The sequence below is a fragment of the Comamonas sp. wu1-DMT genome (assembly GCF_040187805.1).
GTDB lineage: Bacteria > Pseudomonadota > Gammaproteobacteria > Burkholderiales > Burkholderiaceae_C > Comamonas > Comamonas thiooxydans.
Window position 1 is genome coordinate 1 of sequence record NZ_JBANEM010000030.1, and the last position, 48,742, is coordinate 48,742.

Consider the following 48,742-nt stretch of genomic DNA (forward strand, 5'->3'; position numbering starts at 1 on the left):
CAAAGGCATCATTCTGGCTGGCGGCTCCGGCACCCGTCTGCACCCCGCCACCCTGGCCATCAGCAAACAGCTGCTGCCGATCTACGACAAGCCCATGATTTACTACCCGCTGAGCACGCTGATGCTGGCGGGCATCCGGGACATTCTGATCATCAGCACCCCGCAGGACACGCCGCGCTTCGAGCAACTGCTGGGCGACGGCAGCCAGTGGGGCCTGAATCTTCAGTATGAGGTGCAGCCCAGTCCGGATGGCCTGGCCCAGGCCTTCCTGATTGGCGAGAAATTCCTCAACGGCGCTCCCAGCGCCCTGGTACTGGGGGACAACATCTTCTACGGCCACGACTTCCAGCCGCTGCTCAAAAAAGCAGATGCGCGCCAGGACGGCGCCTCGGTGTTTGCCTACCATGTGCAAGACCCCGAGCGCTATGGCGTGGCCGAATTCGATGCCGACGGCAAGGTGCTGTCGCTCGAAGAAAAGCCCAAGCAGCCCAAGAGCCACTATGCGGTCACCGGCCTGTACTTCTACGACGAGCAGGTGGTGGAGCTGGCCAAGCAGGTCAAGCCTTCGGCGCGGGGCGAGCTGGAGATCACGGATCTCAACGGCATGTATCTGCAGCAAGGCAAGCTCAATGTCGAGCTGATGGGCCGAGGCTATGCCTGGCTGGACACCGGCACCCATGACAGCCTGCTCGAAGCCGGGCAATTCATCGCCACCTTGCAGCAGCGCCAGGGCCTGAAAGTGGCCTGCCCGGAAGAAATCGCCTATCGCCAGAAATGGATTGATGCCGCCCAACTGGAGAAGCTGGGCCAGGCGCTGGTCAAGAATGGCTACGGTCAATATCTGCTGCAGGTGCTCAAGGAAAAGGTGCACGCATGAAGTTCACGCCTTTGGCCATTCCCGATGTCTTTCTGATCGAGCCCAAGGTGTTTGGGGATGCGCGCGGCTTTTTTCTGGAAAGCTTTCGCCAGGACCTCTTCAACCAGGCTACGGGCACTAACCACGAGTTCATTCAGGACAACCACAGCCGCAGCGGCAAGGGCGTGCTGCGTGGGCTGCACTACCAGCTGCCGCCCCATGCCCAGGGCAAGCTGGTGCGTGTGATCTCGGGTGCGGTGTTTGATGTGGCCGTGGATATTCGCCGCAGCTCGCCCACTTTTGGGCAATGGGTGGGTGCGGAGCTGAGTGCCGAGAATCACCGACAGCTCTGGATTCCGCCGGGCTTTGCCCACGGCTTTGTGGTGCTCAGCGACACGGCGGACTTTGTGTACAAGACTACGGCCTATTACGCGCCCGAGTCGGATCGGGGCCTGCTCTGGAATGACCCCGACATAGCTATTGCCTGGCCACAGCTCGATATCGAGTTTTCCTTGTCCGAAAAGGATCGGCATCAGCCCGCATTCAAGCAGGCCGAGGTGTTTGAAAAGGATTGAAAAAATGAACAAGATTGCGATTGCGGGAACAGGTTACGTAGGCCTCTCCAATGCCATGTTGATGGCCCAGCACCATGAAGTGGTGGCGCTTGATATTGACGAGCGTAAAGTAGCTCTGCTCAATGACAGGAAGTCTCCCATTGTGGATGCCGAAATTCAGAGTTTCCTGGCGGAAAAGAAGCTGAACTTCCGCGCTACTCTGAATAAGCAGGATGCCTATATTGGTGCGGATTTTGTCATCATCGCCACGCCTACGGATTACGACCCGCAAACGCAGTACTTCAATACCAATTCGGTGGAGTCGGTTGCACGAGAGGTGATGGCCATCAATCCGGATGCGGTGATGGTGATCAAGTCGACGGTGCCTGTCGGCTTTACCAAGCGTCTGAAAGAGCAACTGGGTAGCGAGAACATTGTTTTCTCGCCAGAGTTTCTGCGTGAAGGCAAGGCTCTTTATGACAACTTGCATCCCAGCCGCATCGTGGTTGGGGAGCGTTCCGAGCGCGGTCAGCAGTTTGCCGATCTGCTGTGCGAGGGCGCCATCAAAAAGGATGTGCAGGTATTGCTGACGGACAGCACCGAGGCCGAGGCCATTAAGCTGTTTGCCAATACTTATCTGGCCATGCGCGTTGCGTATTTCAATGAACTGGATACCTATGCGGCCGTGCATGGGCTGGATACGCGCCAGATCATTGAAGGGGTCAGTCTCGACTCACGCATTGGCGGGCACTACAACAACCCATCATTTGGATACGGCGGTTACTGCCTTCCCAAGGATACCAAGCAGTTGCTGGCCAACTATGCCGATGTTCCGCAGAGCCTGATGCATGCGATTGTGGAATCGAACCGCACACGCAAGGATTTTGTGGCGGACGATATTCTGAAGCGCAATCCCAAGGTGGTCGGTATCTATCGCCTGGTGATGAAGGCTGGCTCGGACAATTTCCGTGCTTCTTCCGTCCAGGGGGTGATGAAGCGTCTCAAGGCCAAGGGTGTCGAAGTGGTGGTGTACGAGCCTGTGCTCGATGCTCCTGATTTCTTTCACTCCCGCGTTGTCAAGGATTTGGCGGAGTTCAAGCGGATTTCCGATGTGATCGTGGCCAATCGTGTTGTGGATGAGCTGGCAGATGTGCCGCAGAAAATCTATACGCGCGATTTGTTTGGCGGTGATTCCTGAGACTAATTTTTGACATTGAAAGACGCGTGAAGATGAAAGTAAGAAAAGCTGTATTCCCGGTGGCTGGTATGGGGACCCGTTTTTTGCCTGCCACCAAGGCCAGCCCCAAGGAGATGCTGCCGGTGGTGGATAAGCCACTGATTCAGTATGCGGTGGAAGAGGCCTTGGCAGCAGGCATCAAGGAAATGGTGTTTGTGACTGGCCGCAGCAAGCGCAGCATCGAAGACCATTTCGACAAGGCTTACGAGCTGGAAAATGAGCTGGAGCGTCGCGGCAAGACCGAGATGCTCAACTATGTGCGCAGCCTGATGCCCGCGGACATGAAGTGCGTCTTCATCCGCCAGGCTGAGGCCTTGGGTCTCGGTCATGCCGTGCTGTGTGCACAGCCTGTAGTGGGCAATGAGCCGTTTGCCGTGTTGCTGGCCGATGATTTGCTGGATGGCGAGCCGGCGGTGATGCGCCAGATGGTGGACGTGTACGACTACTACAAGTGCTCGGTGCTGGGCGTGCAGCAAGTGCCGCGCGAAGACACGCGCAGCTATGGCATTGTGGACAGCAAGCCGCTCAAGGAAGACCTGGAGGCCGTGCACGCGATTGTGGAAAAGCCCAAGCCGGAGGAAGCACCTTCCACGCTGGCGGTGGTGGGGCGCTATGTGCTGACGCCGCGTATCTTTCATCATCTGGCCCGCCAGGGTAAGGGCGCCGGTGGAGAGATCCAGCTCACTGATGGGATCGCTGCGCTGATGAAGGAAGAGCAGGTTCTGGCTTATCGCTATCAAGGCAAGCGCTATGACTGCGGCTCCAAGATCGGCTACCTGGAGGCCACCTTGGCCATGGCACGCAAGCACCCTGAGGTGGGTGAACAGTTTGAGCAACTGCTGCAGTCGTTGAAGGTCTAACTATTCAGAAAAGCTTCTTGTCCTTTATGAACAGGGACTGGAAGTCTTTTATTTATTTTTTATTTTGTGAATGTGTGCTGAAAAGCTTTTCGAAAAAAAGCAATAGTGCGCTGTGAGCCCGGGGGGGGGGCAGAAATGAGAGTCATTGATGAAGCAGCGCGGTCTGTTGTCTGGGAAAAACTGCAGGCCTTGGCCGGCATTTGCGGGGCTGAGCTGAGTCTGGCCAGCACGCTGGGGCAGGTGTCTCGATTTGAGCATCTGAGCCTGCAGGCACCTCATGTTTTGCTGGATTGCTCCAAATCTTTCTGGGATGAGGCTGTGCTGGAGGCATTGCTGCAATTGGCCAGGGAGGCTGGTTTGGCACAGCGGCGCGATGCTTTGTATGACGGGGCTGTGGTGAACGAAACCGAACAGCGCCCGGCCTTGCATGTGCGCTTGCGTGCTCCTTTGGCGCCGCAGGGTTGCGCCATGCCAGAGGAAGAATGCCATGTGGGCCTGCGCGCCATGCTGACGTTGGCGCAGCAGTTGCGCGAACAGGCTCGTTTTACGGATGTGGTGCATATCGGCATTGGTGGCTCGGGCCTGGGGCCTGAATTGCTGCTGCAGGCATTGCAACCCTGGTGTGAAGGCGGGCCGCGTGTGCACGTGGTGTCCAATATGGATGGACATGATCTGCATCAGGCGCTTCAAGGGCTGGAGCCCGAGCGGACATTGTTCATCGTGGCTTCCAAGTCCTGGTCCACGGCCGAGACGCAGCGCAATATGACATCGGCAAAGGCCTGGGTATGCGCGGCGGGCGACCTGCATTGGCCCGATCATTTTGTGGCCGTGTCTTCGCGCGAGGACCTTGCTCGACAGAGCGGCTTCACCCAGACCCTGCATATCCCGGAGGGGATTGGCGGGCGTTTTTCCATCTGGTCTGCAGTGGGATTGCCGGTGGCTGTGGCCGTAAGGCCGGCGGTTTTCGAGCGTTTGTTGGCCGGTGCAGCGGAGATGGATGCGCACTTTGCCCAGGCACCATTGGAGCGCAATGCGCCGGTATGGTTGGGTTTGCTGGATGTGTGGTACGGCAGTTTTCTGCGTATGCCGGGGCGCTGCGTTGCGCCATATCACCATGGTTTGCGCCGACTGCCGGCCTATCTGCAGCAGCTCGAGATGGAGAGCAATGGCAAACAGGTGCGTGCAGATGGCACGCCCGTAGGCTATCCAACAACCGGCATGGTGTGGGGTGAACCTGGCAGCAATGGCCAACACGCGTTCTTTCAGTGGCTGCACCAGGGAACCCAGCGTATTCCGGTGGAGTTCATTGCCGCTCGCACGGCGACCCATGGCTTGCCCGAGCATCAGGAGGCCTTGCTGGCCAATGCCCTGGCGCAGGCTCAGGCGCTGATGCAAGGAAGCAAGGCCGGGCCTGAGCAACTGGCTGGGCATCAGGATTTTCCAGGTAATCGCCCCAGTACCTTCATGTTGCTGGATGCATTGACTCCCGAGTCGCTGGGAGCCTTGCTGGCCCTGCATGAGCACCGGGTGTTTGTGGCAGGCACGGTATGGGGCATCAACAGCTTTGACCAGTGGGGGGTGGAGTTGGGCAAGACGCTGGCCAAGGATTTGCGTACGCGTATTGACTCCGGCAATCTGTCCGGGCTCGATGCTTCCACTGCTGGGTTGCTGGCGTACTGCCGGGCCTGACCCAGCTCAGTGGAGTTTTGAATGGCGCGGATTGCGTTCGTGGCATGCAATAAGCGGGCTGACCGCTATTTGCAGGATCCATCTTTTGTTTATCGTTGCATGAATCTTGCCCACGGTATCAAGGCTCTGGGGCATGAGGTTTGGAGCGGCCATTTATCGGCATTGCCATGGACGCAGCGCTGGGACGTGCTCGTATTGCACAGACCCAGGGCCACTTGGCGCTTCAGGGCAACATTGACTTGGCTACGGCACAGAGGCACCAAAGTGCTGGCCGATGTGGATGACCTGATCATGGACCCTGCCCAGGCTGTTTATAGCCCTGGCGTTGTAAACGGTTTGGTTGATCTGGCCACGACACAAAGGCAATTTGCGGCGCACCTGGAGGCCTTGAGTTGTATGGAAGGTATTTCCGTTTCAACAACTCCTTTGGCAGAGGAAGTGCGTCGGATCTTGCCTGGGACAAAGGTAGCCGTGGTGCCGAATGCCGTGCATCACAACTGGAGGGGGCTACCGCCGCTCCTACCTAGGTCTTCTGCCAAGGTTATGACGTATTTGCCAGGGACACGTAGCCACGATCGGGATTTTGCGAAGCTGGTGCCTGCGCTGGAAAGAGTGCTGCACCGGCATGCAGATGCGCAGTTGCGGGTGACAGGCCCCCTGAATTTCGCATTGAATGCTCGGAAAGAGCAGTTGGTGCATCAGGCGAAATTGCCGTTTGAGCAGTATCACCATTGCTTTGAAGGTGCGGCGATCAATCTTGCTCCATTGGAGGACTCGCCCTTTACCCGCTGCAAGTCGGCGTTGAAGGTGATGGAGGCCGCGTGGTGGAACGTACCTACGGTGTGCTCGAACTTGCCTGATGCCATTCGCTTTGACGGAGCAGGAGCCTTACGTGCTAGCTCTGACAAGGACTTTGAGGAGCATCTGGAATATTTGTTGGGGAATGATGAAGCTTTGAATGCTCAGTCAGAGGGATTGCGCGAGCGCGTGTTGCCGTTGGCCGATGTCATGAAGACCAGTAGCACCTGGCAGGCGTTCGCGCTGGAGCAGGTGCAGGCATGAGGCTATCTGCATGGAGCGCCTTTTTCAAGGCTCGCAAGCGTCGTGGCTTGGGTCTCTATGACCGGCAGACCTTAGAGCTTTATGCCCAGGCAGTGAGATATGGCGGTTCTTTGGCTTACCCATGGCTGATGCTGGGGTATGTGCAGTTCTTGCGCGACCTGGGGCGTGTGCCGCCAAGACGCTGGATGCATCAGTTACTGGACGAACTTCCACGTATGGGGGCAGTGGGCCGCCAAGGTGTTCTGCGTTTGGTGTCTGAGTTTTTGCCGGAATTGGTGCCAAGCTTGGCGTTTCGATTCAAAGGAAAACAAGCCCTTCCTCCCGCATTGGCCAGATATGCCGCAGATGCGGAAAAGGCGCATCTTGGTGAGGTGGACTCTTTACAGGCGCAATGGCGTACTGAGTTTATTCAGTGGCTGCAACTTCAACGCAAAGAAAAAGGCATTTGCGTGGTGGGCAATGCAGGAAGCCTTCGTAGTCAGCATCTGGGCTTGGCGATTGATTCTCATGCTGCGGTAATCCGTTTCAATCAGTTTCCCCGCGAAGATGCACTGGCTCAGAGAGTGGGAGTGTGCACCCATGTGTGGGTATTGTCCCCAGGGTATCAGGGACCTGTGCCTGAAGGTGTTCATTGGGTTGTGATGGCCGGGCCCGACGTGCGTTACACATTACGTCGTTGGACCCTGTTGAAGCCATTGTTGGAAGGCGGCACCAAGGTGTTGACTGTGCCTCTGCCAGTGTGGCGGAAATTGGTGTTTCGCTTGCAGGCACCTCCTAGCGCAGGTGTTTTGCTGTTGCAGTGGTTGTTTGACATGAATGAGTCATGGAGCGGCGTTGCGATCGCTGGTATTGGTGAGTGGGCAGGTTTAGGCTCCTATCACTTGGCATTAGCAGACCATAAAGCTGATGGCCGCCATCAGTGGATGAAGGAGCGTGCATTGGTGGCGCAATGGGGTGAGAGCGGGCTAAGGAAGTTGGAGTCGGGGCCTGAAGAGAGTGCGGCGGCGATTTCGTGATGAGTGGCAACTACCAAGACTCCCGACTGGGTATTTTTTCGAGAGGAATACTTCGTCTTCCTCTGCTTACGGTGTTGCTAAAGGCGACGCCAGTGCGCTTGCGCACGTGGCGCGCCGCCCCGGTTGACGTGGTAGCCGGCTGGGGCCTGCGCCCAACCACTCGGAAGGCTGTGGCCTATGCAGGCAAGCATGGTTTGCCTTATGTGGCGCTGGAGGATGGCTTTCTGCGCTCCTTCGGCACGGGAGAGCATTTCCCGCCGCTGTCATTGGTGGTTGATGATGCAGGCATTTACTACGATTGCACGCGACCCAGTGCATTGGAGCACCTGCTGAGCAGCGATGCCGATGTGCTGGCACCGGATGCCGCGCTGGTGCGGCAGGCCCGCGAGAAGCTACTTTCAGCGGGCCTCAGCAAATACAACCATGCACCGGATCTGCCTGCAGGCGTATTGCGCGCTGATGATGTTCAGCGGGTTCTGGTGGTGGACCAGACGGCTGGAGATATGAGTGTGGCCAAGGGCGGGGCGGATAGCGCTACGTTTGAAGCCATGCTGGCGGCAGCGCTGGACGAAAATCCGCAGGCCACGGTTTATGTCAAGACCCACCCTGAAGTGACTTCGGGCCGCAAGGGCGGTTATCTGACGGGCGTGCAGCCCGATGCCCGTACGGTGGTGTTGCGTGATGCGGTCAACCCGATGAGCCTGATTGCTCAGATGGACAAGGTCTATGTGGTCAGCTCTACCATGGGCTTTGAGGCTTTGCTTGCCAGCAAGCCGGTGGTCTGCTTTGGCGTGCCCTGGTACGCGGGCTGGGGTGTGACGGATGATCGCCAGCCCCAGCATGCAGCCATGGGGCGCAGGGCCGGGCGCAGGCGCTCGGTGGACGAGTTGTTTGCCGCTGGCTATATGCACTACACCCGATATCTGAATCCTGAAACAAGGCAGTTGGGTTCCATCGCAGATGTGACGGTCTGGCTGGATAGGCAGCGGGAGATGGCTCGGCGTTACTCGGGTCGGATGATTTGCGTAGGTTTTCCGCGCTGGCGTGCCTGGAATTTTCGGCAGATGCTGTCCTTGCACGCAAAGCGAGTTGTTCACGCGCGCAGTGCGGATGCCGCTGCCGCGCTGAAGCCCGAAAGAGATGACTGTCTGGTCTGCTGGGGCCGTGTTCCGCCCGAAGGAGTGCAGGAACTGGCTGATGCATCGGGCGTGCGCCTGCTTCGCATGGAGGATGGCTTTGTGCGCTCCGTGGGGCTGGGCTCCGACCTGATCCCACCGCAGTCCTTTGTGCTGGATGCCAAGGGCATTTATTTCGACCCAGGTCAGCCTTCGGAGCTGGAGGATTTGCTCAACACGCGGGCATTCACGGCGCAGGACCTGGAGCGTGCACGCAATGTGCGCGCCTTCATCGTTGAGCACGGCATCACCAAGTACAACCTGGAGCCCAATCGGCCGGTGGACTGGTTCCACAAGGACCGTCCGAAGGAAGGTCGGCAAGTGGTGCTGGTGCCGGGTCAGGTGGAGGACGACGCATCCATTCGCTTTGGCTGCGATGCAGAGGGTGTTTGCACGAATCTGGCTCTGATTCAGGCAGCACGCTCTGCATTTCCCGATGCTTTTATTGTCTTCAAGCCGCACCCCGATGTGAGCAGCGGCAATCGCAAGGGGCGTGTCGAGCCGGCTCAGGCTTTGCTGTATGCCGACCACATGGAGCAAGGCGCTTCAGTGGTGAGCTGTATCGAGGCCTGCGATGTGGTGGTGACCATGACCTCGTTGACGGGCTTTGATGCCTTGCTGCGCAACAAGCAGGTGGTGGTGCATGGGCGGCCGTTCTACGCAGGATGGGGGCTCACGCAGGACTGTCTGCGGGTGCCGCGCCGCAGCCGCGCACTGTCTCTGGATGAGCTGGTTGCCGGGGCACTGCTGCACTACCCCTTGTACTGGGATCCGGTGCTCAGAGGCTACACGAGCTGCGAAGCGGTGCTCAGGCGTTTGCTTGAGCAACGTACCGCCCTGGAGCAGTCGGGCAGTTTGCAGGGCCTGAAGTCCGGCTGGTTGAGGCGGCAATGGCGCAAATCCAAGGTATTGCTTCAGTCGATTTTGTCGGATTGGTGATATTTACCTTTTCTTGCAATTACTTTTCATCGATTTGTTGTCAACGTGCAGTGATGTGCACAGGTTTCGCTCGGTGAAACCCCTAAAATAGGGCAGTCATGCTTCATGACGCCTCCATAAAATACCAAGCGGCCTGACAGCCCGCAGTTCCTAACGCATGAAGAACAAGAGTGGATTTGCGTCTAAACGTGTTTTGTTGCTACAAGGCCCGGTAGGGCCTTTTTTCTGGAACCTGGCCAAGGACTTGCGCTCGGTGGGGGCGACTGTTTTCAAGTTCAACTTCAATGCAGGGGATTGGCTGTTCTATCCGCGTAAGGCCCATTCGTTTAAGGGGGAGTTGGCACAGTGGCCCGAGGTTCTGGAGGCCTTCATCATCAGGCACCGGATTGACGCGGTACTGCTGTTCGGCGATTGCCGGCCTGTGCATGCGTGCGTGCGCTCCATGACGGAGCGTCTGGGTTGTGCCTTTGGCGTGTTTGAAGAAGGCTATCTGCGGCCCGACCACATCACCTTTGAGCCCATGGGCGTCAACGGGCATTCTCATTTTGAAAAGAGACTGGCCATATGGCTTAAACAGAGGGCGCATCAAGAGACTGAGCCACAGCGTTCTCATCCGAATGGACCGGTGACGGAGTCATGGAAGAAGGTCGGGAATTCATTCTGGCATTCGGCCATGTGGGGCATGCTGTATTTCTTTGCTGCCTGGCTGGGGCAGTGGTTCTGGAATAACTCCCTGCATCACAGAAGCATGACCGTGAGGGATGCGCCTTGGTGGTGGCTGAGTTATCTGCGTAAATTCTGGTATCGCCGCACGGAAAAGGAAATCGAGAATCTGCTGCTTGGAGATTTGCGCAAGAAATTCTTCCTGGCTCCGTTGCAGGTATATAACGATGCCCAGATCGTGGTTCACTCGAACTATGATTTCGTGACGGATTTCATCAATCACGTTTTGCATTCATTTTCCAGGGCGCAGGCGCTGGAGCGCATGAACGGTGTGCCCGAAGGTGGAAAGTCGATTGCGGATGACGTGGTGGTGTTCAAGCACCATCCCATGGACCGGGGGCACCGGAACTACGCCAATATCATCAGCCTGTTGGCAAGGCGCCATGGTTTGCAGGGCAAGGTGTTCTACATCCATGATCAGCACCTGCCTACGTTGCTCAAAAGTGCCAAGGGAGTGGTGCTGGTCAACAGCACGACCGGTCTTTCCGCATTGGGTCATGGTGCTCCCGTCAAGGTCTGCGGCAATGCCTTGTATGACCTGGAAGGCTTGACCTATCAGGGCAAGATGCGGGATTTCTGGTTTCGGGCCCATCAGGCCATTCCTGATCAGGATATGCTCTCGCGCTTTCGCAGGGCCTTGATAGAGTGCACGCAGATCAATGGCAGCTTCTATCGCCGGCTTTCGGCTGTCTCATGGCGTTGCGGGGCCGCGCTGGATGGACAGATGGCGCAGCGCTTGTGGGGAGGCGGTTCGTCGGTGGATCCCTTGCTTTGGCCGGAAGAGGTTACGGAGCCTGTATTCGTTGCCCGACAGGAAAATCAGGAAAATGCCATGCCTTCTATGTTGCAGGGGGTCGCCTCTGTCGAATAAGCCTTGGTATGGAGAGGGGGCCGTTTCCCGGAGTGCAATGACTAGCAGCGAAAAGAATATCTCATTTGAGTCTTCCGGGAAGACAAGTGATTGCGAGCGCCTGGTGATCTTCATGGGCGGCTTTGATCCGCGCGGTGCAAGGCATTATCACCAGTTGATGCGCGCCGAGTCGCAAAAGCAGCCGTCTGTTTCCGAGGGTAGAAAATACGCGATTGGCAGCAGAGAGAAGTGGAGTGAGGGCGAGGCCGCGCAAGAAAAATCGCTGCATTCTCAATGGCGGGTCTCTCAGAGGGATTCCGAAAATACTGAATCTGCCGATTTTGTTTTCTTTGACTGGCATGATCAGGTTCGTCTTCATTGGCCCCAAAGTCGAGCGGAAGTCTTTCGCCAGGCCCTGGGCACCTATGTTTCCATCTGGAATTTGAGGCAGTGGCTCAAACCCGTGCGGGAGCAGGCGCGCTTTACCCTGTGGGCGCTGATGTATCCGCTGTTTTACATGCTGCTGGTGCTGCTGGCCGGAATCGGCATGGGATCCTTGCTCGTTAATCTATGGGACGGTTTGCCCAAAGGGGGCGCATTCGCGCTGATGCTTGCAGTGCTTGCTGCCGTTTGCTGGGGCGGCTTTGTGCTGGACCGGTATCTGCATATCAGCTGGCTTTTGAGAATTTTGAACTTTGCCCATGCCAGTTCCAGGAAAACGTTCCCCGTGCTGGATGCTCGTATCGAGGCGATGGCCGCCGAGGTGGCGCAGGCCATGCAGCAGCAGCGGTGGCGCGAGGTGGTCGTGGTCGGCTTCAGTGTCGGCAGTGTGCAGGCTCTGAAGTTGACTCAGGCGCTTCGCCGTAAGCTGGCTGAAGATCCGTTATCCTCACACGCTTCGCGCAAGCCGCTGGTGAGCTTGGTCACCCTGGGCAATTGCATTCCGTTGTTCGGGCTGTTTCCCGGCGCTGGCGCGTTGCGGCAAACCTTGCGTGAGGTCGCCATGGACGAAGCGGTGTACTGGGCCGACATTTCTTCTCCCAGTGATAGCGTGTGCTTCGGCATGTGTGATGTGGTGGGGCTGTCGTTGCGCGAGGATGGGCGCAAGGATGGGGCCCCGTCCGTCAACTCCGTTGCTGATTCCCGCAAGCGCCGGCCGCAGTGGGGATTCAATCCGCAGGCGATATGCTCCCCGCGCTTTCACAAGCTGTTTTTGCCGACAACCTACCGTTGGTTGCGCAGGAACAAGATGCGCATGCATTTTCAGTATCTGATGGCCGGCGAAGTTGCCGGTGCCTATGATTATTTCGAGTTACTCACCAGCGCCGGTCCGATGCATGACTACATAGAGAGGAAATTGGTGCGATGAGTCGTTTCTGTCCCGTTTATCCCAAGCCCCACCCCGAACAGACATCGAAGCTGCGCATGTTCTGGCATGCGCGGCGCTCCTGGATGGACGCCCTGTTCGAGCGCAGCTACAGCATGCAGATGGGTGAGGTTCATCTGCCCGGCGTGGATCTCTACATGCTCAATGACATCAAAGAGGTCAAGAGAGTCATGCAGAGCGAGGCGCAGCAGTTTCCCAAGAGCCATCTGCTGCATGAATCGCTGGAGCCTTTGCTGGGGGACAGCATCTTCACGACCAATGGCGAGCAGTGGCAGCGTCAGCGCACCATGATGAACCCCGCGTTTGCCCAGGCGCGCGTGAACGTCGCTTTCCCGCGCATGCTGGGAGCCGCGCAATCCATGCTGGAGCGCCTGGATGCCGTGGAGGAGGGACAGCCGTACGACATCGAGATCGAGATGACCCATGTCACGGCCGACATCATTTTCCGCACGATTTTCTCCAAGCCCATGCAGGGGCCGGATGCGCATCGCATCTTCGAGGCATTTGCCCGCTATCAGTCACTGGCACCCAAGCTCATGCTGCCAGCACTGTTCGGTGCTCGCTGGTTGACCATGCCCTGGTATCGCTGGCAGAGCAACCAGGCGGCCAGGGAGATTCGTGGCTTGCTGCACGCCATGATCAAGCCGCGCTATGAAGCGCATTTGAAGGGGGAGGCCGAGGAGCAGGAGGATATTCTTGCCGCCTTCATGCAGGCCAAGGATCCGAACACCGGCGAGCCTTTCAACGAGGAAGAGTTGGTCAATCAGGTCGCCATGCTGTTTCTGGCAGGGCATGAAACTTCGGCCAGCGCGCTGACCTGGGCCAGTTATCTTCTGGCCCAGTCACCCGATATACAGCAGCGTGCCTACGAGCAAGTGGTGGAGGTGGTTGGCGATCGTCTGCCGCAGCAGGCGGACATGAAGAGCTTCTCTCAGGTCTGGAATATCTTTCGGGAGACCTTGCGCCTGTTTCCCCCTGTGGGCTTCTTCGCTCGGGAGAATGTTCAGTCCTGCCCTATCAGGGGCAAGCAGCTGAAGGAGCGCAGCACGGTGGTGGTGGCGCCCTGGCTGCTGCAGCGCCACCGAAAATGGTGGAAGAACCCCGATGCCTTCGACCCGGATCGCTTTGACCGTGAGGAGGACAAGGAAGCCATCAAACACGCCTACATGCCTTTCAGCATGGGTCCGCGCGTGTGTCTGGGGGCAGCCTTTGCCTTGCAGGAGGCGGTCTTGATTCTGGCCTGCCTGCTGCAGCGCTATGAAATCCTGCCGGCGGCAGGCCATGTGCCGCAGCCCGTGGGGCGGCTGACGATTCGCTCCGAAAATGGCGTACGCATCAATTTGCGCAAGAGAGAGGCTGCATGAAGGAGCGCCTGGCAGGTTTTGCGCTGATGTGTGCAGTCGTCCCGCTGGCGGTCGTGGGCTGGCTGATTCTTTGCTGGGTCGGCCTGTTCGGCAAGACGGAGCGGGGCAGGGCCGGAGTGCGTGCGCTGGACCATTTTGTCAATGCGGCAGTGCTCAATGGCTATGCCTGGGAAAGCGTGTCATCGCATGCCTGGCGCGAACGCGAGAACAAGCGCTGGGCGCGTTGGGTCATCCGGATCACCGATCACTTCCAGAAGGATCACTGCATGCGTGCCAACAAGCGCGAGCAGCCCGTGGTGGACCTGATTCTGAAAAAAGGTCTGCAGGGCCAGACGATCAGGTGACAGGGCTGCAGGCCATTCAGCCCATGAGCCGGATGAGCTCATTACGCCTCATTACGCTTCATGCCCGGTCCGGGTCAGCGAGATTCGGCTCTGGCGCGTTAAGGACTGAAGCGTTTCCGGGACGAAGCGCGATCTCGCCGGCCCACGGTGATCTATATCGAGCATGGAGACATATGTCCAATCGCACTTCACTCATCCGCAGCCTGGCAGCCTTGGCGCTGGTTTGCGCAGCGGGTGCCGCCCAGGCACAGGCCTATATCAGCGGCTCCATCTCAGGCCAGCTGGCGCCCGGGGTTTACGGTCAGGTCAATATCGGTAATGCACCACCGCCGCTGCTGTATGCCCAGCCGATGTGGGGCGGCCCGGTAGTGCCGCAGGTGCAGCCCATCTATATGTGGGTGCCGCCCGGCCATTCGCGCAACTGGCGCCGCTACTGCGGCAGCTATCACGCCTGCGGCCGGCCGGTCTATTTCCTGCGCAATCCGCCGCCCCATTGGCGTGCAGGACCTCCGCCGCGCCACCACCACGAGCGACGCGACTGGCATGACGACCGCCGGGATCATAGGCACTGGGACAGAGACGATCGCCGCGATCGACGTGACTGGGACAGGCATGATCGCGATGACCGGGGGCGTGGTCATGGTCACGGGCGTGGGCATGGACGCCATGATGACTGAATTAGGGGTTAACCACTAAATTCACTGTTGCTTATGCGCAGCAATGAAGGCTGAGTGCTATTAAAAAAAATAGCATTCAGCCTTTTCCTTTTATTGGCTTTGCGCTTTGTTTGTAGGTATTTATACGTGTTATGAGCAAGCACTTTGCTATGCCTTTGCGGCATAGCTGCTAGCGGAGGGCTTGCCTAGTGGGAGGGCGCGGGGCTGCCGACAATAGTCTCATTCGTTTTGACTAGATGGTTGCCCTGATGCACGCCCTGTCGAGCGCCCCGTCCTGCCGGTGCAGTCTGCCCGCAGCGTGACGGGAGTGGCTTGAAAGGCCTCGATGGCCGGGACGCGGCATTCGAGATCGCGGGGCAGCCATGGCATCCACTTCAGGAGTCTTCCGGCATGAGCGCAGCACTCAATGGCATTTCTTCCATGGCAACCCGCCAGGTCCTGGCGGATCTGGTTGCAGCCTGGCAGGCCCAGGGCGGCGAGCCGGTGCAGATCGAATCCGTGGGCGGTGTGGATGCCGCGCAGCGTGTGCAGTCCGGTGAAGAGGCCTTTGATGTGGTCTTCCTGGCCTCCAACGCCATCGACAAGCTGCAGGCCGCCGGCCGTGTGGTTGCAGGCAGCAAGGTGGACTTGGTGCTCTCCAGTACTGCCGTGGCCGTGCCTGCTGCTGCGGAGCAGCCCGATATCAGTTCTGAAGAGGCCGTGCGCGCTGCCGTGCTGGCCGCGCCCAGCATTGGTTACTCCACCGGCCCCAGCGGTGTGGCACTGCAAAAGCTGTTCGAGCGCTGGGGCATTGCCGACGAGATCAAGCCCCGCATCGTGCAGGCCCGGCCCGGCGTTCCCGTGGGCTCCATGATTGCTTCGGGCGAAGTTGCGCTGGGCTTTCAGCAACTGAGCGAGCTGATCCATGTTGCGGGCATACAGATCGTGGGCGGCCTGCCTGCCGCGATTGCCATCGATACGGTATTTTCTGCCGGCGTTGTGACGGGCTCGGCACATGCGGATGCCGTGCAGCGTCTGCTGGCCTTCATGGCTTCGCCTGAAGCCGAAGCGGCCAAGCGCCGCCAGGGCATGGAGCCCGCTTGAATTGATTCGTGTCCAGGCGGGGGCCTGGCACTGACACCCCATCCAGCAAAAGGGCAGTCATAGCCCTTTCGTGACGGACGTACCAGATGCCTTTGAGGCTTTGGCGCCAGCCGCGAGACAGGAGATAGAGGCGACAAAGAGAGGCAACTGAGATTCCAAATATGACTTCGCAAACTAGCAAACAGAACACCGGCCCTGCGGTCGTCAATGTGCAGACCGTGCTCAACGAGAGCCCGTTTTCACGCTTCCAGTGGGGAATTTTCTTCCTCTGTTTTTTGATTGTTCTGCTCGACGGTTTTGATACCGCCGCCATCGGCTTCATCGCACCTTCGCTGCTTGGCGAATGGGGCATCGACAAGTCCCATCTGGGCCCGGTGCTGAGCGCGGCCCTGTTCGGCCTGGCGTTCGGCGCGCTGGGCGCGGGTCCGCTGGCGGACCGCGTGGGCCGCAAGACCGTGCTGATCATCGCTTCGGTGGTGATGGGCGGTGCATCGATTGCTTCCGGTCTGGTGCACGATCTGCAAGGTCTGACCATCTGGCGCTTCATCACCGGCCTGGGTCTTGGCGCCGCCATGCCCAACGCCATCACGCTAATGAACGAATACTGCCCTGACAGCAAGCGTTCCTTCATTACCAACTGCATGTTCTGCGGCTTCCCCATCGGCTCGGCCTTCGGCGGCTTTATCGCGGCCTGGATGATTCCGCATTTCGGCTGGCGCAGCCTGCTGATCGTGGGCGGTGTGGTGCCCCTGATCCTGGCCGTGCTGATGATCGTGATGCTGCCCGAGTCGGTGCGCTTCATGGTGCTCAAGAACTACTCGGCAGACCGCGTGCGCAAGGTGATGGTGCGCATCGCCGCCGGCACCCGCAATGCAGCGCGTTTTGTGCTGAACGACGGCGGCGAGGCTGCCGCCCAGGCACAGCAGGGTCCTCAGGGCCTGCGTCTGGTGTTCTCGCAGAAGTATCTGGTCGGCACGCTGGCCCTGTGGGTGACGTATTTCATGGGCCTGGTGATCGTCTACGGCCTGGTCAACTGGATGCCTGTGCTGTTCAAGGAAGCGGGCGTGCCCGCCAGCCAGGCGGCCGTGATTGCTGCGCTGTTCCAGCTCGGCGGCGTGGGCGCGATCTTCGTCGGTCTGCTGATGGACCGCTGGAATGCCAATCTGATCATCGCGACGGGCTACTTCCTGACGAGCCTGGGCGTGGCCTTCATCGGCCAGGTGCTCGGCGGCGGCGTGGGCATGCTGGTGGCTTCGGTATTCATTGCCGGTTTGCTGATGAATGCGGCACAGTCGTCCATGCAGGCGCTGGCTGCCGAGTACTACCCCACGGAATGCCGCGCCAGCGGTGTGTCCTGGATGCTGGGCATCGGCCGCTTTGGCGGCATTGCAGGCTCTTTCCTGGTGGCTGAGCTGTCGCGCCGTCACCTGGAGCTGCCGCAGGTCTTCATGGTGGTTGCCATTCCCGGTGTCATCGCCGCGCTGGCGCTGCTGGTCAAGAACCGCTATGCAGGCGGCGCACCGCGCACCTCCATGCTGGGCCTGGGCGGCGCGCACTGAACTTTTTGATTGACGAATTATTTTTAACGGAGCTTGAAGATGATCATTGACGTACACGGTCACTACACCACGGCGCCTGCGGCCCTGGGCGCATGGCGCGATCTGCAGATCGCCGGCCTCAAGGACCCGAGCAAGACCCCGTCGGTGGCCGATCTGAAGATCAGCGACGATGAAATCCGCGAGACCATCGAGACCAACCAGCTGCGCCTGATGAAGGAGCGTGGTTCCGATCTGACCATCTTCAGCCCCCGTGCCTCGTTCATGGCGCACCACATCGGTGACTTCCAGACCTCCAGCACCTGGGCCGCCATCTGCAACGAGCTGTGCTTCCGCGTCAGCGAGCTGTTCCCCGACCACTTCATTCCCGCCGCCATGCTGCCCCAGTCGCCCGGCGTGGACCCTGCAAGCTGCATCCCAGAGCTGGTCAAGTGCGTTGAGCAGTACGGCAACGTCGGCATCAACCTGAACCCCGATCCTTCGGGCGGCCACTGGACTTCGCCCCCGCTGTCCGACAAGAGCTGGTACCCCATCTATGAAAAGATGGTGGAGTACGACATCCCCGCGATGATCCATGTCTCCACCAGCTGCAACAGCTGCTTCCACACCACAGGCAGCCACTATCTGAATGCCGACACCACGGCCTTCATGCAGTGCCTGACTTCGGATCTGTTCAAGGACTTCCCGACCCTGAAGTTCCTGATCCCCCACGGCGGCGGCGCCGTGCCTTACCACTGGGGCCGTTTCCGCGGTCTGGCGCAGGAGATGAAGAAGCCGCTGCTGGAAGAGCATCTGCTCAACAACATCTACTTCGACACCTGCGTCTATCACCAGCCCGGCATCAACCTGCTGACGGAAGTGATTCCCACCAAGAACATTCTGTTCGCCAGCGAAATGATCGGTGCCGTGCGCGGCATCGATCCGCAGACCGGTCACTACTACGACGACACCAAGCGCTACATCGAAGCCACGCAGAACCTGACGGCCGATGAAAAGCACGCAGTCTACGAAGGCAATGCTCGCCGAGTGTTCACGCGCCTGGACAAGGCGCTGAAGGCCAAGGGGCTGTAACTTCTCAAAAAAGAGAGCTGCTAGCGTACGGTCTGAAAGGTTTTCAATAAGAAAACTATTCATATCTGATGAATGACAAGTGCTACCAGCTCACTTTTTGGATTCAATAACGTCAAAGCAAAGAGGTATTTCCATGTACGAACTGGGAGTTGTCTACCGCAATATCCAGCGCGCCGACCGCGCTGCTGCTGACGGCCTGGCCGCCCTGGGCTCCGCCACCGTGCACGAGGCCATGGGCCGCGTCGGTCTGCTCAAGCCCTATATGCGCCCCATCTATGCCGGCAAGCAGGTCTCCGGCACCGCCGTCACGGTGCTGCTGCAGCCCGGCGACAACTGGATGATGCATGTGGCTGCCGAGCAGATTCAGCCCGGCGACATCGTGGTCGCTGCCGTCACCGCCGAGTGCACCGACGGCTACTTCGGTGATCTGCTGGCCACCAGCTTTCAGGCGCGTGGCGCACGCGCCCTGATCATCGATGCCGGCGTGCGCGACGTGAAGACGCTGCAGGAGATGGACTTCCCGGTCTGGAGCAAGGCCATCTCTTCCAAGGGCACGATCAAGGCCACCCTGGGCTCGGTCAACATCCCCATCGTCTGTGCCGGCATGCTGGTCACGCCCGGTGACGTGATCGTGGCCGACGACGATGGTGTGGTCTGCGTGCCCGCCGCGCGTGCCGTGGAAGTGCTGGCCGCCGCCCAGAAGCGCGAAAGCTTCGAAGGCGAAAAGCGCGCCAAGCTGGCTTCGGGCGTTCTGGGCCTGGATATGTACAAGATGCGCGAGCCCCTGGAAAAGGCTGGTCTCAAGTACATCGACTAATCGGAACATCGGTCCTCAAAAATCATTACAACAGGAGCAACCGCATGTTCTCTTCCTTCAAATCTTCCGTGAACCTCTCGCGCCGTCACTGCCTCGCCGCAGCGGCCAGTCTGGCTGGCGCCGGCGCACTGGGTCTGGGTACTGCCGGCAATGCGCTGGCGCAGGCTGTCAAGGCCGCTGCCGGGAACAAGGGCACGCAGCTCGTTCTGCTGGGCACCAAGGGCGGCCCGCGCGTGGGCGGCGAGCGCTCCAACCCGGCCAGCGTGCTGCTGATCGACGGCGAGCCGTTCGTCGTCGATTGCGCCTATGGCGTGGCGGCCCAGCTGGTCAAGGCCGGCATTGCGCTGCCGCGTCTGAGCAAGGTGTTCATCACGCATATGCACTCGGATCACAACCTGGAGTACGGCCCCTTGCTGTATTCGGCCTGGGCTGCCGGCCTGCGCAACCAGGTCGATGTCTGGGGGCCGCCGACGCTGGATGCGATGACCAAGGCCTTCATGGAATCCATGAAGTTCGACATCGATATCCGCATCCCCGACGAGAGCAAGCCCGATCTGCGCAAGATGGTGAACACGCACGAGTTCTCCAAGCCCGGCGTGATTCTGGAGAACGACAAGGTCAAGGTGACGGCGGTGCGCAATATTCATCCGCCCATCGCGGACTCGTTTGCGCTGCGCTTCGACACCAAGGACCGCTCGGTGGTCTTCTCGGGCGACACGACCTACTGCCCGGCCGTGGCCGAGCTGGCCAAGGGCGCCGATGTGCTGGTGCACGAGGTGATCTATGTGCCCGCCGTGGACGCCATGGTCAAGCGCGTACCCAATGCCGCCACACTCAAGGAGCATCTGCTGGCCTGTCACACCACCTCGGTGGATGTGGGCCGCATCGCTGCGGCCGCCGGCGTCAAGAAGCTGGTGCTCTCGCACATCGTGCCGGGCGACGACCCCAGCATCACCGACGAAATGCTGCTGTCCGATGTGCGCCAGCATTTCAAGGGCGATGCCGTGGTGGGCAAGGATTTGATGGTGATCTGATCACTTTTTCAAGATAAGGACTGGATTGATATGAGCCAATTTGAAAAGACCCCCGGCTGGCTGGACTGGTATGCCAACCCCAGCAAGCCCCAGTTCAAGCTGCCTGCCGGCGCTGTGGATGCGCACTGCCATGTGTTCGGCCCCGGCAACGAGTTCCCCTTCGCACCCGAGCGCAAGTACACCCCCTGCGACGCCAGCAAGGCCCAGCTGTATGCGCTGCGCGACCACCTGGGTTTTGCGCGCAATGTGGTGGTGCAGGCCACCTGCCACGGTGCAGACAACCGCGCCATGGTCGATGCCTGCAAGTCCTCAGGCGGCAAGGCCCGTGGCGTGGCCACCGTCAAGCGCTCCATCAGCGATGCCGAGTTGCAGGAGTTGCATGACGCCGGCGTGCGCGGCGTGCGCTTCAACTTCGTCAAGCGCCTGGTGGACTTCACGCCCAAGGACGAGCTGATGGAGATCGCCGGCCGCATCGCCAAGCTGGGCTGGCATGTGGTGATCTATTTCGAAGCCGTGGATCTGCCCGAGCTGTGGGACTTCTTCACTGCGCTGCCCACCACCGTGGTGGTTGACCACATGGGCCGCCCCGACGTGACCAAGGGCGTGGACAGCGAGGAGTTCGCCCTGTTCCTGAAGTTCATGCGCGAGCACCAGAATGTCTGGAGCAAGGTTTCCTGCCCCGAGCGCCTGTCCGTCACCGGCCCCAAGGCCCTTCATGGTGAGCAGAATGCCTACCAGGACGTGGTGCCTTTCGCGCGCCGCGTGGTCGAGGAGTTCCCCGATCGCGTGCTCTGGGGCACGGACTGGCCGCACCCCAACCTGAAGGACCACATGCCCGACGACGGCCTGCTGGTGGACTTCATTCCTCATATCGCTCCCACCGCGCAGCTGCAGCAAAAGCTGCTGGTGGACAACCCCATGCGTCTGTACTGGCCCGAAGAGGTCTGACGGAGTTCCGGCGACACATACACCCGGAAACAGGCCGCAGCCTTGTCGCATGGGCTGCGCCATCCGTAACGAGGAGAATTTATGGCTTTGGAAAAACCGTATCTGGACGTGCCCGGCACCATCATTTTCGATGCCGAGCAGTCCCGCAAGGGCTACTGGCTCAACCAGTTCTGCATGAGCCTGATGAAGGCCGAGAACCGTGAGCGCTTCCGCGCCAACGAGCGTGCCTATCTCGACGAGTGGGCGATGACCGAAGAGCAGAAGCAGGCCGTGCTGGCGCGCGATCTGAACTGGTGCATGCGCACCGGCGGCAATATCTACTTCCTGGCCAAGATCGGCGCCACCGACGGCAAGAGCTTCCAGCAGATGGCTGGCTCCATGACCGGTATGACCGAAGAAGAGTACCGCGCCATGATGATGGGCGGCGGCCGCTCTGCCGAAGGCAATCGCTATGTGGGCGAGGACGGTGATGCGCAGGCACACCATCAACCCCAGGGCAGCGCAGGCAACCAGAACAAGGAAGGCAACTAAGACATGGCACGCATCACCGCATCCGTTTTCACCTCGCATGTGCCTGCCATCGGCGCTGCCATGGACATGGGCAAGACCCAGGAAGCCTATTGGGCGCCTCTGTTCAAGGGCTATGACTTCTCGCGCCAGTGGATGAAGGACAACAAGCCCGATGTGATCTTCCTGGTCTACAACGACCATGCCACGGCCTTCAGCCTGGACTGCATTCCCACCTTCGCCATCGGCACGGCTGCGGAATTCCAGCCCGCTGACGAAGGCTGGGGCCCGCGCCCCGTGCCCAAGGTGGTCGGCCATCCCGATCTGGCCAGCCACATTGCCCAGTCCGTGATTCAGCAGGACTTCGACCTGACCATCGTCAACAAGATGGACGTGGACCACGGCCTCACGGTGCCGCTGTCGCTGATGTGCGGCGAGCAGGACCCCAAGACCGGCTCCTGGCCCTGCCCGGTGATCCCCTTCGCCGTGAACGTGGTGCAGTATCCCGTGCCCACCGGCCAGCGCTGCTTCAACCTGGGCCGCGCCATCCGCAAGGCCGTGGAGAGCTACGACCAGGACATCAACGTGCATATCTGGGGCACGGGCGGCATGAGCCACCAGTTGCAGGGTGCGCGCGCGGGCCTGATCAACAAGGAATGGGACAACCAGTTCCTGGACCTGCTGGTCGAGAACCCCCACGGTCTGGCGCAGATGCCACATATCGACTACGTGCGCGAAGCCGGCTCGGAAGGCATCGAGCTGGTGATGTGGCTGATCGCGCGCGGCGCCATGTCCGATGTGGACGGCCCCGCACCGCTGCCCAAGGTGGCGCACCGCTTCTACCATGTGCCCGCATCGAACACCGCAGTGGGCCATCTGATCCTCGAGAATCAGTAAACGTTTCACCACGTTCGCTGCTTCGCGTATTCACTGCCCCCTGTGGGGGGCTTCGCCTCCTTGAGGCGGCTCTACGGAGATCCCAATCATGAGCAAGACCATCAAAGTAGCGCTGGCTGGCGCAGGTGCCTTCGGCATCAAGCACCTGGACGGCATCAAGAACATCGACGGCGTGGAAGTCGTCTCCCTGGTCGGTCGCCGTTTTGACCAGACCAAGGAAGTGGCCGACAAATACGGCATCAAGCATGTGGCAACCGATCTGGCCGAAAGCCTGGCGCTGCCCGAGGTCGATGCCGTGATCCTGTGCACGCCCACGCAGATGCACGCCGAGCAGGCCATTGCCTGCATGAAGGCCGGCAAGCATGTGCAGGTCGAGATCCCTCTGGCCGATGCCCTGAAGGACGCCCAGGAAGTGGCCGAGCTGCAAAAGCAGACCGGTCTGGTGGCCATGGTGGGTCATACCCGCCGCTTCAATCCCAGCCACCAGTGGGTGCACAAGAAGATAGCAGCCGGCGAGTTCAACATCCAGCAGATGGATGTGCAAACTTACTTTTTCCGCCGCACCAATATGAATGCGCTGGGCCAGGCCCGCAGCTGGACAGACCACCTGCTGTGGCACCATGCTGCCCACACCGTGGACCTGTTCGCCTACCAGGCCGGCAGCCCCATCGTCAAGGCCAACGCCGTGCAAGGCCCCATCCACAAGGATCTGGGCATCGCCATGGACATGAGCATCCAGCTCAAGGCTGCCAACGGCGCGATCTGCACGCTGAGCCTGTCGTTCAACAACGACGGCCCTCTGGGCACTTTCTTCCGCTATATCGGTGACACCGGCACCTATCTGGCCCGCTACGACGACCTGTACACCGGCAAGGACGAGAAGATCGACGTGTCTCAGGTTGACGTGTCCATGAACGGCATCGAGCTGCAGGACCGCGAATTCTTCGCCGCCATCCGCGAAGGCCGCGAACCCAACTCCAGCGTGCAGCAGGTGTTCAACTGCTACAAGGTCTTGCACGACCTGGAGCAGCAACTGAACGCGGATTGATTGCCTGGCGCATCTCCGCACGAAAGCCCCCGCAGCCTGTGGCTGCGGGGGCTTGTTTCATTGCGCAAAGTCTCTGTCGCGGGAGATCGTGATCAGGCTTTTGCCTGCCCGAATCCAGGCCCTATACCCTATACCGAGGCTATCCCTCCCAGGAGCGATGGCGGAGTTGACGGGGGGATTGGCCAAACCAGCGCTGGCACGCGCGGGTGAGCACGGCCTGGTCTGAATACCCCAGCAATTGCGCGATATGGCCCAGACTCAGCTCAGGCTGCGCCAGCAATTGGGCCGCCCAGGTCTTGCGCGCGCTATCGCGCAGTTCTTCGAAGGCGGCGCCTTCCGCCTGCAGGCGCCGCTGCAGGGTGCGCGGGTGCTGGCTTAGGGCGCGTGCCGCCGAGGGCAGGTCGGCCATGCCCATGCGAACCAGATTGGCCAGCGCGCTGCGCACCTGGTCTGTCACGCCGGTATCTCTGCCTGGCGCTGCTCCCAACAAGAAACGTTCGACAAACTGCTGCAGCAGCCGGTTGTGTCTAGGCATGGGCTGACGCCAGGCCAGAGGGTCGATGGCAATGCCGTCAAAGCTGGAGCGAAAACGCGGCAACTGGCCCAGGTGCCGTCGGTATTGCGCGCTGCTGCCCACGGGGGCATGGCGCAGATGGATGGCCGCGGGGCGCAGCGCGCCTTCGGACAGCACATGGATCAGGCGGCACATATAGGCCACGCAGATTTCCGTGCCCTGGGGCATGGAGGCGTGGGAGGGCAGGCGTGACAGCACTTCCACGCATTCCAGCCCCTCGTCAGGCGCCATGAAGGTTCTGTAGCTCAGGGTGGGGTTGTGGAAGTGGACGTACTTTCCACCCTGCATCATGCCCTCGCGCACGGTGGGCGCGGACTGTATGACCAGCCCCAGCAGGCCCAGGGTTTCGACACCTTGCTGCGCGCACAGGCGCAGCCCGAAATCGTGCACGCCCAGCACGCAGGCGGCTTCCTCTATGACCAGGGCCACGGCGTGGCTGGGCAGGTAGCGCTCGGGGTCGGCCAGATCTTCCGGCACCAGGCCGCAGGCGCGCAGGATGGCGGCGGGGTCGCCGCCCTGTGCGCGCACCAGGTCTTCAAAGCACGCGAGCGAGGCGGCGCGGACACTGGTCATGACGGCGGAATCAGCGTGTTTGGCAGGCATCGGGGTATGTACTGCATGTCGTGCAACATCAAAATCCTGTCGCGCAAACACAAGTTTTGCCAGAGGGCTAGACCTAGCATGGCTGCGTGACAGACACGATTGACGCAAGTCGGGCCCACGCTGGAGCTTCACCTCAAGGCCGTGATCCCTGCTCATTCCTGTCGGCTCACGCCCCAGCAGATAAGCAGGAGACACCCGGTATGGCACAGCATTTTGACTTTCTCATCATCGGCGCCGGTATTTCCGGCATTGGTGCGGCCCGTCATCTGCGCGAGCAGTTCGCGGACCGCAGCCTCGCCATCCTCGAAGCCATGGACGGCTTCGGCGGCACCTGGTGGACGCACCGTTACCCGGGCGCGCGCTCGGACAGCGACCTGTTCACCTATGGCTATGGCTTCAAGCCCTGGACGGGCAATGCCATCGCCACGGCGGACGAGATTCGCCACTACCTGGCCGAGACCATTGAGGAGAACGATCTGGCCCCGCTGATCCGCTACGGCCACAAGGTGCAATCGGCCCGATGGTCCTGTGAAGACAGGCTCTGGACACTGGAAGTCACCCACAGCGGCTCGGACGAGGTGCAGACCTTCACCACGGGTTTTCTCTGGGTCTGCGCCGGCTATTACGACCACGGCCAGGGCTATACGCCCGAGTGGCCGACGCTCAAGGACTTCAAGGGCCAGGTCATTCACCCGCAGCACTGGCCGCAGGACCTGGATTACGCGGGCAAGCGCATCGTGGTCATAGGCTCGGGCGCCACGGCGGCCACGCTGATCCCCAGCCTGGCGCCGGATGCGGGCCATGTGACCATGCTGCAGCGCTCACCCACCTTTTTCCTGCCCGCGTCCGAGCATCCGCTGGTGCCGCTGCTCAAGCCTTTGAACCTGCCCGAGGACTGGTATCACGAGATCATGCGCCGCGCCTTTATCGCGCGCACTGACGAGATCGTGCAGACCTCCAGGCAGTATCCCGAAGCGATGCGCGCCTTCCTGCTTGGCGAGATCCGTTCGCACCTGCCCGAGGGCTTCGACATCGACAAGCACTTCAACCCCGGCTACCGCCCGTGGCAGCAGCGCATTGCCGTGGTGCCCAACGGCGACTTCTTCCAGGCCATGCGAGAGGGCAAGGCCTCGGTGGTGACGGACACCATAGAGAACTTCGACGCCAGCGGCATCCAGCTGAAGGGCGGCGGGCATCTGGACGCCGACATCATCGTTACTGCCACAGGCTTCAATCTCAAGCTTTTCGGCGGCATTGCGTTCAGCGTGGATGGCGCGCCGGTGGATTTTCGCGAGCGCATCTCCTACCGGGGCGTGATGATCGAGGGCGTGCCCAATATGGCCTACACCCAGGGCTACTTCCGCTCCAGCTGGACGCTGCGCTGCGACCTGGTGTGCGACTGGGTGTGCCGCCTGCTTGCCCATATGCACGAGCAAGGCCATGCCGAGGTGCGGCCCACCGTAGCCTCAGCCGATGCCGGCATGCAGCGCCTGTCATGGATAGAGGCCGACAACTTCAACGCCGGCTATGTGCTGCGTGCGCAGGATGCCATGTTCGGCCAGGGCGACCGCCAGCCCTGGAGGCATGACCTGGAGTACGCCGAAGAGCGCGTGGTTCTGTCTGCCGCATCGCTGCAGGACGATGCATTGGCCTATCGCTAGGTCCGCCCCCGTATCCGTTCCCTCACTCTTTATAACGACAGGAGACTTCAACCATGGCTCTCGATCCACATCTGGCCGGCGTCCTGCAGCAACTGGCCGCTGCCAACAGGAAAGCCACCGCAGACGGCACGCCCGAAGAAGGCCGCGCCGGCTATCTGGCGCTGACCCGTGGCTCGCTCACACCGGAGCAGATCGTGCCCGTGGCCAGCGTTCAGGACATCACCGTGCCCGGCGGCGCAGGCCCTGTGGCCGCGCGCATCTATCGGCCCGAGGGCGCTGGGCCTTTTCCCTCCGTGGCCTATTTCCACGGCGGAGGCTATGTCATCGGCAACCTGGACACCCATGACAACATGTGCCGCGAGATCTGCCGTGGCGCGCAGGCCGTGGTGGTGTCGGTGGACTACCGGCTTGCCCCCGAGCATCCCTTCCCCGCAGGCATCGAGGATGCCGTGGCTGCCGCCAGATGGGTGGTCGCCAATGCGTATGAGCTGGGGGGCAACGCCACCGTGGCCGTGGCCGGCGATAGCGCCGGCGGCAACTTCTGCGCCGTGGTGACGCAGCAGCTGCGCGATGCGGGCATTCCTCTGGCTGCGCAATTTCTCATCTACCCTGCGGTAGACCACGCTGCCGCCGAGTACGTCAGCGCCGAGGAGAACGCCAAGGGCTATTTCCTGGAGGCCGAGACCATGGCCTGGTTCTACAACCATTACGCCGGCACCTGCCCTGATGCGCTGGATCCGCGCCTGGCGCCGCTGCAGGCCAAGAGCCTGGCAAACCTGCCGCCCGCCGTGATCGTGAATGCCGAGTTCGATCCGCTGCGTGATCAGGGCGCGGCCTATGCCCAGGCGCTGCGTGCTGCGGGCGGCCAGGCCGAGCTGATTGAAGGTGCGGGAATGATCCACGGCTTCTTCGACATGGGCCGCTGGTCGCCGGGCGCGCAGGCCATCATCACGCACAGCATCGAGCGCTTTGCTGCGCTGCTCAAAACGAGAACCCACTGAGGAGGCCCGCGATGACCCATGTGAATCACCTCACCGTCCTCGGTTCGGGCGTGCTGGGCGGTCAGATCGCCTGGCACAGCGCATTCAGGGGCAAAACCGTTGCCGTCTACGACATCTCGGAAGATGCGCTGGAGCGCTGCCGCGCCGCACAGGCGCACTACGCAGCCATCTATCTGACGGAACTTGGTGCCAGCGAGGCCGACATCGAGGCCACGCGGCAGCGCCTGACCTTTGGCACGGACATGGCCCGGGCTGTGGCCAAGGCCGATCTGGTCATCGAGGCCGTGCCGGAGATCCCGGATGTCAAGACCGGTGTCTACCAGCAGATGGCGCCGCTGCTTCAGGCCCACACTGTGGTCGCTACCAATTCGTCCACCTTTTTGCCCAGCGATTTCGCGGCGGCCACGGGCCGGCCCGAAAAGTTCTGCGCGCTGCACTACGCCAACTACATCTGGTCGGCCAATGTCGTGGAAATCATGCCGCACGCGGCGACGGCCCGGGCCACGCTGGAGACCGTCACCCGCTTTGGCATCGAGACAGGCATGGTGCCGATTCCCATCGCCGTGGAGCACAACGGCTATGTCATCAACACCTGGTTCCCCGCACTGCTCAAGGCGGCCCAGACGCTGGTGACCCAGGGCATCGCCACGCCCGAGGACGTGGACCGCACTTTCCTGATTGCCAACCGCGGTGCCCGCATGGGGCCGTTCGGCATGATGGACATCGTCGGCATGAAGACTTGCTACGACGTGTCCTCCTACTGGGGCCGGCTGCAGGGCGATGCGCAGCAGCTAGCCAATGCCGAATACGTCAAGACCCGGTTGATGGACAAGGGCCGTACCGGCATGCTGGCGGGCAAGGGCTATTACGACTACCCGAATCCGGCTTATGCAGCAGCGGACTTTCTGGCGGTGCCGGCGCTGTCGCAGCTATCCGACATCGTCGATCGCTGTATCTCCAGCGCCTGAGCCTTTGGTGCACCTAGACGGCGACGGCGCATGCGGTCCTGCCCGTGCTCCTGTGCCTGGCGCTGCAGTAAGGCGGTGCCGGCAGGCACCTGGCGAGCACAGATTTTGATGCGAACATTATTTTGGCTTGGCATCGGCCATCGACGAACCGGAATGCGGCTGCTGGAATAATATTGCTCCAGCTTGTATAGCGGCCTACGCCCTCGCTTGGTTCGGTTGAAGGCCTTTGGATGCTTAAGGAAAGTTAATGGAAAACCGCAAAATCGGCCCATTCAGCGTCGCCAATGTCGCGCTGGGCTGCATGAACTTCTGCCATGCCTACGGCAACCCCGTCTCTACCGAGCAGTCGCACGCCGTGCTGCATGCGGCTCTGGATGCGGGCGTGACGCTGTTCGACACCGCCGCACTCTATGGCTTTGGCGCCAGCGAATCGCTGATCGGCCCCGTGCTCAAGCCTCATCGCAACCACATCACCCTGGCCAGCAAATGCGGCATGGCCGGCGTGCGCGGCGAAGACGGCGTGATGCGCCGCGTCATCGACGGTCGCCCCAAAACCCTGCGCCAGAACTGCGAAGACAGTCTCAAGCGCCTGGGCACCGATGTGATCGATCTCTACTATCTGCATCGCTGGGACAGGAACGTGCCCATCGAGGAGTCGGTGGGCGAGATGGCGCGCCTGAAGGAAGAGGGCAAGGTTCGCGCACTGGGCCTGTCGGAAGTGGGGGCCGATGCGCTGCGCCGCGCGCACAAGGAGCACCCGATTGCCGCGCTGCAAAGCGAATATTCGCTGTGGTCGCGCAATGCGGAGCTGGGCACGCTCGCCGCCTGCAAGGAGCTGGGCATTGCCTATGTGGCCTTCAGCCCCATGGGCCGCGCCTTCTTCAGCGGCAAGCTGCAGCAGGTGGATAACCTGGTCAAGGGCGATATCCGCGCCACCATGCCGCGCTTTGCCGGCGAGGCCTATGCGCAGAACCTGCGCCTGCTGGCGCCCATGCAGGCCGTGGCGGAAAAGGCTGGCTGCACGCTGGCCGAGCTGGCCATCGCCTGGGTGCTGCACCAGGGCGAGCATGTGATCGCCTTGCCCGGCACCACCAGCGTGGAGCATCTGCACGAAGACATTCGCGGTGGCCGCGTCCATCTCGACGCCGAGCTGCTGGCTGAGCTCGATGACATCTTCAAGCCCGAAGCCATTGCCGGCGACCGCTATGCGCTGCAAGGCCAGGGCGAGGTCGATACCGAGAAATACGCCTTTGAAAAACGCCCAGGCTAGTGCCTTTGCGGACACCCGGTCAGGGGCGGTCTGTGGCGTTGCCTCGCCGGCCGTGCAAATCCTCGCAATAGCACCACTATTGCTGCGGTATCGCGCGCGGGGGGCCGCCCCCTAGCATTCCATCCCGCGAAGGCCTTAGCGCGGAGGGGGAGCGTAAACAGGTTCTGGTTTGCTTCAGGTTTGGGGCAGGGCGTGCAGTGGAATGTCCCTGTCCTGGGCCAGCTGCATCAGTTGCGTGCAGCTGCGGGCGGCCAGAAACCGTGCCACGCCCTGATGAATCTCGGGCTTGCGCATATCGGTGGGGTGGCCGAAGCGCAGGTCTGCCGCTTCGCACAGGCGCTGGGCAAAGTGAGGCTCCAGCGCGGCCACGGCCACGATGCCGTCGGCGCAGGGATATATGCGGTAGCCCGCATGGGCGCCACCGACATCGCCCGTGGGCTGGGTCAGACCCCAGTGCCAGGGCAGGGCCAGCCATTGCGCGGCCTGGGCCAGACCGACCTCGCGCACTATGCCGTGCCCGCTGCGGCTGCTGACGAGCACGGCCTGGAGTACGGCCTCGCTGGCCATCAGCGCCCCCGCCATATCGGCAAACAGGCTGGGGGGCAGGGCGGTGCTGTGCACGAGGCCCGCTTCGGCCTGATAGGTGAGGTCGTGACCGGGGACATCGGCCAGTTCGCCCGCGCTGCCGACCACGCGCACCAGCGACAGTCGGGGGTAGCGCTGCTGCAGGGCTTCCCAGCCCAGGCCCAGCTTGCTCAGTGCCGAGGGCCGGAACGAGGTCAGCAGCACATCGGTTTGAGCCAGTTGCTCATGCAGACTGGCCTGGCCTTCGGCGGTCTTGAGATCGGCCTGCAGGGTTTGCACCTTGTCATGCATCTGCGCGTAGGCATCTGGGCAGTAGAGGCCCATGGGGTCGGCGCTGCGGCCTGCGCCGGGTGCCAGAGGCTCGAGCTTGCGGCAATCGGCTCCCATGCCGGCGCAGCGCCACAGTGCGGCGGGGCCGGGCAGGTTCAGAGCCAGGCTGAGTATGCGAATTCCTTGCAGGGGTTGAATGGCGGTGCTTGGCATGAGTGGGAGTCTTCCTTGTCTGGACTTGTGCAAGCCAGGGTGGCATCAGGATGGTTTCCTTGAGGCGAAGCCCTTGCTTGAGTCTGATTTGCGTAAGTCGTGCTTGTGCAACTGCTGTTGTAGTGCAAGCCTGGCCCCGGCACTGGCACTTTCAGGACAGTCTGTTGCGGTGGCGATGCTTTCGGGCGCTGCTGCGATGTGGCAAGCTTGTCCTATCTGTAAAAAACGCCCCTAGGGGCGTGTTCGATTGACCGAGATGCGTAGACGTACGCTTTTGTCCCTGGGCGCAGCCTCCATGCTGGCCGCCGGCGGGGGCTGGAAGGCTTTTTCCATGAACTCCACTTCTTCTTCCCTGTTGCCCGAGCAGCTGTTGCAGCAGCTCAAGCCTTCGCCGCGCATGCCGGTGATGTTTCTCGGCCACGGCAGTCCCATGAATGTGATCGAGGACACGCACTGGCGCCAGAGCTGGAAGGCGCTGGGCCAGGAGCTGACGGCCAAAGGCATTGAGCCGCAGCTGATTCTCTGCGTTTCGGCTCACTGGCTGACCGAGTCCGACTGGGCGCTGACCGGCATGGCCCAGCCGCGCACAATTCATGACTTCGGCGGCTTTCCGCAAGAGCTGTTCGACCAGCAATATCCGGCGCCCGGCGCGCCCGAGGTGGCCAGACAGCTGGCGGCCGAGCTGCATTCGCCGCTGGACGGATCGGCCTTGCTGCTGGACCAGAAATGGGGTTTTGACCATGGCACCTGGTCGGTGTTGCTGCCCATGTTTCCCGAGGCCAGCATTCCCGTCATGCAGCTGAGCATGCCCTATGGACTGGCGCCCGAAAAGCATTTCGAGATGGGCCGCCAGCTGCGCGCGCTGCGCGACCGCGGCGTGCTCATCGTGGGCAGCGGCAATATCGTGCACAACCTGCGCGCCATGCAGCGCGGTGCCAGCGACAACCAGGCCTATGACTGGACGATACAGTTCGACACCGAAGTGCAGCAGCGGCTGGACAGCGGCAATCTGGCGGATCTGAGCACCTTTCTGGACTGGGGGCCACAGGCCCGTCTGGCCCATCCCACGCACGACCACTATCTGCCTCTGCTGTATGCGGCAGGTGCCGTGCAGGAGGGCGAAGCGCCGCGCGTGTTCAACACGGCCTACCAGTATGCGGCGCTGTCCATGCGCTCGGCCATCTGGGGACTGAGCGCCTGATCAAGATTTTGATAGCTTGCTGCGTTTGATGCGCAATGTTTTCAGATACTTTTATATCTGAAAACAATATGGGAAGAGCGCTGGCAGCTATCAAATATCAGGTAGACACTGAAGCAGCCATAAAAAAAGAGCAACGGATTGAAAGTCCGTTGCTCTTTGGTCTTCAGGGCCGAAGCCCCGAATCGTGAGCTTAGATCACGGCGGCGATGGCCTTGCAGACATAGTCGATGTTCTTGCTGTTCAGCGCAGCCACGCACATGCGGCCGGTGTCGGTGCCGTACACGCCGAACTCGGAGCGCAGGCGCACCATCTGGTCCTTGGACAGGCCGGAGTACGAGAACATGCCGATCTGGGTGGTGATGAAGGACATGTCCTGGGTCACGCCGGCAGCCTTCAGGCCGTCGACCAGCTTCTGGCGCATGGCCTTGATGCGCACGCGCATCTCGCCCAGTTCCTTTTCCCACAGAGCGTGCAGCTCGGGGTTGTTCAGCACGGCTGCCACGACGGCGCCGCCATGTGTGGGAGGGTTGGAGTAGTTGGTGCGGATGACGATCTTCAGCTGCGATAGCACGCGAGCGGCTTCTTCCTTGTCGGAGGCCACCACGGACAGGGCACCCACGCGCTCGCCATACAGGCTGAAGCTCTTGGAGAAGGAGGTCGAGACAAAGATGTTCAGGCCGGCAGCCACGAACTTGCCGATCACGGCGCCGTCTTCGGCGATACCGTGGCCAAAGCCCTGGTAGGCCATGTCCAGGAAGGCGACCAGGCCCTTGGCCTTGACGACGGCGATCACTTCATCCCACTGAGCGGCAGTGATGTCGTAGCCGGTGGGGTTGTGGCAGCAGGCGTGCAGCACGACCACGGTGCCGGCAGCGGCAGCGTTCAGGTCGGCCAGCATGCCGGCGAAGTCGATGGAGCGGGTGGCTGCATCGTAGTAAGCGTAGGTGCCGACTTCAAAACCAGCGTTGGTGAAGATGGCCTTGTGGTTTTCCCAGCTGGGGTTGGAGATCAGGACCTTGGCGTTGGGGTTGAGCTTCTTGAGGAAGTCGGCGCCGATCTTCAGGCCGCCAGTGCCGCCGATGGCTTGCACGGTGGCCACGCGGCCGGACTTGACCACGTCGGACTCGGCACCGAACACCAGGGCCTTGACGCCGTTGTCATAGGCGGCAATACCGTCGATGGGCAGATAGCCGCGGGCGGTGGGCTTTTCCATCATGGCCTTCTCGGCGGCCTGCACGCACTCCAGCAGGGGCAGCTTGCCGTTGTCGTCGAAGTACACGCCCACGCCCAGGTTCACTTTGTTGGGGTTGGAGTCAGCGTTGAATTGCTCGTTCAGACCCAGGATGGGGTCGCGGGGGGCCATTTCGACGGCGGTAAACAGAGACATGAAAAAATCCTTGAGGGATGGAAATAAGTCAGGTCACCCCCAGCTACTGCTCCGAGCGCGTTAGACGGGCAGGGCATTGCCCGGTGCTCGAAAAAACGCATCAGCCTAGGTTAGGCTTGAGGGTTGGGCTGCCATTCTACTCCGCGCTTACCCTATGCGTCATGGACATGAGATCATGCAAGAACAAAATATGAATGCCGAGCCGCAAGGCCGTTTCGTGCAATACCCGGACTCGCCGTTCGAGCTGTTCCAGCCCTATCCACCGGCGGGCGATCAGCCTGCGGCCATCGAAAAACTGGTCGAAGGCGTCAATGACGGCGAGTCTTTCCAAACGCTGCTGGGCGTGACCGGTTCGGGCAAGACCTTCACCATGGCCAACGTGATCGCGCGTCTGGGCAAGCCCGCCATCGTGTTTGCGCCCAACAAGACGCTGGCGGCGCAGCTGTACTCGGAGTTCAGGGAGTTTTTCCCGAAAAACGCGGTCGAGTACTTCGTCAGCTACTACGACTACTACCAGCCCGAAGCCTATGTGCCCCAGCGCGACCTGTTCATCGAAAAGGACAGCGCCATCAACGAGCACATCGAGCAGATGCGCCTGTCCTGCACCAAGAGCATCATGGAGCGGCGCGATGTGGTGATCGTGGCCACGGTCTCGGCCATCTACGGCATCGGCGAGCCCGAGAGCTACCACCGCATGATCATGACGCTGCGCGCGGGCGACACGCTCAACCAGCGCGACGCGATCGCGCAGCTGATCCGCATGCAGTACCAGCGCAACGACCAGGATTTCTCGCGCGGCACCTTCCGCGTGCGCGGCGACACCATCGATGTGTTCCCGGCCGAGCATTCGGAGCTGGCCGTGCGCATCGAGCTGTTCGACGACGAGGTCGAGAGCCTGCAGCTGTTCGATCCGCTCACGGGCCGGGTGCGCCAGAACATTCCCCGCTTCACCATCTATCCCAGCAGCCACTATGTGACGCCGCGCGACAAGGTGCTGGCGGCCGTGGAGACCATCAAGGAAGAGCTGGCCGAGCGCCTCAAGCAGCTCGTGGGCATGGGCAAACTGGTGGAGGCACAGCGCCTGGAGCAGCGCACGCGCTTCGATCTGGAAATGCTCAGCGAAGTGGGGCACTGCAAGGGCATCGAGAACTACACCCGCCATCTTTCGGCCTCCCAGCCCGGCGATCCGCCCAGCACGCTGACCGACTATCTGCCGCGCGATTCCATCATGTTCCTCGATGAGAGCCATCAGATGATCGGCCAGCTCAACGCCATGTACAACGGCGACCGGGCGCGCAAGACCACGCTGGTGGAGTATGGCTTTCGCCTGCCGTCGGCGCTGGACAACCGGCCGCTGAAGTTCGAGGAGTTCGAGCAGCGCATGCGCCAGGTGGTGTTTGTCTCGGCCACGCCCGCCGAATATGAAAAGACTCATGCCGGGCAGGTGGTGGAGCAGGTGGTGCGCCCCACGGGCCTGGTCGATCCCGAAATCGAAGTGCGGCCGGCCATCCATCAGGTGGATGACGTGCTGCAGGAGATCCGCCAGCGCGTGGAGCTGGAGGAGCGCGTGCTCATCACCACGCTGACCAAGCGCATGGCCGAGCAGCTGACCGAATACCTGACCGACAACGGCGTGAAGGTGCGCTATCTGCACTCCGACGTGGATACGGTGGAGCGCGTGGAAATCATCCGCGACCTGCGTCTGGGAGCCTTCGACGTGCTGGTCGGCATCAACCTGCTGCGCGAAGGCCTGGATATTCCCGAGGTCTCGCTGGTGGCGATTCTGGATGCCGACAAGGAAGGTTTTCTGCGTGCCGAACGCAGCCTGATCCAGACCATCGGTCGTGCGGCGCGCAACGTCAACGGCAAGGCGATTCTGTACGCGGACCGCATCACGGAGTCCATGAAGAAAGCCATCGGCGAAACCGAAAGACGCCGCGAAAAACAGATGGCTTTCAATGAAGCCAACGGAATCGTGCCAAAACAGATTGTCAAGAGGGTGAAAGACCTGATTGATGGCGTCTACAGCGAAAAAAGCGGCAAAGAGGCCGAGCGTCTGCAGGAGCAGGCTCTACAACAGGCACGTGTCGAGGATATGTCGGAGAAAGACATCGCCAAGGAGATTAAGCGTCTGGAGAAGCAAATGCTGGAGCACGCCAGGAACCTGGAATTCGAGCAGGCAGCGCGTGTGCGAGACCAGCTTTCGCTTCTCAAGCAGCAATTGTTCGGGGCGGCACCGTAGGAATATTTCTTCGCAAATCTCGGGGTTATTACGTGAGTGCACGCTGTTACCCGACAAAATTGATGGGGAATGTGATATACTCGCCTCAAACACTCAACAACAAACTTCCCTCACAGAAGGGCTCTGAACCTAATCACAGGACGGAGTAAGGGCGGAGACTGTGCTCGTCTAGGTACTGTGACCGGGCGTGCGTTTCTGTAACGAACAATCCTGACTGAAGGAGCTCGTATGCGTCTTACGACCAAAGGCCGCTTTGCGGTCACCGCGATGATCGACCTGGCACTGCGCCAGAACAATGGCCCTGTGACCCTGGCTGCCATCAGCCAGCGTCAGCAGATTTCGCTGTCCTATCTGGAACAGTTGTTTGGCAAGCTGCGTCGCCACGAACTGGTGGAATCCACCCGTGGCCCCGGCGGCGGCTACACGCTGGCCCGTAAGGCAACGGACATCACCGTGGCTGACATCATCGTCTCGGTGGATGAACCTATTGATGCGACCCAGTGCGGTGGCAAGGAAAACTGTCTGGGCGAAGCGGGTCGCTGCATGACCCATGAGCTGTGGGCTGCACTGAATCAGCGCATGGTGGAATTCCTGGACTCCGTCACTCTGCAAAAGCTGGTGGACGAGCAACTGGCCAAGGGCATCCAGATCGAGGACAAGCCCGTGGTGCGCCGCGCCATCTCCACAGCACCCGTGGTCAAGCCCATCCGTGTGAACGCACCGAACTCGGTGTTCGCCCTGGGTAACGCCTTCGCGAAATCCTGATCCGGGGCCGCTTGAGCAGTGCTCGGGCGGCAACCAGATCGGCATGAAGCCCGACTCCGATAGTCAGGGCCTGGATACATGCATGGCTGTGCGGCATGTTTCTTCGCCCTGATGGCACCACAAGGTGCATCGATTCCTCACGATTTGTCAGCCAAAAACAAGACGAGCCAGTCATGGACATGACCCCGCACTTTCCCATTTATCTCGACTACGGTGCAACCACTCCGGTGGACCCCCGCGTGGCGGACGCCATGATTCCCTGGCTGCGTGAACATTTTGGCAATGCCGCATCGCGCAGCCATGCCTGGGGCTGGGAAGCCGAAGAAGCCGTCGAGAAGGCCCGCAAGCAGGTCGCCGATCTGATTGGCGCCGACCCGCGTGAAATCGTCTGGACCAGCGGCGCGACCGAGTCCGACAACCTGGCCATCAAGGGTGCAGCGCATTTCTACCAGGGCAAGGGCAAGCACCTGATCACCGTGAAGACCGAGCACAAGGCCGTGCTGGACACCATGCGTGAACTGGAGCGCCAGGGCTTTGAAGTCAGCTATCTGGATGTGCAGGAAAACGGTCTGCTGGACATCGAAGTGTTCAAGGCCGCGATCCGTCCCGACACCATCCTCGCCAGCGTGATGGCCGTGAACAACGAGATCGGTGTGGTTCAGGATCTGAACACCATTGGCGCCCTGTGCCGTGAGAAGGGCATCATCTTCCACGTCGACGCCGCTCAGGCTTCGGGCAAGATGGATCTGAACATGCAGACCATGCCCATTGACCTGATGAGCCTGGCTTCGCACAAGACCTACGGCCCCAAAGGCATCGGTGCGCTGTACGTGCGCCGCAAGCCGCGCGTGCGCCTGGAAGCTCAGATGCACGGCGGCGGTCATGAACGCGGCATGCGTTCCGGCACGCTGGCAACCCACCAGATCGTGGGCATGGGCGAAGCCTTCCGCATCGCCAAGGAAGAGATGGCCAAGGATATGGAGCACGCACGAGCACTGCGCCAGCGTCTGCTCGATGGTCTGAAGGATCTGGAGCAGGTGTTCGTGAACGGCGATATGGAGAACGGAGTTCCCCATTACCTGAACATGAGCTTCAACTTCGTCGAAGGCGAGTCGCTGATCATGGGCATCAAGGGTCTGGCCGTGTCCTCGGGTTCCGCCTGCACATCCGCCAGCCTGGAGCCCAGCTATGTGCTGCGTGCCCTGGGCCGCAGCGATGAGCTGGCACACAGCTCCTTGCGCATGACCTTTGGTCGCTTCACGACGGAAGAGGAAATTGACTACGCGATCAAGTCGATCCGCGAAAACGTGCTGAAGCTGCGCGAGCTGAGCCCTCTGTGGGAGATGTACAAAGACGGCATCGACCTCAGCACTATTCAATGGGCTGCACACTAAGCATAGATTACAAAGAGTTCAAGAGGTAGACACCATGGCTTACTCCGAAAAAGTTGTTGACCACTATGAAAACCCCCGCAACGTGGGCTCGTTCGACAAGAGCGATGACTCCGTGGGCACGGGTATGGTGGGTGCGCCCGCTTGCGGCGACGTGATGAAGCTGCAGATCAAGGTCAATCCTGCCACCGGCGTGATCGAAGATGCACGCTTCAAGACCTATGGCTGCGGCTCTGCCATCGCCTCGTCTTCGCTGGTGACCGAATGGGTCAAGGGCAAGACGCTGGATGAGGCTGCCGCCCTGAAGAACAGCCAGATCGCCGAAGAACTGGCGCTGCCACCGGTCAAGGTTCATTGCTCCATCCTGGCTGAAGACGCCATCAAGGCTGCTGTGAACGACTACCGCGCAAAGCGCACGGCGACGGAAGCCTAAGGCCATGGCCATCTCAATGACCGAGGCGGCTGCCCGTCATGTGAACCGCTATCTTTCGCGTCGCGGCAAGGGGATTGGCGTGCGCCTCGGCGTGAAGACCACGGGCTGTTCCGGCTTGGCCTACAAGCTGGAGTATGTGGACGAGGTTCAGCCCGATGATGTGGTGTTTGAAGACCACGGCATCAAGGTGCTGATCGACCCCAAGAGCCTGGCCTATATCGATGGCACGGAACTGGATTTTGTGCGCGAAGGCCTGAACGAGGGCTTCAAGTTCCACAACCCCAACGAGCGTGATCGCTGCGGTTGTGGCGAGAGCTTCAGGATTTGACTCCCCCTGAGTCGCTTCGCGCCTTCCTCCCAAGGGGACGACACCTTCGCTGCGAGGCGGCTCTTGCTCGGTGTCCCTGGCGTGTGTAGCGCCCAAGCGTAAGAACGGAACCGCCTCAGCGCTGCTGCAGGCGGTTTTTTAATGCCATGAATCTGCAATCTGACGACTTTGAATTGTTTGGCCTGCCGCGCAAGTTTGCGCAGGAGCGCAGCCAGATCGACGCACGCTGGAAAGAGCTGCAGCGTGAAGCACATCCAGACCGCTTTGCCGCCCAGGGCGCAGCGGCGCAGCGCGTGGCCATGCAATGGTCGGTGCGCATCAACGAGGCCTATCAGCGCCTCAAGGACCCGCTCAAGCGCGCGGCCTATCTGTGCGAGCTGGCGGGAGCGCCGGTTCGGGCCGAAGACAACACGGCCATGCCTGCGGCATTTCTGATGCAGCAGATGGAGTGGCGCGAAGCGCTGGAAGACGCTGCCAGCGAGCAGGAACTGGATGCTCTGGAGGGCGAGATGCTCGCTGCCAAAAAGCAGATGCTTGGCGAATGCGGTCGTCTGTTGGACGAGGCAGGCGATGCCGCCGCTGCCGTGCAGCAGGTGAGAGCCCTCATGTTTGTTGCGCGATTTGCGCAAGATGTGGATCGCCGTCGCGATCAACTGGGACAATAAGAGCCAGAGCAACGCGCTGTGCCCTAGGCACGCAGCGTATCCACCTTGAGCGGGCCAGCCACGCTGGCCTCTGATGTTTCAAAAGAAGAATTTCATGGCGCTTTTGCAGATTTCCGAGCCCGGCCAATCCCCCGATCCCCACCAGCGACGCATTGCTGTAGGTATCGACCTGGGCACCACGCATTCTCTGGTCGCTGCAGTGCGCAACGGCGTGGCCGAGTGCCTGCCCGACGATCAGGGGCGTGTGCTGCTGCCATCGGTGGTGCGTTACATGGAAATGGGCCGCCGACAGATCGGTTTTGATGCCAAGGCCGCGCAGGCGCAGGATGCCGCCAACACCATCAGCTCGGCCAAGCGCTTCATGGGGCGAAGCCTGGCCGATATCGAATCGCCTGAGAAGCTGCCTTATCGCTTCAAGACCGATGACAGCAGCGTCATCTCCGTCGAAACCGTGGATGGTGCCAAGACGGCCGTGGAAATCAGTGCCGAAATTCTGGCGACCTTGCGTTTCCGCGCCGAAGACACGTTTGACGACGATCTCTATGGTGCCGTCATCACTGTACCTGCGTACTTTGACGATGCCCAGCGCCAAGCCACCAAGGATGCAGCCAAGCTGGCCGGCATCAATCTGCTGCGCCTGATCAATGAACCCACGGCGGCAGCCATTGCCTACGGCCTGGACAATGCGGCAGAGGGCGTTTACGCCGTCTACGATCTGGGTGGTGGCACCTTCGATATCTCGGTGCTGCGCCTTGCACATGGCGTGTTCGAAGTGATCGCCACCGGCGGCGACTCGGCATTGGGTGGCGACGACTACGATGACGCGCTGGCGGCCTGGGTGGCGGAAAAGACCGGGACACAGCTGGAGTCGGCGGCAGACAAGACCGCCTGGCGTATTGCCGCGCGCCATTGCAAGCAGGCCTTGACTGAATCAGAAGTTGTAGCGTTTACCGCTGATGTTTCCTCGGGTTCAGTGTCTTTTGATGTCAAGCGTGAGGAATTCATTGCGCTGACTGCTCACTTGACCAGTAAAAGCCTTGCGGCCGTGCGCCGCGCGCTCAAGGATGCAGACCTGAGCCGCGATGAGGTGCAGGGCGTGGTCATGGTCGGCGGCTCCACCCGCATGCCTCAGATTCGCCAGGCAGTGGCCGACTTCTTCGGCAGCGAGCCGCTGACCAATCTCAATCCCGACGAAGTGGTAGCGCTGGGAGCTGCCATTCAGGCCAATCAGCTGGCCGGCAACAATACCGCCGGCGACCTGCTGCTGCTGGACGTGATCCCGCTGTCGCTGGGTGTGGAAACCATGGGCGGCCTGTCCGAGCGCATCATCACGCGCAACGAGACCATTCCCACGGCTCGTGCGCAGGATTTCACGACCTACAAGGACGGCCAGACCGCTCTGGCCATTCACGTGGTGCAAGGCGAGCGCGATCTGGTGGCGGACTGCCGCAGCCTGGCGCGTTTCGAGTTGCGCGGCATTCCGCCCATGGCTGCCGGTGCGGCGCGCATCCGCGTGACCTTCACGGTCGATGCCGACGGCCTGCTGTCCGTCAGCGCCAAGGAGCAGACCAGCGGCGTCGAAGCACATATCAATGTCAAGCCTTCCTACGGCATTTCCGACGACCAGATCGCCCAGATGCTGCAGGACGGTTTTGCCACGGCCCAGGAAGACATGAAAGCCCGCGCCCTGGTCGAGGCCCGCGTGGATGCCGATCGCATGCTGCTGGCCACGCAGAGCGCGCTGGACGTGGATGGGGATGTGCTCAGCGCCGAGCAGCGCGACAGCATCGACGGCCTGATGACAGCGCTACGCGCGGCCGTCGCCAGCGATGATCCGGCCGTCGTGGAGGGCGCAACACAGGCCCTGGCCAAGGGAACCGAGTCATTTGCGGCCGAACGCATGAATCGCAGCATCCAGCAGGCGCTGGCTGGCAAGAGTGTCAACACCATTTAATTCATAAACAGAACAATGCCCATCATCAAAATTCTTCCTCACGCCGAGTACTGCCCCAACGGGACAGAGATCGAAGCACCCGTCGGCACTTCGATCTGTGAAGCCATGCTGGACAACGGCATCAATATCGAGCATGCCTGTGATATGAGCTGCGCCTGCACGACCTGCCATGTCATCGTCAAGGAAGGCTTCAACTCCCTGAACGAGGCGGAGGAAGAGGAAGAAGACCTGCTCGACAAGGCCTGGGGTCTGCAGCCTCAGTCGCGCCTGTCCTGCCAGGCGATTCTGGCGCGCGAGAATGTGACGGTGGAGATCCCCAAGTACTCCATCAATCACGCCAAAGAGAATCATTAAGCACCCCCTGAGGCGCTTTGCGCCTTCCCCCTCTCTCTACGCGCTTCGCGCTAGGGGAGGGGGACGACACCCTCGGTGCGCGGCGGCGCTTCCTTGGTGTCCTGGCTTTGGTGCGCGCTTGTTTTAGAAATTGTTGGGCGATGTGAGCGCCGCAGGTAATTGGGAGAAATTGAATGTCGCGCCAAATTGTTCTGGATACGGAAACGACCGGCCTGTCGGCCATCGATGGCGATCGTCTGATCGAGCTGGGCTGCGTGGAGCTGGTCAATCGCAAGCTCACCGGCAACAATCTGCATCTGTACTTCAATGCGGGTCGGGACAGCCATCCAGATGCCTTGCGCGTGCACGGCATCACCACGGAGTTCCTCAAGGACAAGCCGCGCTTTGAGGAAAAGATCGACGAGATCTGGGAGTATCTGCAGGGGGCAGAGCTCATCATCCACAATGCGCCGTTCGACCTGGGCTTTCTGAACAACGAGCTCAAACTGGCCAAGCGCCCGCCACTCAAGCAGTGCGTGGGCGGAGTCCTCGACACCCTGGTCATGGCCAAGGAGATGTACCCGGGCAAGCGCAACTCGCTGGACTCGCTCTGCGATCGCCTGGGTGTCGACAATTCCAATCGCACGCTGCACGGTGCTTTGCTGGATGCGGAGCTGCTGGCGGATGTCTACATCAATCTCACGCGCGGGCAAGATGCCTTGCTCATGACCGAGGAGCCGGCAGATGCTCCGGCGGCTGGAGCGATTGTCGTTCCCTCGGTGGACCTGAGCAGCTTCAAGTTGCCAGTGCTGCGCGCCAATGAGCAGGAGCAGCAATCCCACGACGATGTGCTCAAGCAGATGGATAAATCCAGCGGTGGCAAGACTGCCTGGCGCAACTTTGAAAATGTGAGCGCTAATCCTTGATATAATCACGCCTATCGGGTGATTAGCTCAGCGGTAGAGCACTGCCTTCACACGGCAGGGGTCACATGTTCGATCCATGTATCACCCACCAAATACAAAAACCTCTTAGGTCATTGATCTAAGAGGTTTTTTCGTTTGTGTGCGTACTGCGCACCTCCCGTTGGCGCAGGCTTTACAGCTTGAAGTGGACGGCGTGGCAGCAGCCCTTCCTGCCGGAGGAAGGCCTGTGCCAGGCAGGCGAAGGGGCGAGGCATATGCTGCAATCTGCCTGGCCAGGGCTGAGCCAAATTCCTGGCCTGAGGCGCGCAGCGGGCTCAGTCCTGATGATTCTTGGATGACCGCGCGGAAGGCGTGCAACCAGACTTCGCCGTGCGGAAGTTGTTCGAGCCAGGCCAGCGCATTGACTCCGACCTTGCCGTGGTGGCAATCGTGGACGCTGATCCAGCCGCGCCGGCTGTGCCTGAGTACTTCGTCCTGCTGCGTGCGCTGGCTGAGCGGTGGCTGCATGAGGAGGCAGAGTGGGGAGCGAAGACATGCTGCACAGGCTGCTGGCGGTGGTGCCGGACATGACCGAAGCCGATGGGCAGGATGGTACTCATAGGGCTTCCGTGATGCGACAGGATCGTCAGGGCGTGCAGCAGGCCATCAGCTGCGCCGACAATTGCTGCTCTGCCGCAGCATCGCTGAGATGGAGTCGCTATGGGCGCGTTTTCTTTACCAGAACCGGTTCGCTGCGGTAGCGGTCTGGGAAGAGGCGCTTGAGGTTGTTCACCTTGGGAATATCGTTGAAGACGATATAGGGGTGGCGCGGGTTTTCGGTCAAGAAGTCCTGGTGGTAGAGCTCGGCCGGATAGAAGCTGGCCTTGTCCTCGAGGCGGGTGACTATGGGTTTGGGATACAGGCGCGCTGCATCGAGCTGCGCGACGTAAGCCTGCGCTGTCTTGAGCTGGGCCGGGCTGGTCGTGAAGATTGCCGAGCGATACTGAGTTCCTGTGTCCGGACCCTGTCGGTTGAGCTGGGTGGGATCGTGGACGACAGAGAAAAATATCTGCAGCAGCTTTCCATAGCTCACCTGGGTCGGATCGAAGGTGATCTCGACCGATTCTGCATGGCCGGTGTTGCCGCGGCTGACCAGCTCGTAGGAGGCGGTGGATGCAGCACCTCCGCTATAACCGGAGACCGCGCGTTGCACGCCCTTGACGTGCTGGAATACGCCTTGTACTCCCCAGAAGCAGCCGCCGGCAAAGATTGCACGCTGCGGGGAGGGTCCGGTGGCCGGGAGGTCCAGGACAGGGGCAGGAAGGCGAACCGCTTCTTCGGCAGAGAAGGCCATTGGTTGCCAGAGCAGTCCGCCGCCCAGCAAAACGATGCTGCCGGCCAGTGTCTGGAGCAGGCCGCGCCGATTCAAGGCGGCCCCTGGGATGATGTGTGTGTGCATATGGCTATCCGAAAGTGAAGGCATAGGCGGAAACGCCGCTGTCCAGGAACTCGATGCTGAAGGTGTGCTCGGTAATGACTCCGGATTGGCGCACCAGCTGGTAAAGCCGCTGGCCGGTGACAGTGCCGCTGCCGTCGGCGGCCACGTCCACGCCGTGGGCGGTGCCGGGTGGTTTGCCGTCAATGCGGACCTTGAAGCGCACGGGCTTTCCGTCAGGGCCGGGGCTCAGCACCAGGTGCAGATCACGCGCCTTGAACCGGTAGACGATGCTGCCTGATGGACCGGTCAGCAAGGCGCTTTCCGCTCCAACCATCCATTGCCCGGCAAGGCCCCAGGTGTTCAGCCTGGGCTGTTCCGGTTCCCGATACGTTGCCCTCCTGTCGGGAACGGCTTTGGGTGTGGAGAAAAAGTTCTCGGCACGCTCATAACCCAGATAGGTTTCGGGGGACGCGACCTCATCCATGTTGGCGGCCAGTTGAACGCCCCCGGCATCTACCTCCGTCAGGCCCATGGTTGACTGGGAGCTGCCCGCCTCTTGGAGAAGCTGTTGTATCACCCGCTCCGACTCGGCGTAGCCTCCTTCGCCAAAGTGATGGTGGCGGATGCGTCCCGTGGCATCGATGAAGTAGTGAGCAGGCCAATACTGGTTCTTGAATGCGCGCCAGATTGCATACTGGTTGTCAACGGCCACCGGATAGTTGATGCCCAGGTCTTTCATGGCCTTGCTCACGTTGCCTATGTCGCGCTCAAAAGCAAACTCGGGGGCGTGCACACCGACCACGATCAGACCTTGATCACGGTATTTTTCTGCCCATGCCTTCACATAGGGAAGGGTGCGCAGGCAGTTGATGCAGGAGTAGGTCCAGAAATCCACCAGCACCACCTTGCCACGCAGGTCTTGCCCGCTCAGAGGCTTGGAGTTGAGCCATTGGGTTGCCCCGCCCAGCGATGGTGCGATGCCTTCATCGGGCAGTGCAGGGGCTTTATTCGATGGTCCGCTCATGCGCATTGCGGCTCCTGCAGCCATCATGGCGGCTCCCTCAGCGGGTGCCTGGGATGCTCCCCGCATCATCGTGCCCGGATTGCCGCGCATGGTCGTGGGGTCTTCTCCATGAGGCTGGTTCAGGCGCTCGACCAGTTTCTGCTCCAGGCCGCCGGTGGATGCGGTTGACAGTCGAGCCAGAACGCCAGTGTCGATCCCCAGGGCGATGGCGGCCACGCCCGCGAGCATGGCTGCACCGAGGCCGCGACGTACCCATTCACCGGCACCCAGCGAACGCTTGAGCGCGGCAAATACCCGTCCGCCGAGCAGCAAAGCCGCAGCCATGGAAGTCGCAGCCCCGGCGGCATAGGCCAGAAGTAGCAGGGTCGAGGTGGTGTTGGCGCCCTGCAGGGCGGCACCGGTCAATATCAGTCCCAGGATGGGCCCGGCACATGGAGCCCATAGCAGCCCTGTTGCGATTCCCAGCAACACTGAGGAAGCCATCTTCGGTGTACCGTCTTGCTGCACCGACTCGGACAGGCGCGATCCGGCAGTCACCAATGGGCGGGTCAGGCTCTCCGACAGATGCGGTAGCAGCAGTGTCAGCCCGAAAACGGCCACCAGAGCCAGTGCCAGCCAGCGGCCATACTGATTGGCAGCCACCACCCAGCCGCCGCCGACGGCGGCGAGAGAGGCAACGATCGCAAAGGTCAATGCCATGCCTGCCAGCAATGGCAGGCCGTTGCGCACAAAGGGCTGGTTCGCGCGAGAGAACACAAAAGGCAGCACGGGCAGGATGCAGGGACTGACGATGGTCAGCACACCACCCAGATAGGCAAGGACGATCAGCAGCATGGCCTGTTTCTCCTCAGGCCGGCCTGGGCGTGAAAGCCAAGGCCAGGCCGTTCATGCAATAGCGCAGACCTGTGGGAGGCGGCCCGTCTTCGAAGACATGGCCGAGATGGCCGCCACAGCGCCGGCAGTGCGCTTCGACACGCACCATGCCGTAGCTTCGGTCCTTGCGGGTGGCGACGGCGTTGTCCAGCGGCTTCCAGAAACTGGGCCAGCCGGTGCCGCTGTCGAACTTGGTGGAGGAGGCAAACAAGGGCAAGGAACAGCCTGCGCAGGAAAATGTTCCAGGACGATGCTCCTTGTTGAGCGGGCTGCTGCCGGGCGGCTCCGTCGCCTCCTGGCGCAGCACCGCATATTGCTGAGGGCTGAGCCGTGCACGCCACTGGGCGTCGGTATAGCTGACTTCGAAGGTCTCTGTCGCTGCAGTCGCGTGGCGCTGGAAGATTCCGGTGGCAAGCGCTGCACAGGAGGCTGCTGCGCCCAGCAGCATATGGCGTCGGGTGGTCATGGCATCGGCTTTCTGGGTTCGATGACATTGAGCTTATGGAGTGGCGATCCCGAAGTCCTCACGCAAAGTTAAAAAAAAACGTGATAACTCCCCGCGAGCAGTTTGAGCACAATATGAAAGTATGCGGTTCTGCATCGACCGTCCCTCCCGGAGACCTGATTACCCATGACTAACGTCCGTCGCATTCTGCTGGTCGAGGACGATGCCCACATCGCCGATCTGCTTTCGCTCCACCTTCGGGACGAGGGGCTGGAGGTCGTGCATTGCGCCCGCGGCGACGACGGCCTCGCGCATCTGGAGCGCGGTGGCTGGGATGCGCTGGTGCTGGATCTGATGTTGCCTGGCGTGGACGGCTTGGAGATATGCAGGCGTGCGCGTGCCATGACCCGCTACACGCCGATCATCATCATCAGTGCCCGCTCCAGTGAGGTGCATCGCATTCTGGGGCTGGAGATCGGCGCGGACGACTATCTGGCCAAGCCGTTTTCCGTTCTGGAGCTCGTGGCACGGGTGAAGGCTCTGCTGCGCCGGGTCGATGCTCTGGCTCAGAGTGCGCGCCTGGAATCAGGCAGCCTGTCGGTCAATGGGCTGGTCATGGACCCGGTGGCGCGGGAGGCCAGTCTGAGCGGGCGTCGTCTCGATCTCACGCCGCGCGAGTTCGATCTTCTGTATTTCTTTGCCCGCCAGTCGGGCAAGGTGTTCTCGCGCATGGACCTGCTCAATGCGGTCTGGGGCTATCAGCACGAGGGCTACGAGCACACCGTCAACACCCATATCAACCGGCTTCGCGCCAAGGTGGAGTTCAATCCAGCACAGCCGACGCGGATCCTCACGGTTTGGGGGCGCGGCTACAAGTTCGCTGAAACTGGAGAGAGCGAATGAACCTGACTCTGACCCAGCGGCTGGCGATCGTGTTTGCCGTGTTGCTACTGGTCTGCAGCGGTACCTCGGCCTGGCTGCAGCTTCGCTCCAACCGCATGCATGAGCTGGAAGTGGTGCAGGCCTTGTCGCGCGATGTCGCCGAGAGTATTGCCCGCGATGCCCAGCTGACCGATGCGAATGGCTTGATGCCTAACGCGGTGCGAAATCTTTTCAACCAGCTGATGATGGTGAACCCGAGTGTGGAGGTCTATCTGCTGGAGCCCGACGGTCGCATCGCCGGCCACGCGGCACCCGAGGGGCGTTTGCGTCGCGACCGGGTCGATCTTGAGCCGGTTCATCGATTCATCGATGGACAGATGCTGCCGATTCTGGGTGATGATCCGCGCAGCCACGATGGCCGCAAGGTCTTCAGTGCGGCCCCTTTGAGCGTGAACGGGCGGCAAGTCGGCTTCATCTATGTGGTGCTGCTTGGCGAGGCCCATGATCTTCTTGCTGCCAGAGGCTCGGCAGATGCGGTGTTGAAGACGGCACTGCTGTCGATTGGCATGGTCGGGCTGCTCTGTTTCGCTGCGGGCCTTGTCGCCTTCACCTTGATCACGCGTCCCTTGCGGCGTCTGACCGAGTCGGTTCGGCAGTTTGACATGCATGGCGCACCTCCCGAGATGCCGGAACGCTCCCCGGATGTGGCCGATCACAGCCGTGACGAGATTGCAGTGCTGGACGCTGCCTATCGGCAGATGGTGCTGCGCATCAGCGAGCAATGGGAAGCTCTCACGCGGCAGGATCAGGAGCGCAGGGAGTTGATCGCGAATATTTCCCACGATCTGCGCACACCGCTGTCATCCTTGCATGGGTATCTGGAGACCTTGCTTCTGAAGGATGCAAGCCTGGAGCCTGCAGAGCGCAGGCGCTACCTTGGCATTGCGCTCGACCAGAGTCGAAGAGTAGGGGCCCTGTCCCAAAGCCTGTTCGAGCTGGCCAGACTGGAATACGGCTTTGTGCAACCGGAGCTCGAATCATTCTCTCTGGTTGATCTGGTGCAGGACGTTTTTCAGAAGTTCGAGCTTGCGGCAGGGTCGCGTCATATTGCCCTGCAGGCGGACCTTGCTCCTCAACTTCCGGCAGTTCGTGCGGATCTGGGAATGATAGAGCGCGTCCTGAGCAATCTGCTGGATAACGCCCTGCGCTATACCCCCGAAGGCGGGGCGATCAGGATAGCCATAAGAGCAGTGGGCCAAGAGCTGGAGGTGACGATCAGTGACTCCGGCCCGGGCATCCCGCCAGAGTTGCGCGAAGGCCTGTTCAGGCGTCCATTTACCGTAGGTGGTGCCCGCCGTGACGGTGGCCTGGGCCTGAGAATCGTGCATCAGATGCTGGAGCTGCATGGAGTCTCCATTCATCTTGTCGAGAGTGGCGGACAGGGCACCACGTTCCGGTTTTCATTGCCACGGGCTCCCGCTTAGATGTTCAGTCCCACAGTGAGATGGTGCGGATGAAGTCTAAAGCGACTTGGATCTTTTTCCCACGCCTCGCACATCGCACGGAATGGTGTCTTCCACCTGAGCGCTTTCAAGTGCTTGCCGAAGTTGTAGCTTTGAACAATGCCTGGACATGCT

At 60.9% G+C, this 48,742-nt stretch carries 44 protein-coding genes, 1 tRNA gene and 1 pseudogene; 39 read left to right on the plus strand and 7 right to left on the minus strand.

What is annotated here, in order from left to right; all coding sequences use genetic code 11:
* The 22 genes from rfbA to V8Z78_RS25240 all read left to right on the plus strand — a co-directional run.
* Positions 1 to 877 (plus strand): glucose-1-phosphate thymidylyltransferase RfbA (gene rfbA / locus V8Z78_RS25135; RefSeq protein ID WP_349732373.1); only part of this gene is annotated, 877 nt, incomplete at its 5' end.
* On the plus strand, positions 874 to 1,431 hold the full coding sequence (rfbC, locus tag V8Z78_RS25140; protein WP_349732374.1) for a dTDP-4-dehydrorhamnose 3,5-epimerase: 558 nt from the start codon (positions 874 to 876) through the stop codon (positions 1,429 to 1,431). The genes rfbA and rfbC, both read left to right, overlap by 4 nt.
* A 4-nt stretch (positions 1,432 to 1,435) precedes the next feature.
* Positions 1,436 to 2,608: a nucleotide sugar dehydrogenase gene (locus V8Z78_RS25145; RefSeq protein WP_349732393.1), complete on the plus strand. Its 1,173-nt coding sequence runs from the start codon at positions 1,436 to 1,438 to the stop codon at positions 2,606 to 2,608.
* A gap of 32 nt (positions 2,609 to 2,640) precedes the next feature.
* On the plus strand, positions 2,641 to 3,507 hold the full coding sequence (gene galU / locus V8Z78_RS25150; RefSeq protein ID WP_349732375.1) for a UTP--glucose-1-phosphate uridylyltransferase GalU: 867 nt from the start codon (positions 2,641 to 2,643) through the stop codon (positions 3,505 to 3,507).
* Between the two features lie 135 nt (positions 3,508 to 3,642).
* Entirely contained in the window at positions 3,643 to 5,196 is a 1,554-nt protein-coding gene (gene pgi / locus V8Z78_RS25155) for a glucose-6-phosphate isomerase (RefSeq protein ID WP_349732376.1), read from the plus strand.
* Positions 5,197 to 5,217: 21 nt separating this feature from the next.
* A complete protein-coding gene (locus tag V8Z78_RS25160; RefSeq protein ID WP_349732377.1) occupies positions 5,218 to 6,258 on the plus strand; it encodes a glycosyltransferase family protein in 1,041 nt (346 codons plus the stop codon).
* Positions 6,255 to 7,274: a glycosyltransferase family 29 protein gene (locus V8Z78_RS25165; protein WP_349732378.1), complete on the plus strand. Its 1,020-nt coding sequence runs from the start codon at positions 6,255 to 6,257 to the stop codon at positions 7,272 to 7,274. The genes V8Z78_RS25160 and V8Z78_RS25165 overlap by 4 nt, the downstream gene beginning before the upstream one ends.
* A gap of 92 nt (positions 7,275 to 7,366) precedes the next feature.
* Positions 7,367 to 9,388, plus strand: coding sequence for a capsule polysaccharide biogenesis protein (locus V8Z78_RS25170; RefSeq protein WP_349732379.1), 2,022 nt, complete (start codon positions 7,367 to 7,369; stop codon positions 9,386 to 9,388).
* Positions 9,389 to 9,545: 157 nt separating this feature from the next.
* A complete protein-coding gene (locus V8Z78_RS25175) occupies positions 9,546 to 10,982 on the plus strand; it encodes a capsule polysaccharide biogenesis protein (RefSeq protein ID WP_349732380.1) in 1,437 nt (478 codons plus the stop codon).
* A gap of 37 nt (positions 10,983 to 11,019) precedes the next feature.
* A complete protein-coding gene (locus V8Z78_RS25180; protein WP_349732381.1) occupies positions 11,020 to 12,330 on the plus strand; it encodes a hypothetical protein in 1,311 nt (436 codons plus the stop codon).
* The gene (locus tag V8Z78_RS25185) at positions 12,327 to 13,712 is read left to right on the plus strand and encodes a cytochrome P450 (RefSeq protein WP_012838742.1); all 1,386 of its coding nucleotides are present in this window, start codon (positions 12,327 to 12,329) and stop codon (positions 13,710 to 13,712) included. The genes V8Z78_RS25180 and V8Z78_RS25185 overlap by 4 nt, the downstream gene beginning before the upstream one ends.
* Positions 13,709 to 14,056, plus strand: coding sequence for a hypothetical protein (locus V8Z78_RS25190; RefSeq protein ID WP_003067549.1), 348 nt, complete (start codon positions 13,709 to 13,711; stop codon positions 14,054 to 14,056). Before V8Z78_RS25185 ends, V8Z78_RS25190 begins: the two co-directional genes overlap by 4 nt.
* Before the next feature lie 173 nt (positions 14,057 to 14,229).
* The gene (locus tag V8Z78_RS25195; RefSeq protein WP_349732382.1) at positions 14,230 to 14,733 is read left to right on the plus strand and encodes a hypothetical protein; all 504 of its coding nucleotides are present in this window, start codon (positions 14,230 to 14,232) and stop codon (positions 14,731 to 14,733) included.
* A 390-nt stretch (positions 14,734 to 15,123) separates the two neighbouring features.
* Positions 15,124 to 15,816: a substrate-binding domain-containing protein gene (locus V8Z78_RS25200; RefSeq protein ID WP_003067552.1), complete on the plus strand. Its 693-nt coding sequence runs from the start codon at positions 15,124 to 15,126 to the stop codon at positions 15,814 to 15,816.
* 161 nt (positions 15,817 to 15,977) lie between these two features.
* On the plus strand, positions 15,978 to 17,375 hold the full coding sequence (locus tag V8Z78_RS25205) for an MFS transporter (protein ID WP_003067553.1): 1,398 nt from the start codon (positions 15,978 to 15,980) through the stop codon (positions 17,373 to 17,375).
* A 39-nt stretch (positions 17,376 to 17,414) separates the two neighbouring features.
* Positions 17,415 to 18,443: an amidohydrolase family protein gene (locus V8Z78_RS25210; RefSeq protein WP_349732383.1), complete on the plus strand. Its 1,029-nt coding sequence runs from the start codon at positions 17,415 to 17,417 to the stop codon at positions 18,441 to 18,443.
* Between the two features lie 133 nt (positions 18,444 to 18,576).
* Complete coding sequence (gene ligK / locus V8Z78_RS25215; RefSeq protein ID WP_003067555.1) at positions 18,577 to 19,260, plus strand: 4-carboxy-4-hydroxy-2-oxoadipate aldolase/oxaloacetate decarboxylase; 684 nt, start codon at positions 18,577 to 18,579, stop codon at positions 19,258 to 19,260.
* Between the two features lie 44 nt (positions 19,261 to 19,304).
* Positions 19,305 to 20,294: an MBL fold metallo-hydrolase gene (locus tag V8Z78_RS25220; protein WP_081033982.1), complete on the plus strand. Its 990-nt coding sequence runs from the start codon at positions 19,305 to 19,307 to the stop codon at positions 20,292 to 20,294.
* Positions 20,295 to 20,324: 30 nt separating this feature from the next.
* A complete protein-coding gene (locus V8Z78_RS25225; RefSeq protein WP_003067557.1) occupies positions 20,325 to 21,242 on the plus strand; it encodes an amidohydrolase family protein in 918 nt (305 codons plus the stop codon).
* An 81-nt stretch (positions 21,243 to 21,323) separates the two neighbouring features.
* Positions 21,324 to 21,773: a protocatechuate 4,5-dioxygenase subunit alpha gene (gene ligA, locus V8Z78_RS25230; protein WP_003067559.1), complete on the plus strand. Its 450-nt coding sequence runs from the start codon at positions 21,324 to 21,326 to the stop codon at positions 21,771 to 21,773.
* A 3-nt stretch (positions 21,774 to 21,776) separates the two neighbouring features.
* Positions 21,777 to 22,646, plus strand: a complete 870-nt coding sequence (locus V8Z78_RS25235) for a class III extradiol dioxygenase subunit beta (protein WP_003054198.1) — start codon at positions 21,777 to 21,779, stop codon at positions 22,644 to 22,646.
* A gap of 88 nt (positions 22,647 to 22,734) precedes the next feature.
* Positions 22,735 to 23,694, plus strand: coding sequence for a Gfo/Idh/MocA family oxidoreductase (locus V8Z78_RS25240; protein ID WP_003067562.1), 960 nt, complete (start codon positions 22,735 to 22,737; stop codon positions 23,692 to 23,694).
* Positions 23,695 to 23,833: 139 nt separating this feature from the next.
* On the opposite strand, the gene V8Z78_RS25245 is transcribed toward V8Z78_RS25240, so the two are convergent.
* Positions 23,834 to 24,841, minus strand: coding sequence for an AraC family transcriptional regulator (locus V8Z78_RS25245; RefSeq protein ID WP_349732384.1), 1,008 nt, complete (start codon positions 24,839 to 24,841; stop codon positions 23,834 to 23,836).
* A gap of 230 nt (positions 24,842 to 25,071) precedes the next feature.
* Between V8Z78_RS25245 and V8Z78_RS25250 the strand changes: the two genes are divergently transcribed.
* From V8Z78_RS25250 to V8Z78_RS25265, 4 genes are all read left to right on the plus strand, one after another.
* Positions 25,072 to 26,532, plus strand: coding sequence for a flavin-containing monooxygenase (locus V8Z78_RS25250; protein ID WP_349732385.1), 1,461 nt, complete (start codon positions 25,072 to 25,074; stop codon positions 26,530 to 26,532).
* 53 nt (positions 26,533 to 26,585) lie between these two features.
* Complete coding sequence (locus V8Z78_RS25255; protein WP_349732386.1) at positions 26,586 to 27,533, plus strand: alpha/beta hydrolase; 948 nt, start codon at positions 26,586 to 26,588, stop codon at positions 27,531 to 27,533.
* 11 nt (positions 27,534 to 27,544) lie between these two features.
* On the plus strand, positions 27,545 to 28,501 hold the full coding sequence (locus V8Z78_RS25260; protein WP_349732387.1) for a 3-hydroxyacyl-CoA dehydrogenase: 957 nt from the start codon (positions 27,545 to 27,547) through the stop codon (positions 28,499 to 28,501).
* Positions 28,502 to 28,748: 247 nt separating this feature from the next.
* Positions 28,749 to 29,771: an aldo/keto reductase gene (locus V8Z78_RS25265; protein ID WP_057092452.1), complete on the plus strand. Its 1,023-nt coding sequence runs from the start codon at positions 28,749 to 28,751 to the stop codon at positions 29,769 to 29,771.
* Between the two features lie 174 nt (positions 29,772 to 29,945).
* Here the strand turns inward: V8Z78_RS25265 and V8Z78_RS25270 are convergent, their stop codons facing one another.
* Complete coding sequence (locus V8Z78_RS25270) at positions 29,946 to 30,839, minus strand: CoA transferase (protein WP_349732388.1); 894 nt, start codon at positions 30,837 to 30,839, stop codon at positions 29,946 to 29,948.
* A gap of 274 nt (positions 30,840 to 31,113) precedes the next feature.
* Between V8Z78_RS25270 and ygiD the strand changes: the two genes are divergently transcribed.
* Entirely contained in the window at positions 31,114 to 32,040 is a 927-nt protein-coding gene (gene ygiD / locus V8Z78_RS25275; protein WP_349732394.1) for a 4,5-DOPA-extradiol-dioxygenase, read from the plus strand.
* A 190-nt stretch (positions 32,041 to 32,230) separates the two neighbouring features.
* On the opposite strand, the gene V8Z78_RS25280 is transcribed toward ygiD, so the two are convergent.
* A complete protein-coding gene (locus V8Z78_RS25280; RefSeq protein ID WP_003067573.1) occupies positions 32,231 to 33,427 on the minus strand; it encodes an amino acid aminotransferase in 1,197 nt (398 codons plus the stop codon).
* 175 nt (positions 33,428 to 33,602) lie between these two features.
* Here V8Z78_RS25280 and uvrB point away from each other — a divergent pair, with 175 nt between their 5' ends.
* The 10 genes from uvrB to V8Z78_RS25330 all read left to right on the plus strand — a co-directional run bounded on the left by uvrB (position 33,603) and on the right by V8Z78_RS25330 (position 42,555).
* A complete protein-coding gene (uvrB, locus tag V8Z78_RS25285) occupies positions 33,603 to 35,669 on the plus strand; it encodes an excinuclease ABC subunit UvrB (RefSeq protein ID WP_280040855.1) in 2,067 nt (688 codons plus the stop codon).
* A 228-nt stretch (positions 35,670 to 35,897) separates the two neighbouring features.
* Positions 35,898 to 36,434, plus strand: a complete 537-nt coding sequence (gene iscR / locus V8Z78_RS25290; protein WP_003054211.1) for a Fe-S cluster assembly transcriptional regulator IscR — start codon at positions 35,898 to 35,900, stop codon at positions 36,432 to 36,434.
* A 173-nt stretch (positions 36,435 to 36,607) separates the two neighbouring features.
* On the plus strand, positions 36,608 to 37,828 hold the full coding sequence (locus V8Z78_RS25295; RefSeq protein ID WP_034392024.1) for an IscS subfamily cysteine desulfurase: 1,221 nt from the start codon (positions 36,608 to 36,610) through the stop codon (positions 37,826 to 37,828).
* Between the two features lie 34 nt (positions 37,829 to 37,862).
* Positions 37,863 to 38,258: a Fe-S cluster assembly scaffold IscU gene (iscU, locus tag V8Z78_RS25300; protein WP_003054213.1), complete on the plus strand. Its 396-nt coding sequence runs from the start codon at positions 37,863 to 37,865 to the stop codon at positions 38,256 to 38,258.
* Positions 38,259 to 38,262: 4 nt separating this feature from the next.
* Positions 38,263 to 38,586 (plus strand): iron-sulfur cluster assembly protein IscA, encoded by a 324-nt coding sequence (iscA, locus tag V8Z78_RS25305; protein WP_003054214.1) that lies wholly within the window; start codon positions 38,263 to 38,265, stop codon positions 38,584 to 38,586.
* A gap of 146 nt (positions 38,587 to 38,732) precedes the next feature.
* Positions 38,733 to 39,251: a Fe-S protein assembly co-chaperone HscB gene (hscB, locus tag V8Z78_RS25310; RefSeq protein ID WP_003067580.1), complete on the plus strand. Its 519-nt coding sequence runs from the start codon at positions 38,733 to 38,735 to the stop codon at positions 39,249 to 39,251.
* A gap of 94 nt (positions 39,252 to 39,345) precedes the next feature.
* The gene (hscA, locus tag V8Z78_RS25315; RefSeq protein ID WP_349732389.1) at positions 39,346 to 41,205 is read left to right on the plus strand and encodes a Fe-S protein assembly chaperone HscA; all 1,860 of its coding nucleotides are present in this window, start codon (positions 39,346 to 39,348) and stop codon (positions 41,203 to 41,205) included.
* 15 nt (positions 41,206 to 41,220) lie between these two features.
* A complete protein-coding gene (gene fdx, locus V8Z78_RS25320; RefSeq protein WP_003054218.1) occupies positions 41,221 to 41,559 on the plus strand; it encodes an ISC system 2Fe-2S type ferredoxin in 339 nt (112 codons plus the stop codon).
* 173 nt (positions 41,560 to 41,732) lie between these two features.
* A complete protein-coding gene (gene dnaQ / locus V8Z78_RS25325; RefSeq protein WP_003067586.1) occupies positions 41,733 to 42,464 on the plus strand; it encodes a DNA polymerase III subunit epsilon in 732 nt (243 codons plus the stop codon).
* Between the two features lie 16 nt (positions 42,465 to 42,480).
* Positions 42,481 to 42,555, plus strand: a tRNA-Val gene (locus V8Z78_RS25330).
* Between the two features lie 606 nt (positions 42,556 to 43,161).
* Here V8Z78_RS25330 and msrA read toward each other — a convergent pair.
* The 3 genes from msrA to msrB are packed head-to-tail and all read right to left on the minus strand — an operon-like array spanning position 43,162 to position 46,244.
* A complete protein-coding gene (gene msrA / locus V8Z78_RS25335) occupies positions 43,162 to 43,902 on the minus strand; it encodes a peptide-methionine (S)-S-oxide reductase MsrA (RefSeq protein ID WP_280040851.1) in 741 nt (246 codons plus the stop codon).
* A 4-nt stretch (positions 43,903 to 43,906) separates the two neighbouring features.
* Positions 43,907 to 45,739: a cytochrome c biogenesis protein DipZ gene (locus V8Z78_RS25340; RefSeq protein ID WP_349732390.1), complete on the minus strand. Its 1,833-nt coding sequence runs from the start codon at positions 45,737 to 45,739 to the stop codon at positions 43,907 to 43,909.
* Between the two features lie 13 nt (positions 45,740 to 45,752).
* Entirely contained in the window at positions 45,753 to 46,244 is a 492-nt protein-coding gene (gene msrB / locus V8Z78_RS25345) for a peptide-methionine (R)-S-oxide reductase MsrB (RefSeq protein WP_046460235.1), read from the minus strand.
* Between the two features lie 165 nt (positions 46,245 to 46,409).
* Here msrB and V8Z78_RS25350 point away from each other — a divergent pair, with 165 nt between their 5' ends.
* Positions 46,410 to 47,126 carry a response regulator transcription factor gene (locus tag V8Z78_RS25350; protein ID WP_349732391.1) on the plus strand — a complete coding sequence of 239 codons (717 nt, stop codon included), beginning with the start codon at positions 46,410 to 46,412 and terminating at the stop codon, positions 47,124 to 47,126.
* Positions 47,123 to 48,589, plus strand: a complete 1,467-nt coding sequence (locus V8Z78_RS25355; protein ID WP_349732392.1) for a sensor histidine kinase — start codon at positions 47,123 to 47,125, stop codon at positions 48,587 to 48,589. Before V8Z78_RS25350 ends, V8Z78_RS25355 begins: the two co-directional genes overlap by 4 nt.
* Here V8Z78_RS25355 and V8Z78_RS25360 read toward each other — a convergent pair.
* Positions 48,586 to 48,742 (minus strand): annotated as a pseudogene (locus V8Z78_RS25360) (integrase core domain-containing protein); the annotation flags it as partial. The gene V8Z78_RS25355 and the pseudogene V8Z78_RS25360 sit on opposite strands and share 4 nt — an antisense overlap.

Coding starts and splice junctions, on each gene's coding strand:
- rfbC (WP_349732374.1), top strand. CDS start 874: ATGAAGTTCACGCCTTTGGCCATTCCCGATGTCTTTCTGATCGAGCCC.
- V8Z78_RS25145 (WP_349732393.1), top strand. CDS start 1,436: ATGAACAAGATTGCGATTGCGGGAACAGGTTACGTAGGCCTCTCCAAT.
- galU (WP_349732375.1), top strand. CDS start 2,641: ATGAAAGTAAGAAAAGCTGTATTCCCGGTGGCTGGTATGGGGACCCGT.
- pgi (WP_349732376.1), top strand. CDS start 3,643: ATGAGAGTCATTGATGAAGCAGCGCGGTCTGTTGTCTGGGAAAAACTG.
- V8Z78_RS25160 (WP_349732377.1), top strand. CDS start 5,218: ATGGCGCGGATTGCGTTCGTGGCATGCAATAAGCGGGCTGACCGCTAT.
- V8Z78_RS25165 (WP_349732378.1), top strand. CDS start 6,255: ATGAGGCTATCTGCATGGAGCGCCTTTTTCAAGGCTCGCAAGCGTCGT.
- V8Z78_RS25175 (WP_349732380.1), top strand. CDS start 9,546: ATGAAGAACAAGAGTGGATTTGCGTCTAAACGTGTTTTGTTGCTACAA.
- V8Z78_RS25180 (WP_349732381.1), top strand. CDS start 11,020: ATGACTAGCAGCGAAAAGAATATCTCATTTGAGTCTTCCGGGAAGACA.
- V8Z78_RS25185 (WP_012838742.1), top strand. CDS start 12,327: ATGAGTCGTTTCTGTCCCGTTTATCCCAAGCCCCACCCCGAACAGACA.
- V8Z78_RS25190 (WP_003067549.1), top strand. CDS start 13,709: ATGAAGGAGCGCCTGGCAGGTTTTGCGCTGATGTGTGCAGTCGTCCCG.
- V8Z78_RS25195 (WP_349732382.1), top strand. CDS start 14,230: ATGTCCAATCGCACTTCACTCATCCGCAGCCTGGCAGCCTTGGCGCTG.
- V8Z78_RS25200 (WP_003067552.1), top strand. CDS start 15,124: ATGAGCGCAGCACTCAATGGCATTTCTTCCATGGCAACCCGCCAGGTC.
- V8Z78_RS25205 (WP_003067553.1), top strand. CDS start 15,978: ATGACTTCGCAAACTAGCAAACAGAACACCGGCCCTGCGGTCGTCAAT.
- V8Z78_RS25210 (WP_349732383.1), top strand. CDS start 17,415: ATGATCATTGACGTACACGGTCACTACACCACGGCGCCTGCGGCCCTG.
- ligK (WP_003067555.1), top strand. CDS start 18,577: ATGTACGAACTGGGAGTTGTCTACCGCAATATCCAGCGCGCCGACCGC.
- V8Z78_RS25220 (WP_081033982.1), top strand. CDS start 19,305: ATGTTCTCTTCCTTCAAATCTTCCGTGAACCTCTCGCGCCGTCACTGC.
- V8Z78_RS25225 (WP_003067557.1), top strand. CDS start 20,325: ATGAGCCAATTTGAAAAGACCCCCGGCTGGCTGGACTGGTATGCCAAC.
- ligA (WP_003067559.1), top strand. CDS start 21,324: ATGGCTTTGGAAAAACCGTATCTGGACGTGCCCGGCACCATCATTTTC.
- V8Z78_RS25235 (WP_003054198.1), top strand. CDS start 21,777: ATGGCACGCATCACCGCATCCGTTTTCACCTCGCATGTGCCTGCCATC.
- V8Z78_RS25240 (WP_003067562.1), top strand. CDS start 22,735: ATGAGCAAGACCATCAAAGTAGCGCTGGCTGGCGCAGGTGCCTTCGGC.
- V8Z78_RS25245 (WP_349732384.1), bottom strand. CDS start 24,841: ATGACCAGTGTCCGCGCCGCCTCGCTCGCGTGCTTTGAAGACCTGGTG.
- V8Z78_RS25250 (WP_349732385.1), top strand. CDS start 25,072: ATGGCACAGCATTTTGACTTTCTCATCATCGGCGCCGGTATTTCCGGC.
- V8Z78_RS25255 (WP_349732386.1), top strand. CDS start 26,586: ATGGCTCTCGATCCACATCTGGCCGGCGTCCTGCAGCAACTGGCCGCT.
- V8Z78_RS25260 (WP_349732387.1), top strand. CDS start 27,545: ATGACCCATGTGAATCACCTCACCGTCCTCGGTTCGGGCGTGCTGGGC.
- V8Z78_RS25265 (WP_057092452.1), top strand. CDS start 28,749: ATGGAAAACCGCAAAATCGGCCCATTCAGCGTCGCCAATGTCGCGCTG.
- V8Z78_RS25270 (WP_349732388.1), bottom strand. CDS start 30,839: ATGCCAAGCACCGCCATTCAACCCCTGCAAGGAATTCGCATACTCAGC.
- V8Z78_RS25280 (WP_003067573.1), bottom strand. CDS start 33,427: ATGTCTCTGTTTACCGCCGTCGAAATGGCCCCCCGCGACCCCATCCTG.
- uvrB (WP_280040855.1), top strand. CDS start 33,603: ATGCAAGAACAAAATATGAATGCCGAGCCGCAAGGCCGTTTCGTGCAA.
- iscR (WP_003054211.1), top strand. CDS start 35,898: ATGCGTCTTACGACCAAAGGCCGCTTTGCGGTCACCGCGATGATCGAC.
- V8Z78_RS25295 (WP_034392024.1), top strand. CDS start 36,608: ATGGACATGACCCCGCACTTTCCCATTTATCTCGACTACGGTGCAACC.
- iscU (WP_003054213.1), top strand. CDS start 37,863: ATGGCTTACTCCGAAAAAGTTGTTGACCACTATGAAAACCCCCGCAAC.
- iscA (WP_003054214.1), top strand. CDS start 38,263: ATGGCCATCTCAATGACCGAGGCGGCTGCCCGTCATGTGAACCGCTAT.
- hscB (WP_003067580.1), top strand. CDS start 38,733: ATGAATCTGCAATCTGACGACTTTGAATTGTTTGGCCTGCCGCGCAAG.
- hscA (WP_349732389.1), top strand. CDS start 39,346: ATGGCGCTTTTGCAGATTTCCGAGCCCGGCCAATCCCCCGATCCCCAC.
- fdx (WP_003054218.1), top strand. CDS start 41,221: ATGCCCATCATCAAAATTCTTCCTCACGCCGAGTACTGCCCCAACGGG.
- dnaQ (WP_003067586.1), top strand. CDS start 41,733: ATGTCGCGCCAAATTGTTCTGGATACGGAAACGACCGGCCTGTCGGCC.
- msrA (WP_280040851.1), bottom strand. CDS start 43,902: ATGCACACACACATCATCCCAGGGGCCGCCTTGAATCGGCGCGGCCTG.
- V8Z78_RS25340 (WP_349732390.1), bottom strand. CDS start 45,739: ATGCTGCTGATCGTCCTTGCCTATCTGGGTGGTGTGCTGACCATCGTC.
- msrB (WP_046460235.1), bottom strand. CDS start 46,244: ATGACCACCCGACGCCATATGCTGCTGGGCGCAGCAGCCTCCTGTGCA.
- V8Z78_RS25350 (WP_349732391.1), top strand. CDS start 46,410: ATGACTAACGTCCGTCGCATTCTGCTGGTCGAGGACGATGCCCACATC.
- V8Z78_RS25355 (WP_349732392.1), top strand. CDS start 47,123: ATGAACCTGACTCTGACCCAGCGGCTGGCGATCGTGTTTGCCGTGTTG.